The organism is Moritella sp. F3, from assembly GCF_015082335.1.
GTDB lineage: Bacteria > Pseudomonadota > Gammaproteobacteria > Enterobacterales > Moritellaceae > Moritella.
In genome coordinates, this window is record NZ_BLRL01000001.1 from 1 (window position 1) to 57671 (window position 57671).

Below are 57671 nucleotides of genomic sequence, written 5' to 3' on the forward strand. Positions count from 1 at the left end.
CATTTATACCTATTTATAGTGATTAATTTGCGCTATTAATTTAAGGGGGGAATCAACAATATCTTGAAACAAATATAAAACAACTCTGTTTTTTGATATTTCCTTGGTGGAATAAATCGTTGTTTTAAATGTTATTTTGATCTTGATGAATTAAGTTCAACTTAAATTTAATATTTACAATGTTATTTTAATGTAAATAATGGCGTGATCTGGAAGCGATAAATACTGAAAGTGTCGTTATTCATAACACCCAGTCGTAAATGGATGCGTTATTTAAATTGATATTAATCACGTATGTTTATATAAAGTTAATTATATTGGTGACAATAGTCACATGAAATGAAATTTCAGATAGTAAACTACACAAGTTACTTTACAGTGTGTATTAAGTTTTTAGTTTAGCGTCTAGTTTAAATATTTCATTCAAAGGATGATTCGGATATGAAAAAAACAACAATAGCACTTGGATTAAGTGCTGCTTTAGCTGGTTGTAGTGCGACACAAAACGTAGCGTCAACACAGCAAGTCGTTGATACCATAGCTTCATCTATCGCTGTCTCTTATACGGTTAATCAAAAGCTTGAAGGCGACGCTGCTGCTAAATGTAAATCGCTTGAAGCAGAGTGGTCGGCATGTCAGGATGTAACGATACAGTTGATGAATAGCGGTGCAGCGATTGAGTCTGCTGATTGGGAAATCTATTTTCATAGTATCCGTCGTATATTAGAAGTTAAATCACCAGAATTTACTATTGAACATATCAATGGTGATCTTCATCGACTCGCACCAACCGCTGAATTCAAAGGTTTTGCAGAGAAGACAACAGTAGATGTTAACTTCATCGCTGAATATTGGTCATTGTTCGAAACAGATGTGATGCCGCGTTATTATGTGACAGCCGAAAATGCAGATCCGAAAGTGATCAGTAATACAGATACTGAAGATATGTCAGAAATCATGACACCACTTACCGGTGAAAATCTGAAAAGACATGCTGGTGATAACAACATCATCATGAACGCTAATACGCGTTTTGAGTCTAATGAAGCAACTGTACAATTATCAGCAGCCTCAGTCGCGAACAAAATCATTCCAACACCAGTATGGCAAGATGAAAAAGTAACAGGCTTTGCTGATTTAAGCGCCGGCATTAATATCCATGCACCAGCAATGCAACAACGCTCACTCGATGTTGTGACCCAACGATTTGAAAATTTTGGTATTAATGTAGCAGGTAGCTATCCTGTTAATATCACTATTGCCCCGCAACAACTAGCAGAAGAATACGCAATATCTGGCGGTTACACACTTAATGTTTCCGCTGACAGCACCGACGTTGTAGCCTTTGATAATGCTGGTGCACTTTATGCGTTGCAATCAATTGCGTCATTAGTCCCGTCTGATTTTGCTGTAAACAAAAGTATTCCACAAGTCAGTGTAAAAGATGCTCCAAATTTTGAGTATCGTGGTATGGAGGTTGATATTGCCCGTAACTTCCACAGTAAAGAGTCACTATTGCGCTTAGTTGATCAAATGAGTGCGTATAAAATGAATAAATTCCACTTACATCTAACCGATGATGAAGGTTGGCGTTTAGCGATCCCTGGTTTACCTGAATTAACAGATATCGGCGGAAAACGTTGCCATGATTTAGAAGAGAACACGTGTTTATTACCTCAATTGGGTTCAGGTCCAGACTCGGATAATCGTGGTACAGGTTATTTAACCAAAGCTGACTATATTGAGTTAGTGAAATATGCGCAGGCGCGTAATATTGAGGTTATTCCTGAAATTGATATGCCAGCCCATGCCCGTGCAGGTGTCGTGGCAATGGAAGCGCGTTACAACAAATACAAAGATTCAGATTTACAAAAAGCAGAAGAATATCGCCTAGCTGATCCAGATGACAAATCAGTATACACAACGATTCAATTCTATAATGATGGTATCCTAAATCCTTGTATGGATTCGACTTATAACTTCATCGGTAAAGTCATTGCAGAAGTTCAAGCGATGCATAAAGAAGCTGGTCAACCATTGAAAACATGGCATATGGGGGGCGATGAAGCGAAGAATATTCATCTTGGTAACGGTTTCGAACAGACTGGCGGTACAACAGCTTGGAAAGGTGATAAAGACTTAACTAAGGAATCAATGCCTTGGGCTAAATCGCCACTGTGTGTAGCACAAGTAGCTGCAGATGATAGTTTAGAAACACCACACGATCTTGGTCCTATGTTTGTTAAAAAAGTGGCTAACATCATTGCTGCTGCTGGTATTGAGAAAACGCAGTTATGGCAAGATGGGCTAAAAGACGTCGATGCTAAAGATTTACCAATAACAGCTGTCGCTAATGTGTGGGAAACCCTATATTGGGGCGGTGCAAACACGTCTAACCATATGATAGAAAAAGGTTTTGAAGTTGTACAATCGCACCCTGATTATCTGTATTTCGATTTTCCTTATGAAGTAAACTCAAAAGAACGTGGTTACTACTGGGCAACACGCTACACAGACAGTAAAAAGGTGTTTAAATTCTCACCGAATAATTTACCTCAAAACGCTGAAACATCAAAAGATCGTGACGGTAATAACTTTAACATAAAGGGCGACACTGAAAACCGTGGTTACAATGGTATTTCTGGTCAGCTTTGGAGTGAATCAGTACGTACAGACGCACAATTTGAATACATGGTTTACCCTCGTATCTTGCCATTAGCAGAACGCGCATGGCATAAAGCGTCATGGGAACTGGATTACGTTAAAGATCGCGAGTTCAAGGGTGGTGAAACAACGTTTGTTGATGCAAATAAACAACACACAGAATGGAACCAATTTGCAAATATCATCGGTCAGCGTGAATTAGCTAAAATTGACAAGGCAGGTGTTCAATATCGTCTGCCTGTGCCGGGTGGTAAAATTGAATCAGGTCAGTTATTCACTAACGTGGCGTTCCCTGGATTAGAAGTGCAATACAGTACGGATGCAGGTTCTACATGGACTACATGGACAAAACCTGTTTCTGTAACATCTGCCGAATTAAGAACTGTGTCACCAGATGGCAAACGCTTCAGCCGTATTACCGAAGTAAAGTAATCTGATTTTACAATGACTTAAAATAAGAGGTGATTGGATATTAATTCAGTCGCCTTTATCACTTATGATACATAAAACACATTTCATAAATCGAATATAAAATCGCATGATTAAACTATGTGCGATATAACAAGAGACAATTAAGATGAAACTAAAATTTTTAGCGCCACTATTATTACCACTCGCACTCACCGCTTGTTCGAATACTTATGAAGACGCGAGCTCTGAACAATTTAAAGATATGGTTGCAGTAAAACAGACTTGGGAAGGGAAGCGTATCACTGGGCCTACAATTACATTGGCGCCTGAACCTGGCACCACACAAGCATTGTTTAAAGCAGATGCTTACATGTATGGCAGAGAAAGTAGCAACGAAAAGCATCAGATAGATACGCGTATTAACCTTTTAGTTAAACATACAGACTTTGGTTTTGAATACGGGTTTGTATCTATTAATGGTATGGAATCGGTAAAGATCAAACAAGAACGTGGCACATTTAGAACTTGTGACGAGTTGTGTATTTTTGACCAAATGTTTTCGTTCTCGATTCCTGATTCAGTGAATACTTCCGAGAACCTTGTGATCAAATTGCAAGAGAAAGCAAACAGTAAACATGGTCCTGTAATTTCATTACCTGGTACCTATATGACGGGTTATGAGCAAGTTCAAGTCCAAAATAAAGTTGAAAATACCGCTAAATAAGATCTTTAAATAGCTGGTGAAAATAATTCGCTTTAAGATCAATAATTAGTACAAGGTTGTGTACTTGTACTAATTGACGTTAATAATATGGTAGTACTGTGATAGCTTTGACAACTAACTGCTTTTGCGAGCCTCGCATATTTGCGCATAGGTTTTAATTATTTCACCATTGTGTAGTTTGCATTCTACTTCTGGCCCTAATACTCCAGAACCTTGTCCTTCAGTTGCGCTCACATTGAATGTAGCTGAAGCGATAATAAACGTAATAGTTAAAATTAATTTGCTCATACTGATCCTACTATTCTTATAAGTTACACAGGTTTTATAAGTGAATACAGGTGTTTATCTATCTGCATTATGTCTTATATCTTAATAGTAGACAGTGATTAACAAACCACAAGTTTCCTAAATTAATTCATTATACAAATTAAGATCTAGCTAAAATCACCTTATTACCTGCGTTATCAAACTGTAATTCACAGAGGCGTCGATATAATGTCGATGACTCGATAAGCTGGTGATGGTTACCTTGTGCTATGACTTCCCCTTGATCCATGAGTAAAATAAGATCCGCATTAATCACTGTTGATAAACGGTGGGCAATAATCAATGTTGTTCTGTTTTGCATTAATTCTTCCAGTGCCGCTTGTACATGGTGCTCACTTTCAGCATCAAGTGCACTTGTTGCTTCATCTAACAACAACACATCAGGGTCTTTTAAAATGGCTCGGGCTAGGGCGATTCGTTGTTTTTGCCCCCCTGATAAACGTACACCTTGCTCACCTAGAAAGCTGTCATAAGCTTCAGGTAATTGCAGAATAAATTCATGTGCATGAGCAAGTTTTGCTGCGGTAATTACTTGTTCATCTGTTGCTGTTGGATCGCCATAACGTATGTTATGCCAGACGTTAGAGCTAAACAAAACCGGGTGTTGAGGTACCATCCCCATACGTTCTCGTATTTGGTTTAGTGCTAATTCTTTAATATTTGAATGATTAAATAGGACTTCACCTGATTGGGGATCATAGAAACGTTGCAGTAATTCAAATAAAGTCGTTTTACCTGCACCTGACGGCCCAACTAATGCGATCACTTTACCTCTGGGGATCTTTAAATTAATGGCTTTCAAGGCTGCAGTATTTGGTCGCGATGGGTAATAGAAATCCATGTTTTTAAATTCGATGATCGTCGTTTGGTTATCATTGATTGGTTCAGGCTGTTGCGGTGATTGTATTTTACTGGTGACTTCGAGAAGTTCTAGCAGCCGAGTTGCAGAGCCTGCTGCACGCTGTAGTTCACCATAAACTTCTGAGATCGTAGCAACTGACATGGCAACCATAATCGCGTAGAACACAAATGCGCCGAGCTCACCGCCCGTCATTTGGCCATTTAGTACATCCATACCACCAATCCACAGCATAATACTGATCGCACTGAAAGTAAGAAAGATGACAATCGCAATCAATAACGACCGCTGCTTTATCCTGTCCTTGGCCACCGAAAATGCTTTTTCTACCTCATTGGCAAAAGATGCCTGTTCAGTTTTCTCATGGGTATAGCTTTGCACTACTTTAATATTTTGAATTATTTCGCCAGCATAGCTACCAATATCAGCAATAGCATCCTGACTATTAGCGGCTAATACCCTGACTTTTCGACCATAAATTAAAATTGGTATAAGAATGAAGGGGACAAAGGCAATGACCCAAAGTGTTAGATTGACATTGGTGACGAGCAGCATAATTAAGCCGCCAATCAGCATCAATGCACTGCGAAGTGCCATTGAGAATGAAGAACCAATGATAGATTGAAGTAATGTGGTATCTGTCGTTAATCTCGACATTATTTCGCCGCTTCTATTTTCTTCAAAATAGCTAGGGTGTAACTTAATCACCTGATTAAAAACCGCTTTTCTAATGTCAGCACTAACGCGTTCCCCCAACCATGACATCAGGTAAAACCGACTGAATGTGCCAAGCGCTAAGAGCGTGATTAGAGCAATAAGTACTAATATAGCAGACTTTAATTGGGTTTCAGAGCCTGCGATAAAGCCATTGTCAATGACATATTTAACACCTTGGCCAAGTGATAAATTAATACCTGCAGTCAGTAATAACGCGAGTAGGGCATATAACACCATTAACTTATAGGGCTTAATAAAGGCAAAAATTGGCAATAAGCTCGTGAATGATGGTGTCTGGCTTATCTTATCCTTAAGTGAAGCACTCATGGTATTCCCTATGTATTATTAAGTCGTCTCGACAGATTGGTATACTTTATTTTTGTTATTATTTTTAGCTAAGTACAAGGCTCTATCAGCATCATAAATCGTTTTATCTATGCTATCACGAAGCGCACTAAAACCGATACTTACTGTCAGATTACATTGCTTAAGATCGGACTTTACCGCTGTTGTTTCGATACCACAACGAAATGCTTCTAATTTTTGGTGTGCCTGTAGCTCATCAGAGGCATAAAATAGTACGGCAAATTCTTCCCCCCCGTAACGTGAAGTCACGGCTCTATGATTAAAATAATGTTTGAGCATGTCTGCGGTTTTAATAATAACGCGGTCGCCAAATAAGTGACCAAAACTATCATTAATTAATTTAAAATCATCAATATCGATCATAGCTAAATAAGAGTCAGCTGTCTTACATCTGATCTGGCACCCCATTTGCTGTCGTAAATATACCTTGTTCGTCAGCTGTGTCATTGCATCTTCACTTCTTATCTTTTGTGTTAACAGCATATTGATCAGGGCGCTTTGTGCATAGTTACGAAATATGTTCATGAATTGAGTCGATTTTAAATTGCTATTTGTCAGGTATAAGACACCAATAAGTTCGCCTTTGTTGTATAACGGGATTCGGGTACAGGTTTGGTGCGGTAAAATATCGGGTATTAATGGATCTTGTATCTTAAGAACTTCAACTTTATCTTGTTTTATTTCGAGGTATACCTCTTCTGCATTCAAACTTAAGTTGTGAAGCGGTTCTTCAAATTGTTGATTGTATGGATTATATATAATCAAAAACATATTATCGAAATGAGTTAACTCACTGGCCATTTGTGACAATGCAAGGTAGATATCCTCTAGTCTCGTTGAGGCTGATAATACTTGGCCCTTGTTATGGACACGGCTTGAGATGAAGTAAATCATTGATAGAACGCCTATCAATGCCAGTAATACAAAAGATACCACGCCGATATTTAATACTTTATATTTCATATCTGCGTTGTTAGAATTTGAAAGTAATATCCACCCCAACTGGTTGTCAGCTTGGTATATACTAAATTTTGTCTGACCTTTATAAGTATAGTTAATGACGTTTTTTGTCGTTAATCCATTATTTAATTTTTTATTTGATTCCGCATCACTTACAACCCGTTCAAGTTCATTTTCTGGAAGACTTATTGACTGAGTTGAAATTCTTGATGGGTTAGGGTGCATGACTATTTGGCCTGTTTTTGAATCCACGGCATAGACATAGCCATTCATTAACGTTTTCAGTAAGGATAATTTGTCATATAAGCCGAGTATGTCTAATTCTAAGATAAGGCGGGCATTTTGCCCATTATTAAGCTTTAATAAACAGACAAAGGCAACTGTCCACTTTTGAGTTTGCTCACTTTTATATAGTGATGAAATAAAAGGGGTTTCATAATCCATATCTTCATTAAACCAAGGACGTGAGCGGTTATCATCAGCATCGGCATTGTAGACATAATTAGTGGCATAATATTCATTTTCTGCGGTTAATAAACCAATTTCTAAGTACTTGTCTTCATTATTAAGTATATGTTGGGCACTGAATAAAAAATCAGTTAAATTATAGTTATACTTGTACGTTTCCCCCAAAAGAAAAAGTTGGTTATTTACCGCGTTTAAGTGCTGGTCTAGGTATTCATTAGCAATATCTAAATTGTTTTCAGCTTGTTGGTAAGTATTTGTTTTTATATACTTATAATCAGAGTAACCAATATACATTAAACTAAACATGAGCAATGCTAACAGCGGGTAAATCATTGAAATGAAGAGTCTTGGTTGAAGATTTAAATGCAACATATTTACCTAGGGAATTATATTCACGCAAAAATGGTGAATTGAATTAGCAAATGGGAAAGTACCAATTAGGTGTTAATAATAACAAACTATCAAGTAAATAGAATGATTACATATAGAAAACAAACGCTTAGTCTCATAAATAACAGGCTGTCATTAAGATGCATAAACAATAATAAGTAATGATTAATAATTCAAAATCGTGCTAGCAATTGAGCCACTAATAGATGACAACTTTTTATAAATTTTGTTGTCTTAAATTCATCTACTTGAGTAATTCCTTCTATTAATAAGAGTGATACCTATATGTTTAAAGCACTACACAATTTGTTTAAACAGATCTCAGAAGACTCGACATCGTCAAACATTGCAGATGAGCAGGCCTTTGAGTTATCGATGGCAGCTTTATTATGTGAAGTGGCTAGTGCAGATAGTGAGACCAATGAAGAAGAAAGCATTGCTAAAACACATCAACTTTCGTTGTTACTGAATATAGATACCGATAGAGCAAGTACGTTGTTAGCCACAGCTAAAAAGAACAGTGAAGAGGCAGTTTCTATTTATGAGTTCACATCCAAGCTACGAAATGTTGAATATAAACAAAGGTATGTACTTATAGAATCTATGTGGCATGTGGCTTATGCGGACGGTATTATTGATCCATATGAAGAAGCTTTGATTAGACAAGTAGCTGATCTTATTTACATTACACATTCAGATTACATTAAGGCTAAATTAGCGGCGTGTGTGTAGCTGTCACTTATTTGGACTATGGTTGTTGAGAGTTGGCCCCTGTTACAAAATCTGTCCATCTGTAGCTCAATCATTCAGAAATTAAACAAAGTATCAAATAAAAAAATAGCAGGTCTACTATATACATACAGTAGCCTGCTATTCAAATCACATATATCTATCTTTAAAAAGCATTACGACAAAAGCGTTAAACCTGTCGGTAAACTGTCACCAAAAATACGCTTCATCACTGTTTCATCAGAGGTTTGCACTTCACGTACAAGCTCTAACCAAGATTCAGATAATTTATTCTGCGTTAACTTTTCAATAACGGCATCTCTTACCTTATCCTGAATATCCATTTCTCTATCGCCGGTTTTTCTAGCAATCATCACAGCTGCAAATGCAATGTGGGGTTCTTTTTGCCAGTCAGCGTCGAGTAATGTAGTTAACCATGTCTCAACAATATGACGTGGAATGACATTGTGCTGACTACCATAAAAAGCAACGCGTGACGCTATGCGACCTAAAGCCCACCAATGTAGTTGCTGGTTTTGTGGTTTCTTAAGTTTAGCCAGTAAATATTCACCAAATTCAACTTTCAGAGCCACTGGGATGTGCTCTAGCGATGCCGCAAGTCGGATAATATCATCATAACTGCGTAGCTTAGCTTGGTTGATAACCTTTGCGTTTTTATTACTGTCTTCAACAAAATAGACTGCAATCGTATCGTATATTTCTATTTGCTGCTGTTCATTAAGTCCACCAGCGATACGACGCCATAGATTCCACCAATCACTCCATGATTGCGTCGATTTATTATATTGAATAGCAGACTTGAATATCGGCCACATCTGTTCAATACGCCAATCATCAGCAGGGTAACCAAAACCAGGACGAAGCAAGAAACTGGTTAGCTTTAACCAATTACGTTCGTGTTGTTCGGTACGGCGACGGTTTTTGGCAAACTGTAAACAAGGCGCTGCAAGCTCACGTAATAAATCGGTATCCCAAGTATCACGCTTACCTAAACGTTTATCCAAATCATTACGTAATGATTTAACTAATTTGGGATCACTCTTTTTACTACTCGCCCCATATACGGCTTCAATTAACTGGATCGCTTCAGGTAATTTAGGGTGACGCTGTTTAATATCATTGACGCTATGCGGTTCATCGTCAGTATTCTTGTTCGATAAACTCGGACGTACCGAAAACTCTAAAGCCCAACGTTGTTTACTGTTGGTTTCGCTGACACATTCTAACTGTAAGGTACCTATGCTGCTCAGTTTACAAGATAGGTAAACTGATTCAAAACGTTTATGGTCTTTATGTTCAGGGATGGTCACAACAAAAGGCGGTAAAGGTGTTTTACCTTTGAGTTCAGTTGCCGATTTAGCTTCAATAATATCACCAGGTTTGAAATTGCTTTCATGACTCGTGGTTGCAAGATTGAAACGAATTGGTTCACCGATAGTTAACGAGAACAAGCGGCTATCTAAATTGATAACTTGCTCATCTTCTGTTCCCTTCGGTAAAAGACAAATAGATTGAGGTTGGCCTGATCGGTCTGTGATCTCAATGAAATAGTTACGTGGGCTACCACCGCCAATTTGTTTCTGCTTACCCAGTTTCGCAAAACCAAACTCTACAGCACCAAAAGCAACAGATAAATCAGGATTACCATTGTGGAGCATCTGCACTTTTTGTTGTTTCCAACCTGACAACACTTTTTCGATGTGCAGTTTTACTTGTTGGCTATTGAAAATACCACCATTTACTAGGATTGCTGCTGGTACGATCGCAGGATCGTAATTTTCAGTTACTGCTATATCATAATAAGTATGGATAAATTCGGCTATGTGTTTTGAAATCGCGGGATCTGAAGTGTACGGTAAACCAAATTCAACAACGGCATTCTTGCGGTGACTTGGCAACTGGTTGAAGCTGCTATTGGGCAAGAAACCGTTAAATACCATATCGACAACTTCATTTTTTGTCAGTTCGCATTTCTTTGATTGTGCGACAAGCTTTGAACCTCGACCGAGTAATGTAATAGATGTCGTGCTTGGTGGCTGCTCTGATAAAAATAACTCTTTAGCCTGACGGGTTTGTTGAATAAGTTGACCCAATGCCGCAGTTTGTAAACGTTGTCCCGGTGAAATTCGGGATTCGACAATATGCGCTAAGGCTAAATCGATGTTGTCACCGCCAAGCATTAAATGATCACCAACAGCAACACGATTCAAATTCAATTCACCGTGCTCTAATGACATTTCGATTAAACTTAAATCTGTTGTGCCACCACCGATATCACAAACAAGCATGGTTTTATCTTGCTCGATCAAATCTGTTCTAGCTTCTTTATTACGATGATACCAATCGTAACAAACGGCTTGTGGCTCTTCTAATAAAGTAACGTTTGTTAACCCAACAAGATCTGCCGCAGCAAGCGTTAACGCACGTGCAGTATCATTAAAAGAGGCAGGTACTGTGATGGTAATATTCTGGTCTGCAAGTAAGTGCGTTGGATTATGGTAGTTCCAAGATGCTTGAAAATGTGCAAGGTAACTGGCGCTGGCAATAACGGGTGATACTTTTTCAATATTGTCTTCAACAGCCCAAGGTAAAATAGCAGCTTGCGCATCAATACTTGGGTGAGACAACCAACTTTTAGCGCTGGAAACTAAACGGCCTTTTGTCTTAGTGCCAAGATCTCGAGCCCATTGACCGACGATAACATTGGTTATTTCACCTTTAAATTGGCTTGGTTGCCAAGGTAGAACACAATCTGTTGTCGCAATTTCGTTATCATTAAAGTGATAGCGGAATGAAGGGAGTAACGGTTTTCTAGCAACTTCGCCGGGACCAACTAATTGGTCTACGTGGAATACTGATGCGCTGGTTTGATAATCATCGATATTTTTATAAGATAGCACACTGTGAGTAGTGCCTAGATCGATGCCAATTACGTATTGCGCTGTTTTAGAAACAGGTGAGGGCATTCATAAACTCCATATAATAAAACTCAGGGCTAAGAGCCCTGAGTTAAGTACACACTGATGTCATTATTATTGACGAACAGTTAGTTCAATTTCCCAAGCTTCGTCACTGTTACTTGCAATGGCTTCAACTTTAAGTGTACCGACTTCTGTTACCGTTACAGATAATGATACTGGTACAACATCACCACTGTTACGGTTCGCTGAATCAAGCGTTACTTCGATGTCTGGTAATTGTTCCAGATCATCAGGCTGCCAGAAATCAAGGTGAGTACCAACAACATCTTCACGACGTACTGTTGAACCAAAGAATTTAAACTTAACCGGTTGACCAACAACTAAACCAAACTGGTGCGTTGTTACATTAACATTGGTGCCTTCTTCAAGACCAAATGGTGCGATACATACCGCTTCAAGTGGCGCTTCAAATCCAGGGATTGCAGGCATTGAGCTTTCAACACCGACATAATATGAACTTGCTAAGCCGCCTTTAATACGCACGCCTTTGCCTTGTTTTGCATAGCCGTGGTAACAAGCACCATTCGCTACGGCAAGATCAAGATCAATACCTGTTAATAATTTTGCTTCTTCTTCAACGTCAGCCGAAATTAACCAATCGTTAATAATGCCGATTAGTTTTTCGCTGATTGCATTTGATTTAAATACACCACCATTAAACAATACCGCTGTTGGTTTAATGAAGTCACCTGCATCTGACTCTAATGCGTCATGCTGTTTATTCAAGAAATGAGCAATGTGTTTAGTGATCGCTGCATCTTGTGCATACGGTAAACCAATTTGTGTTAATGCTGTACGTGTGCTTTGCTGTGGCATTTCTGAAACTTCAGTCGCAGGGAAGAAACCATCTAAAATAGTTTGCTTAACTTCTTCACGCGTTAGCTCTGTTTGCATTGTACCTGCAATCAGTTTTGAACCACGGCTAGGGATGACAATTGGCATTACATCAATGTCATTGTCAGATAACAGCTGTTCTTTTGCATCACGACAAGCGTGTGTGATCGCCTGAATTTGCCAAGGTTGTAATTGCTTGCCTTCTTGCATCAATTTCATTTTTAGACGATAAGCGAGGGCAAGATCCATATTGTCACCGCCAAGTAGGATATGTTCACCTACAGCGACGCGTGATAATGTTAAGTTACCTTCTAATTCTTCCACAGAAATTAATGATAAATCGGTAGTACCACCACCAATATCAACAACCAAGATGGTATCACCCACATTAACTTGGTCACGCCATTCATCACCGCATGCTTCTAGCCAGCTATATACAGCAGCTTGTGGTTCTTCAAGCAGGTTTAAATGCTTAAGGTTTAAATCTTGTGCTGCTTGCGCTGTTAAGTTTCGTGCCGCAGGATCGAACGATGCAGGAATGGTGATTGTGACATCTTGTTCTGACATCGGAGAGTCAGGATGTGCACTGTTCCAAGCATCTGCTAAATGGCTCAAGTACAGTGATGTCGCTGTTACTGGTGAGATCTTTTCAACTTCATCAGGGCTTGAGAAAGGTAAGATTGCATCATGCGGGCTTACCGTTGCATGGCTTAACCAGCTTTTTGCACTTGATACTAAACGGATCGGTGTTTTAAGGCCAAGTTGACGAGCAACATCACCCACAAGTGTTGTGTTTTCAGCGTTCCAAGGTAGTGGTGTTTGCTCTTTACTGATCTCATCTTCATGCGCCTGATAGACAAAAGAGGGCAGTTGATGTTTCTCCGTTACTGAACCTGGTGCTGATAGCTGTGGGATAGCAAACAATTGCTTAACTGCTTTGTCATCTTCTTGTTCTAAATCGATATATGATAATACACAGTGCGTTGTGCCTAAATCGATACCAATACTGTATTTTGCTGCTACTTCGCTCATAGTTCAACCTCGGCTGCCGCAACGATATTTGCGTTATGGCCTTGTGCTAATTTTGGTAAGTTTACACTAGTGATTTTCCAACCAGCATGAACTAAAATACCACGGTAAGGTGCAGAACCTAATACGTTACCAATCAGTTTTATTTCTGATGGGTTAAAACCTTCAGTAACGGTTACTTGGCTTTCTTCTTCTTCAGTGCGGATTGGCGTGAAGCTAAAGTATTCATTGATTACTTTTTTGCTGCCTGTGTGGATGATGCGTGCTGCTGCACCAATTTGTTCATCCGATGCACTGGTTAAATCTTCTTGAATGAAGTCAACGAAACGAGCTTCATTTTGTAGTAGTGATAGAAGTTGACAAGCGGCTGCAGGGCTTGCTTCTTGTAGTGGGGCTTTGATTTCGACAATCTTTTCAACTTCAACGATTTTCTCTACGTTAACGTGTTTGATTACCTCGACAATTTTTTCTACTTCCACTTTAACTTCTACTTCTTTTTCAACAATCTTTTCTATTTCAATTGTTTTTTTACCGCCTCGAATTAGAGTGAGTAGTAACAGGATCACGGAAAGCGCGAACAAAGCAACATGCGCTGCGTCAGGGCCAGTAGGTAGTTCAGAGATATTTGTAAGGTCGAAGTTCATATATTTTACTCAAGTTTGTATAAATCAATATTATCGGCGATTTTATCATAGTTATTTATGTTACGGAGTATAATGTGATTTTTTAGCTTATTTAGCCTGTAGTTAGGTACAAATCATTTGTACTTAGGAACAAAGAATAGCCATATTAGCGGGAATTATTAGAAACGTATTTTTAAGCTTAGTGATATTTAAAAAAAAAATAAAAAAAAGCTCAGTACAAATCCTTGTAATGAGCTTAGGGAAATTGGTAAGAACATGTATTTAAATATAGTAAATTATTTATATATATCAAATTACCGTCATTTTATTCTGCGCTTGAGTCAATTAATAACAGAATGTAGATGGATTCTTTATATTCATCAATCAATCAAGCGCGTTACTTGTTAAATCTGTGATTCATTCAACTTTTATTAATTAAACTCTTTATTCATTAAATAAGTTGTTATCACGCACTAGGTCGCGCGGGTAATTATTTTTCAAACGTTGGTTAACACGTTTACCTAAACCGAGCACACTGCCTTCTAACAACACAACAAGCTCACCTTGCAAAGCGTCTAAGTCTTCAATCTCGATATCAGAGAAATTTATATCACGACCCATGATGTATTGTTTTGCTTGCTCAATGTCCAGTGACACCGTATTTTTAGCACAATGATGGCCAAAAGTTCGTGCCCATTCGTGTTGAGCGCGGAAACCTTTTTTGAATTTTTCTGCTATTTTGATACCGATGCGGTCAAATTTAAACTTACCAATGAATGCTGGGAACTCTTTCGGGAATAACCAGATTTCACTATCGCGATGATAGAAAACGCCACTCTCAAATTCAAAGCTAAATGCATCACGGAAATAATCACGAATGGCGTCATTTTCGTCACGGCTAACAGGACTGAATGGAAAAATTAAACGCTTTTTCTTTTTAATCGGGCGTAATTTTTGTGTTTCTTTTTTAGTAAATTTAGCAACGAAGAAACCTTCACTGTCATAAATTTGCGGCCATACGTGTAAGAAACCTTCTGCAGTCAAACAATTATTCGCTGTTGGGAATAAATCGTTAAGCGGCACAACCTCTGCATGGTCTGGATACAAGTCAAGTAAGTGTTGGCAAACGGCTTGGTTTTCAGTTTCATTTAATGTGCAGGTTGAATAGATTAACGTACCACCTGGTTTTAACGCTTTAAATGCACTTTCAATTAAATCTTTTTGAATGTCAGCAATGTCATTGATGCTTTTTAACGACCAGTTAAGCATGGCTTTGTCGTCTTTACGGATCGCGCCTTCACCAGAGCAAGGAGCATCAAGTAATACCGCATCAAACATTTCCGGTAACCAAGTACCAAATACGGTAGCATCATAATGGCTAAGGGCGATGTTTTTAATACCACAGCGTTGGACGTTCGCACTTAGCACTTTTAAACGGCTCGAAGATAGCTCATTGGCAACGACAAAGTTGTTATTATTACAATGTGCAGCGATCTGACTGGTTTTTGAACCCGGTGCAGAAGCACAATCTAGGATCGTATCGTATTGCGCTGCAGCATCAGTTACTTGTGTTTTGAATAATGCAGTAACGGGTAGCATTGAACTGGCTTCTTGAATATAGAAAAGCCCTGCAATATGTTCCCAGCTATTACCTAGTTTCGTTTCAGTATTTTCTTGTTCTAGCCAGAAGCCTTCTAAACACCAAGGAATGGGAGTTAATAACCATTGTTTGGTTTTGGCTAATTGTTTAAATTCTTCAACAGAGATCTTAAGCGTATTAACACGAACACTGGTTTTCAATGGTGTTTTACAACAAGCAATAAAGTCATCCATAGATAGATGATCGGGGATAATGTTACCCATTAATGTCAGGTAATCTTCAGGCAGTTTGATATTGGAATGCACTTTACAAGCTCAATTGAAAAATAGGAGGGCATTTTATCATATCCCCCAGCTACTTCAAAGTTGGGATTATGAAGTAGCTGGTTTGATAGGCTTGCTGTGTTCGTTTCGTCTCTTTTTTGAGTTTATATATAAGCTGTTGAATGAGCCTATTTAGCTATTTTGGTATCCCATTTTAACCATTCAGCATCGACTTCTTGCGCTAACTTAAAGCGACTAAAGGGCGCTGCGAGAGCACTGTTCGTCGTTGAATTAGGCGTAGCAAAGGCAATACCACCAGCTAAAATCGTTTTTAATGATTCTGCTTTTAACGTTGCCCCAGTAAGACCAATATCAACATTAAACCCAGAGACAGCCCAAAACTGACTATTATCACGGACTAAATGTTGGTATTTAGGTTCAATGTTCAGTGTAATTAGCACTTTATCGCTCTGTTTCGACAATTCAGAATGAGTCACTGAACCCACTTCAATTTGGCGGAAATAAACCGGTGTACCGGCTGTTAATCCCATTAATCGTTCACTGATGACGGTGATAGATAGACCGACATGCTCAGCGGCAATTTCAGGTGCGCTGTTTAACACTTTAAAACGTGTTACGCGACTACCTTGGCCTTTGGTTACATTAATGTAGGCACCCGATATAAGCGTATTGGCGTTTTTGATGCCCTCTAATCCAACCTCTATACTTTCCAGCCAGTAGTGGCTGCCTTGTCGCGCGAAATGATTTGCGTAAATAGTTTCTAACTTGGCCTTAGCCTCGATAAAACCTTGTTCGACATTTAATTTAATATCGCTAATCTCACCGACTTTGATGCCTTTGTGTTTAATTTCAGTGCCAACATGAATGTCAGAACCTGACGTAAAGGTAAGGGTGACTGTAGGGCGATCATCAGTAGCCGCCGCTAAACTACGGAATAGTTTATAATGTGTGGCTTTCGATTTAGACAGGCGTACTTTATTTTTATTCACCGGTTTAATATTATCAAAATTAATACCACCAGCTGCGATAGTAAGCAAAGATTCTGTTTGCACTTTTAAGTTACTCAAACTACCTGATATATCAATACCTGATACGTCCCAAAACACACTATTTTCATTGATCAAATGGGCATACTGACTCTGTATATCTAGGGTGATAACAATATGCTCATTGTCAGCGGCTAATTTAAAGTCGGCGACAGAACCCACTTTGAGCTTGCGATAGTAAACCGGCGCGCCACTGGAGATTACATGACTAGGTTTACTTAGCAGGGTGATTTGTTTATTAGTTTTAAACGCATTACTGCCTAACTTTGCAAGCGCAAGTGAAGGGTAGAGTTGATATTGTTGCTCACGACGTTTTGATTTAAACGCTACATCGTTAACAAGCTCGATACCACCACTGACTAGTGCTGCAACTGGAGCTGATTTGATATTCAGACCAGAGACACTCGCATCAACAGAGACGCCACTGATATTAATAAAGCGTGTTGAGCCTCGTAGTAAATGAGCATACTCCTGATAAATGTTTACATTTAAATCAATCAAGTTGGTTTTAGTATTAAACGTAACACGGCTGATGTGGCCTACCGGATAATTCTTATAATAGATCTTATTACCAACGGCTAACCCATTGGCATCATTTGCTGAAATAGATATTGCTTGATGAGGAATAAGATCATCAACGTTAGAGACTAAATCAAACGTTGTTTGTAGTTCACCTTGTCCAGGGGTAAATAGAATATAATTACCAGTGACAAGATTACCTACGTTTTTAATTTCTGACAAAGACAGGTTGGCTTTTTCAACCCAGAACTGTGTGCCATCACGTAATAACTCAACCACTCCAGGGTCAATATCGGCGAATGCTTTTGCTGTCGGTGTCGTTTCATTTGTTACGGTATCGGTAGACTGGCTAATCACTCGTGTTACTTCACCGACTTGCTGACCGTTTAAATAGATGTTGTTACCACTTTTAATATCACTGGTATTGCTGAGGTTGAATTCAATTTGAACTGCGCGGTCGGCATTACTGATACTGCTATATAGCTCATAAGCTTGATTATTTTTAGCTTGACGGCCATCTGCTGGGGAGTCGAAGGCCAGCGCACCACTGATAATAGCAGTGAGACTTTCAGTTTGGACTTTAATACCATCGAACCCAAACTCTGCATTAATACCACTGGCATTCCAAAAACGTGAAGAGTCTTTCACTAGGTAGCTATATTGTTGCTTAATGACTGCTTCTATTAATATGTTGTCGGTTGTTTTGTCGAGGACGAAACTGTGTACTTGACCGACTGGGATTTTTTTATAAAAAATTTCTGAACCTGGACGAACGGACGCGAGTTTGTTTGCAGTAAGTCGAACAATTAAACCTTTATCATCTGGTAATGTATTTGGTGCGGTTTTAACGGCATCAAATTCAACACTGTATTTACCATCGCCCGGAGATAAGTTGATATAGTTACCAGTAACAAGGGCATCAAGCCCTGAAATACCCGCAATTGAGGCTTTTGGTGCAACCAACCAAAACTGTGTATTGCTACGCAGTACTTGCTCTGCTTTACTGTCTATTTCTGCGGTGACATAGACACCTTTAAGATCGTCATCTAGTGCAATGCGTTTTACTTTACCGATATTTAAACCTTGGTATTTAATCAAGGTTTTCCCTTCAACAATACCATTGGCATTATCAAAATGTACACGGATCTCAATACCTGCCTGAGTAATACTTTGGTACATAAGGTAAAGCCCCAATACGACTGCGACGATGGGTAATAACCAGATTGGAGACATCACATTCGGTTTGTGTAATACAGGCTTAGGTGCATTACAATTTTCCGGCATTTGTGGTTCGTTATTTTCTTTCATTTTTATGGTTTAAATCCCAAATTAAACGTGTATCAAAACTTTCTGCAGCTAAGATTGTTAAAACAACAACCAGACCAAAGCAAGTTGCTCCATATCCGACATCAACCGAGAGTAAATTACCTCGGTTGATAACCGCGACCATAATCGATATAACAAACAAATCCATAATGGACCATTTTCCGATCCAATGAATGGCATTAAATAATAATAATTTTCGCTTTGGTGCAATAAAAATTTTATTTTGTACTGACAACAAAATAAGCATTAACCCAATGATTTTAAATAAGGGTACTAAAATAGATGCGATGAAAATAATGATCGCGATACCTAGGTTATCACTTTTTGCTAACGCGATGGTACCGGACATGATGGTATCCGGAGTGGACTTACCTGTACTTGTTAAGGTACTGATAGGCAAAAAGTTGGCAGGTATCATCATGATCATCGCTGAAATCAAAAATGCCCACGTTTTTTGAATACTCCGCGGTATTCTAAAATAAACCTGTGTGAAGCAGCGCGGACAACGTTGGCGTTTCACATCCTCTTCTACCTTAATAAGGAGGTGACACTCTTGGCACTGGGCTATTTTATTTTCTTTAGCGTTTTGCATTTCGTTCCATCTTCTGCCAGAAAAGTTCTAGGTTCAGTCCATACATAATAAGACTGGAAATAAACATCAGTGAGACAAAACTCAATAATCCGAGTTGAAACTCAATATCAGCAATGTCAGAGAGTTTAAATACCGCAATCAAGAAACTGACCAGGTAGACTTCTAACATGCTCCACTTGGTATGGAAGTTCACGAGCTTGAGTAACAAAATCAATTGCGGTGTATTTCGTTTAGTTAGTAGCAATAGACAAACTTGTGCTAAACAAGACAGAAATAGAAAGGGCGCAATGAAACTACAAAAGATCACCAATAAACCGACAAAATAAAACTTCTGTTCGAATAATGCCCATGCGCCTTGGACCAGCGTTGCTGATTCTCCAACACCTAACAGCGTGATCGTAAACATGGGGAACACATTAGCAATAACAACAAGTATAAGGCCTGTGATAGAAAGTGCTAAAATGGTGCTTATCGAAAATATTTTGTTGGTATATAAGAGGGTATTACAGCGAGGGCAGTGTGCATGCTTGCCTTTTTCTAATGGGATATGATCCACAATGAGGTCACATTTATTACAGACATTAATATTCGACATTTATACCCGCTAGTAGTCAATTTACGCTGTTTACATTCAATGCTTAAAATGTAGCACTATTCCATGCGTTCAGTAATAGCATTATTTTATCTCTATTATCAATACGATCACAAGTTTATCCTTGAAGATTTGTAACATCATAGAAATGTATTAGCATTAGGTAATAACGAATTAGCATGTCAACGCTGCAATAAAGCATAATTTATGAACAGTCACTTGAATTAATAGGTAATACTAAATACACTGTCATAATATACAGTGTATCCAGGGGATAGGTTCATGGCCGTAATAGTAAAATATGTAGTGGAACGAAATGGTGTGGAAAAAATGACGTCTACAAGTAAAAAAGAAGCCGATGCATATGACAAAATGTTAGATGTTGCTGATGGCCTAACTGATTTTATAAGTACATCTCCACTTGAAATTGATGATCGTCTTGCTGAAGAGTTAGCGTTATACCTTGCTCAAAATAGCGCTTCATTGCAGGTTCTTTTGAAAGGCGGGCAATTAAAAGCAGCTGTAGAGACTCAAGAAAAGACAGCTAAAGCTAAAAAAACGCCAAAAAACACAGTAGAAAAAGAAGCTGCCTAACCTTCCATCCGCTTAATTATTGTTTGTGAACGTCTAAAAAATCACCGGAATAGTTATTTTTTAACACCTTTTGGGGTGAAGTGGTTGGATTAAAGATAGCAATTAATTGCAATGGCTCTATAATAACGATAAATTTTATACATGCGATATAGCAACAATACGTTTTGTTATATCTGAACAATTAGAAGTAATTTAAGGTCATTCATGGAAAACATTGAAAAGCTAAAAAATAGCAAAGAAGTTATCGCTTATTTGGTAGAAATATTCCCGAAATGTTTCACTGCAAAAGGCGAAGCTAAACCGCTAAAAATTGGCATTTTTCAAGATCTGGCTGAGCGTCTAAAAGAAGACTCTAAAGTTAGTAAAACATTGTTACGTACGGCTCTTCGTCAGTATACTGCAAGCTGGCGTTACCTTCACGGCGCTAAAAAAGATGCTGTACGAGTTGACTTAGATGGCAACGAAGCAGGTGTTTTAGATGCAGAGCACATTGAGCATGCACAAAAAACACTTGAAGAAAGCAAAACTAAATTCTTCGCTGAACGTAATAAGAAAAATGCAGAACAGAAGGCTAACGCTGAAAAGAAAAAGCCTGCTGTAAAACGAGCGCCTAAAAAAGTAGTTAAAAAATCTGCTCCTAAAGCAGAACAAAAACCTACAATTCAAGTTGAACGCCCAGTAAATGAAGCGGAACTTAAATCTGGTCAAGCTGTCAAAGTTGTAGTTGGTAAAGCACCGGTACAAGCAACTATCGTTGAAGTATCTAAAGATGGTGTTCAAGTTCAATTACTATCAGGACTTTCTCTAAAAGTAAAAAGAGAGCACCTTTTTGTATAAAGCAATAAGAGTGTTCTGAATTTTTAGTAGTCGAGTATTAGCTAAACATATGAAAAATGGCTAATACTTGACTATTATTAATTTAGCGTTACTTATTCTCAAAAGGATTTTTAATGAAAAAAGTTTTAACACGAACTTTTATCAGTGCTTCGGTACTATTAGCCATACATGCGCATGCATTTGAACCCACTGTTTCGATTCAAGAACTCCCCACATTAAAACAAGAAGCTCAGCATTCTGAAGCCAGTAAACGTCTTGTTAATCTTTTTACACGCTCTCACTATAAATCAGTCGATTTTGATGACACTTTTGCTGTCGAAGTATTCGACCGTTATCTAAAGCAACTTGACGCTTATCGCACCATTTTTTTACAGAGCGATATAGATAGCTTTAACAAGTATGCTCTGTCATTTAAAAACGATTTCCGTCAAGGTCGTCTTGCGCCTGCTTATGATATTTATACTGTCGGTCTACAACGCCGTTATGAAAGATTTGCTTATGCACTAACCTTGCTTGAAACAGAAATAAAATTTGATACTGATGATGAATATTATTTCGATACATCGGAATCTGAATGGGCAAAGACAACTGAAGATCTCAATGAGCTTTGGCGTCAAAAAGTTAAATATGAAGCACTTAATTTAAAATTAACCGGTAAAGACTGGCCTGAGATTAAAGAATTACTGCATAAACGTTATGATAGCGCAATAAAACGTTTAAAACAGACTCAGAGTGAAGATGTTTTCCAAACATTAATGAACTCTTATGCTCGCAGTATCGAACCGCATACATCTTATTTATCTCCACGTAATGCCGACCGTTTTAAAACAGAGATGAATCTGTCATTAGAAGGTATTGGCGCAGTATTACAGACGATTGATGATTATACCGTTATTCGCTCTTTAGTTGCTGGCGGGCCTGCTGATTCGACCAAAGAATTAAAAGCCGAAGATAAAATAGTTGGTGTAGCACAGGACGATAACACGATTGTTGATATCGTTGGTTGGCGTCTTGATGACGTTGTCGATAAGATTAAAGGGCCTAAAGGCACTAAAGTCCGTCTCGAAATCGTACGTGGTGAAGGTGCAAGTGCAAAACATAAAATCGTCGAAATTGTGCGTGATAAAGTACGTTTAGAAGATCGCGCTGCAAAATCGAAAGTGATCGATGTTGAGGGCGAGAAGGTTGGTGTTATCGAGATACCAAGTTTCTACGATGGCTTAACTAAAAATGTACTAACAGAACTGGATAAGCTGAAGAAAGATTCAGTAAGCTCTATCATTATTGATTTACGTGATAATGGTGGTGGTGCGTTAAAAGAAGCAAACTCACTTTCAGGTTTATTCTTTGATGACGGCCCAACAGTACAAGTACGTGATGCCCGAAATAAAATTAATGTATTAGAAGATCGTGATGGTAAGACCCTTTACGATGGTCCGTTAGTTGTATTAGTGAACCGCTATAGCGCATCTGCGTCAGAAATCTTTGCTGCAGCATTACAAGATTATGGTCGCGCACTGGTTGTTGGTGAACAGACATTTGGTAAAGGCACTGTGCAACAGCATAGAACCTTAGCTCGTTTATATGATTTGTATGATAAACCAATTGGTAGCGTGCAATACACTATTTCAAAATTCTATCGTATCAATGGTGGTAGTACACAGTTACGTGGTGTATTACCTGATATTGCTTTCCCATCAGCTGTTAACCCAGAAGATACGGGCGAATCGATTGAAGATAATGCGCTAGCTTGGGATCAGATCCGTAAAGCAAGCTATCAACAATCATTAGCGCTACAATCATCGGTTAACTTGTTAGCTGAAGATCATCAAAAGCGAGTTGCCGTTAATCCTGAGTTTAGTTATATCCAAGAAGATATTATTAAATATAAACAGGAACTTGATAGTAAAACAATTTCTTTAAAAGAGTCTGTGCGCATCAAAGAGCGTGAAGAAAATGAAGCAATTCGTTTGAAACGTTTGAACGAGCGCCTCGTTCGTAAAGAATTACCTGAGGTTAAATCATTTGATGATAAACCTGAGGACTTTGAGTTTGATGATGCCTTCCTATTAGAAGCAGCCAATATAGCGATTGATTTAAGCAAATCTAGCTAACCCCCTCTATTTTACTCCAAGTGCAGCAGGATGCTGCACTTTTTCAGTATTTTACGTCTCTATCCGTGGATAGATTAGGACTATAAATGACAGTTAAGCCTAATGCGAAACATTTAAAAGACTATACCGCACCAAATTACTTCATTGATAATATCGATCTGGATTTTAATCTCAATGATAGTAAAACTAAAATTGTTGCTATTAATAAAGTTCGTCGCAGTGGTAGCCACAATGATCCGCTTGTATTAGATGGTGTAGACCTCAGGTTACTTGCCGTATCAATAGATGGTCATCCCATTGATAATTATTTGGTTAAAGATAATCAACTGATCATTTCTGATTTGCCTTCTGAATGTGTGCTTATCATCGAAACTGAAGTAAACCCGCAAGAAAACACTAGCTTGGAAGGCTTATATAAATCGGCTGATGCCTTTTGTACTCAATGTGAGTCAGAAGGTTTCCGCAAGATCACTTATTATCTTGATCGTCCAGATGTCCTCGCCGTATTTAGTACAAAGATCACTGCAGACAAAGCAGCTTTCCCATATCTATTATCTAACGGGAATTGTGTTGATAGCGGTGACTTGGAAAATGGTCAACATTGGGTGCAATGGCGTGATCCGTATCCAAAACCAGCGTATTTATTTGCATTAGTTGCTGGTGATTTTGATGTGTTAAGAGATAACTACATTACAACGTCTGGCCGTGATGTGAAGTTAGAGTTATTTGTTGATAAAGGCAATTTATCACGTGGCCATCATGCGGTGGAATCACTTAAAAAATCGATGAAGTGGGATGAAGACCGTTTCGGATTAGAGTATGACCTTGATGTTTATATGATTGTGGCCGTTGACTTCTTCAATATGGGCGCAATGGAGAATAAAGGCCTTAACGTTTTTAATTCTAAATATGTGTTAGCTGATGCTGCAAGTGCAACAGACGTTGATTATTTAGGTATCGAGGCGGTAATCGGTCATGAATATTTCCATAACTGGACGGGTAATCGCATTACTTGTCGTGATTGGTTCCAGTTAAGTTTGAAAGAAGGCTTAACGGTATTCCGTGACCAAGAATTCAGTTCTGATCTTGGCTCTCGTGCAGTGAACCGTATTCAAAACGTGAAAGTGTTACGTTCTGCGCAGTTCCCTGAAGATGCGGGCCCAATGGCACATCCTATTCGCCCAGCTTCTGTTATCGAAATGAATAACTTTTATACGGCTACTGTTTATAATAAAGGTGCTGAAGTTATTCGTATGATCCATACGCTATTAGGTGAATCTAATTTCCGTGCTGGTATGGATTTATATTTCAAGCGTCATGATGGCCAAGCGGTTACGTGCGATGACTTTGTTGCTTCAATGCAAGATGCTTCAGGTATTGATTTGACCTTGTTTAAAAACTGGTATTCGCAATCGGGTACACCAAGTGTGACCGTGACCGACCATTATAATGCTGAAACAAAAGTTTATACTTTATCAATGCAACAGCACATCCCAAGTACTGCCGATCAAAAAGTAAAAAAAATACTGCATATTCCAGTTGATATTGAATTGCTGGATGCGCAGGGCAACCCATTAGTGCTGACATTTGCAGGTAAACCTGTACATCACGTGTTGAACCTCACTGAAAAACAACAAGACTTTGTGTTCGACAATGTAACGTCAGCACCTGTACCAAGTCTATTTAGAGAGTTCTCGGCGCCAGTTAAACTTAATTACGCATACAGTAATGAACAACTTGCTATGCTCATGGTGCATGCAACTAACGATTTTGCCCGTTGGGATGCATCACAATTATTGATTAATAAGCATGTTGTTGAAAATGTAGGCCGTGTTCGTGATAAGCAAGCACATGAATTACCTGCCGTGTTCGGACAAGCTTTCCGTGATCTCCTTGCTAATGAGCAATTAGACCCAGCATTAAAAGCCGAAATGCTGCAATTCCCGTCAACAAACAGCTTAATGGGTTTATTTGATGAAGTAGATGTTGATACTTTGTTAACTGTTACTGGGTTTATTAAGACTCAAATTGCGGCTAGTGTAGCGCCAATATGCAGTGCGATTTATGCGAATATGCCAAAACGTGATTATGAAATAGAGCACGATCATATTGCATTGCGTTCATTAAAAAATGTATGTCTTGAGTATATTGCATTAGCGGATGTGGCTGATGTTAATGAATTGGTATTAAAGCAATTTGAACAGTCGGATAATATGACCGATACGATGGGGGCAATAAGTGCTGCAAACAAAGCGCAATTGCCTTGCTTTAAAACAATTATGTCAGCCTTTGAAACAACGTGGTCTCATGACGGTTTAGTGATGGATAAATGGTTTGCACAAATAGGTGTTAGTCCAAGTTACAATTGCCTAGCTGTCGTTAAAGAAACCCTCGAACATGGAAGCTTCTCTTTAGCTAACCCTAATCGAACACGTTCATTAATAGGTAGTTTTTCTGCGCTTAATACCAAAGCCTTCCATGCGATTGACGGTAGTGGTTATATTTTCTTAACGGATATATTATGCCAGTTAAACAGCAGTAACCCGCAAGTTGCATCGCGATTAATCACGCCGCTTATTGAATTTAAGAAATTTGATTCAGCACGCCAAGCGCTAATGAAAGCGCAATTGATTAGATTAAGCGAACTTGATGCTTTAGCCGCCGATCTGTTCGAAAAGATAGATCGTGCTTTAGCTTAATCTCATTTTATGCAAACAATTTAACATTTTAGTTAAACGTTTGTTTTATTTTAAGTGGGTATTTAGACCAATTTTGGCGTCTTATGCCCACCATTAGATATATATCAAGGTTTTATTCTTAAAAACCTGCATTTATCTTTCTATCTTGTTGCCTCTGTAGCATTTTTATTACAAATTTTAATGTTAGAATGCCCGCTTGAAACACCTCATAAGTTACTTTTTTAGCTAGACTTAATAAACCAAGATTTAAAGGATTGCTAGTATGTTGAATAAAACGCCTATTCCCGTGTTACTGGAAAACGTAATCAGCCTTGTAAAGACCAAAGTAGATGCGAAAAGCAATACATTAGTCGAGCAGTTTGTCACTGCATTATATGCTGGAATGAGGCAGGAAGATCTCTCTTCGCGTAGTGATAGCGATCTGTATTGTGCTGCAATTAGCTTGTGGAACAGATTAAACAGTAGCAGTAATGACGGTCCAGATATTTGTGTTTACAATCCTGAAATTAGCCTTAATGGTTGGCAATCAACACACACGATTGTTGAAATCATTGTAGCTGATTCACCTTTCCTAACTGAATCAGTCATGATGGCATTATCTCGACTTGGCGTAATTTCACATTTGATGTTACATCAGCCAATTGCTTTGAAGCGAGATGATAGCGGTCGTGTAAACAAAATTTTAACAAACCCTAAGAATGCCAAAAATTTCACGTCAGAAACGGTATTTTTAATTGAAATTGACCGCCAAACAGAGAGCAGTAAATTAGATGCGATTAGTGCAGAAATCACTTCTGTATTAAATGAAATTGCGTTAGCAGTTAATGACTGGTCACCAATGCAAGATAAATTACTTTCTGTGATTGATCAGTTGTCTAAAAAATCGAACAAGAAAGGTATCGACTATACCGATACGCTTAAGTTTTTATTGTGGTTAAGCGATCATAACTTCACATTACTGGGTTACCGTCATTATGATATCGAGCCTGTGAAAGGTGATTATGTTATCACACCAGACTGCAATTCAAGTTTGGGTATCATGAAAAACTCGATCAATAATCAAGGTTATGGTCTTGCTAATTTATCAGCAGATGCGAAAAGTGAAGTGTTGTCGAAGAATACCCTTATTCTGACGAAGAGTGATGCGCAATCACGCGTTCACAGACCGGCAAACATTGATTACGTTGGCATTAAATTGTTCGATGATAACAATAATGTGATTGGTGAAGAGCGTTTCATTGGTTTATACGCGTCATCTATTTATAACAGCAGTGCGATCGACATTCCGCTAATCAGCGATAAGATAAAACGTGTACTAGAAGCTTCAGGTTATAACCCGGTAAACCATTCTTACAAAGCGCTATTAAACATTTTAGAAACGTATCCACGTGACGAACTCATTCAATCGAGCGAAGCAGATATTCTGCATTGTGCTTTGGGTGTTTTGCACATGCAGGATCGCGATCAAGTTAAATTGTTTGTACGTAAAGACTTATTCGGTCGTTATTATTCTTGCATGGTGTACGTGACGAAGGAGCGTTACAACACGCAGTTACGTGAAAAGACCCAGCAAGTATTAGCTGACTATCTAGGCAGTGATAAAGAAGTTGAATTTAATACCTATTTCTCTGAAGGTAATATGGCTAGAACACAATATCTTGTACACGTTGATCAGAATGTAAAAGAAGTAAACGTAAACCTAGCTGAAATCGAGCAGAACTTAACTGAAGCGGCTAAGTCGTGGAATGATAAGCTTAAAACTGCGATCGTGAGTCACTATGGTGAAGAAAAAGGCCGTTCTCTTTCTGAGAAATACATCCTTGCTTTCCCACAATCATATAAAGAGTACGTGTTACCTAATTCTGCTGTTGCAGATATTATCAAATTAGAAACACTATCGACTGAACATAAACTTGAAATGATTTTCTACCGTGCGCAAGAAGAGCAACATGACTCTAACCACGTACGCTTAAAATTGTTCCATAAAGATCAGCCAATCCATTTGTCAGATGTATTACCTATGTTAGAAAATATGGGATTAAAAGTACTTGGCGAAACACCGTTTAAAGTTAAAACAGCTGACGGTACTGTATATTGGGTACTTGATTTCACCATGCTTTATACAGGTGATAATGTACTTGATACGACAGAGCGTAGTGCAGACTTTATGTCTACCTTCCATCAAGTATGGGAAAATCGCTTAGAAAATGATGGTTTTAATAAGTTAGTTCTTAAAACTAACTTATCTGGCCGTCAAATCTCAGTACTGCGTTCGTATGCTAAATACATGCGTCAAATTGGTAATAATTTCAGCCAAGCATACATCGAGAATACATTAGCGTCATTACCTGAATTAGCGAATAGCCTATACTGCTATTTCCACCAAAAGTTTGCTATGGACCAGGGCGAAATAGATAGCCTTGATATTATTGCTAATTTTGAAACCAAGTTAGAACAAGTTAATAACTTGGATGATGACCGTATTATTCGTCGCTTTATCGACCTTATTACAGCGACATCACGTACCAATTTCTATCAAGTCGATTCACGCTTAAAAACTGCAGATCAAAGTAAAGCCTATATCTCATTCAAGTTTGAGTCATCGCTGATCCCTGATATGCCGTTACCTCTACCAAAATTTGAAGTGTTTGTGTATTCACCTCAAGTAGAAGGTGTGCATTTACGTGGTGGTAAAGTTGCTCGTGGTGGTTTACGTTGGTCAGATCGTCGTGAAGATTTCCGTACTGAAGTACTTGGCCTTGTTAAAGCGCAGCAAGTTAAAAATACGGTAATTGTCCCTGTTGGTGCTAAAGGTGGTTTTGTTTGTAAACAAATTCAGCCTAACCACAGCCGTGATGAAGCATTCAGCATAGGTAAAGAATGTTATCGTACGTTTATCCGTGGTTTACTTGATATCACTGATAACATTGTTGACGGTGAACTTGTTCATCCTACGAACGTACGTTTCTACGATGAAGATGACTCGTACTTAGTTGTTGCTGCGGATAAAGGTACAGCTACATTCTCTGATATCGCTAATGAAATCAGTGATGAATATAACTTCTGGTTAGGTGATGCATTTGCATCAGGTGGCTCTGTTGGTTATGACCATAAAAAAATGGGCATTACAGCAAAAGGCGCATGGGAATCTGTTAAACGTCACTTCCGTGAAATGGGCATTAACTGCCAGGAAGAAGAGTTTACTTGTATTGCTGTTGGTGACATGGCTGGTGATGTATTTGGTAACGGTATGTTGTTATCAAAGAGCACCAAGTTAGTTGCTGCATTTAACCACATGCATATCTTCATCGATCCGACCCCTGATTGTGCAACAAGTTATGCTGAACGTGATCGTTTATTTAATCTTCCACGCTCAAGCTGGTCTGATTATGACCGTTCAATTATGTCTAAAGGCAGCGGTATCTTTCTACGCTCAGCAAAAGCGATCACGCTAACGCCTGAAATTAAGAAATTGTTAGGTACGAAAGTATCATTAATGACCCCAACTGATTTAATCAAAGCGATCTTAACGTCTCAAGCCGATTTATTATGGAATGGCGGTATTGGTACTTATGTTAAAGCTGAGTCTGAAACCAACAATGATGTAGGTGATCGTGCCAATGACCACGTACGTATTAACGGTAGTGAGCTAAACGTTAAGATTGTTGGTGAAGGTGGTAACTTAGGTTGTACACAGCTAGGCCGTATTGAATACGGTAAAAATGGCGGTCGTATCAACAGTGACTTTATTGATAATGTGGGCGGGGTAGATTGCTCAGATAATGAAGTTAACATTAAGATCTTGCTGAACAGCATCGTGAGTAACGGTGATTTGACGCGTAAGCAACGTAATGAATTATTGTATTCAATGACAGATGAAGTATCTGAAATTGTATTGAATAATGCATACAAGCAAACGCTATCTGTTTCTGTGACTGAAACTCGTGCCGCTGAACAGTTAAAAGAACAAATCCGTTTCATACAAATGCTTGAACGTAACGGCAAGTTAAATCGTCAACTTGAATTCTTACCAAGTGAAGACGAATTGGCTGAACGTCTGGCTAAAAACGAAGGCCTAACACGCCCTGAATTAGCTGTATTACTTGCATACGCAAAAATGCAATTGAAAGAGCAGCTTAATTGTCCTGAAGTCTTCGAAGATGAATTCTTGTCGGAATTACTTATCACTGCTTTCCCGCAGTTGTTACAAGATAAGTACAAAGCGCAAATGCAAGATCACCCACTTAGAAATGAAATCATTGCAACACGTCTTGCTAATGAAATCATTAATGACATGGGCCTTAACTTTGTTGGCCGTATGCAAGATGAAACTGGCTCAAGCGTTGTTGAAATTGCTAAATGTTTTGTTATTGCGAAACATGTTATTGGCATGGAAAACATGTGGGACGTAGTAACTGGCTTGGATAACGAGGTTGATTCTGCAACACAACTTGATATGTTATTTGAAAGCCGTCGCTATATTCGTCGTGCGTCTTGCTGGTTAGTACGTTACCGTGACCGTAACAAGAGTATTTCGGATACGATTGCTTTTTACAAACCTATCTACAACGGTATGAAAGAAAATACCGAGCAAGTACTGGTTGATGCTGACAAAGAAAAACAAAGCAAACGTATAAATGCATTGATTGAAAATTCAGTACCTGCAGACATTGCCAACGAGATTGTACATCAGAACACTTTGTTCTCGGTATTCGATATTGCTGATGTATGTCAGCAACATCAAGTACCAATGTCATTAGTACAATCAGTGTTCTTCTCGTTAGGTAACAAACTACAGTTACACGACTTCATGCATCAAATTAACTTGCAGCCGGTTGCTAACCATTGGCAAGCACTTGCAAGAGCCGCTTTCCGTGAAGAACTAGCCCTGCAACAACGTAGCTTAACATCAGTGGTGTTATCTACTTGTTCATCAACAGGTAAGTGCGATATAATCATTGACGAATGGTTATCTGATAACGACACGCTTGTTGTTCGTTGGCTGCAAATGTTGGCTGATTTTAATATGAGCTCTTCGCATGAATTTGCTAAATTCTCAGTTGCATTACGAGAATTGAATTTACTTCAGTTAAGCTGCAGAAATGCGAGCTAACAAGTAAGTTAATGTTTGCGTAGGCACTCAATTAAAATGATTTAATTATGAAGCACTGTTGATACAGTGCTTTTTTATGAGGAATAGAAAATGTTATATCGTATTGCACGTGAATTTTTCTTTATGCAAGACCCAGAAGTAGTGCATGAAATGACAATCAAAGGGTTAAAATTAACGGGTTCTACTCCTTTAAGTTGCTTATATGCGCAGAAATTACCAAGTAAACCAGTGACCGTAATGGGACTCACATTTGATAACCCTGTTGGTTTAGCTGCTGGTCTTGATAAAAATGGCGAGTGTATTGATGCCTTTGCTGCAATGGGCTTTGGTTTCATTGAAGTTGGTACCGTTACACCGCGTCCACAAGACGGTAACGAAAAGCCGCGTATCTTCCGTATCACTGAAGCTGAAGCGATCATTAACCGTATGGGCTTCAATAACGCAGGTGTCGATGCGCTGGTTGAAAACGTGAAAGCGGCCAATTATAAAGGTATCTTAGGCATCAATATTGGTAAGAATAAAGACACGCCAATAGAAAAGGGTAACGATGATTACCTTATTTGTATGGATAAGGTTTACCAACACGCTTCTTATATCACTATTAACATCTCATCACCAAATACGCCTGGGTTACGTACGCTACAATATGGTGAAGCTTTGGATAGCCTATTAAGCTGCCTTAAAGAGCGCCAATCTGAGTTGACAAAAAAACATGAGAAATATGTACCTTTAGCAGTGAAGATAGCACCTGATTTAACAGATGATGAACTAGCGCAAGTTGCAGAGTCTTTAGTTAAGTACAAAATGGATGGTGTGATCGCAACAAACACGACATTAGATAGAACTTTAGTACACGATATGCCGCACGCGAGTGAAGCGGGTGGTTTGAGTGGACGCCCAGTACAACATGCCAGTACTGAAATTGTACGTAAGCTGGCTGTATTGCTTGATGGTCAATTACCTATTATCGGTGTAGGTGGTATTGATTCCGCTGTAGCAGCAAAAGAAAAATTCATTGCTGGCGCGGATTTAGTACAGGTATATAGTGGTTTTATCTATAAAGGTCCTAAATTAGTTAAAAACATTGTAAAAACATTGTAAAAACATTGTAAAATTACGCTTGGTTTTAGTCTGTTTTTCTGTTATACCTATTTACTTATGCAACTGGTGTAGTTACACTGGTCGATAGTTAATTACATTACTGGTATCAGGATGTTACTAGAACCAAGCAATAAGTGGTATTGGCAATATGACTGCGCAGGTCAATTCATCGTTATTCAATTATCGGATGGACTTGCAATGTCTTGCCATTTAGATAAACGCAACATGAATAATTTGTGCAAAGGACGGATTAACTTTTGCGCAGAAGATTCAAGTTACTATTACTATTTCTTAGAGGCACTCAAAGATTTAGCTTTTAGTGTGCCTGAAAAAGTGCAAATAGCGCTAAATGCGGTGACTAATCTTCGCTTTCAAAAAGTAAAAATGCCTCAAAGCTGGTTCTTTGATTATACAAATTTAGAATCATCGTTTAGTACCGGAGATATCATCACTCTGTCTTTGCGCGGTACTCAAGTCCAATTTGTAGTACTTGAAGCTGATGATCGAGTATCGACTTGCATGTTATTAGAAGATTCGATAAAGCTGTCTGACATGAAGACGTTAGTCAAATTTGATGTGATCCGCGTAATGAACGATCGCGTACAACTGCAACAAGCTGTAACAAATCAATTAACAGATGATTCATTTTCCTACGTTCAGATCTTGGCGTAACATAATCTAGCAATAAACCCCCCGTTTATCTAAGAATTTCCCCAACATGACTATGCGACTATAAGGCTGCGTGGTATAATTCGCGCCCATTAATAATCACATTGCTTACTTTCTTTTTGACTAGAAAGTATCTCGAAATAATATAGGCTTTCAAATTGACTAAACTCAACACTTATTTTGCTTCTTCCCCTAAGGGTTTAGAACTTCTACTTAAAGAAGAGCTAATTGAACTTGGCGCACAAGACTGCCGTGAAACAATGGCTGGTGTCGCATTTAAATCTACTCAATTAACAGCGTATAAAATTTGTCTGTGGAGCCGCTTAGCATCTCGAGTGACCTTGCAATTAAAAACATTCAAAATTTTCGATGTGTTAGACCTTTACCTTGCGGTAAGCGGCATGCATTGGGAAAAGATTTTTGATCTTGATAAAACGTTTGCTGTTTCTTGTTCTGGTACAAATGACAGTATCCGTGATACTCAGTTTGGCGCGTTGAAAGTGAAGGATGGTATTGTTGACCGTTTCACTAAAAGCATGAGCGACCGTCCAAACGTAGCTAAGAATGACCCTGATGTGCGTATTCACTTACACATCCGTCGTGAAGAAGCGACACTGTCTCTTGATTTATGTGGTAATGGTTTACACCAGCGTGGTTATCGTCAAGGAACCGGCGCAGCACCACTTAAAGAAAACTTAGCAGCTGCAATCATTAAACGTAGTGGCTACACTGATGGTTTATTAGTTGATCCTATGTGTGGGTCTGCAACGCTGCTTATCGAAGCCGCATTAATGGCGCTTAAAGTACCTGCAGGTATCTTACGTTCACGTTACTGTTTCCAGCAGCTAAATGATTTCGATCAATCAGGTTGGGAAGAATTAGTTGCACAAGCTAAATATCAAGCACGTAAAAACATTGCGAATACCGACCTAAAAGTATACGGCTTTGATAAAAGCTGGCGTGTACTTGACCAAGCAAAAGCCAACGTGCGTGCAGCGGGTCTAGAACATGTGATTGAATTAGAAGCGGGTGACGCTAAAAACCTAGTGAACGACTTTACCAGTGAAGGCACATTAATTTGTAACCCTCCTTATGGTGAGCGTATGGGTGAACAGCCTGAATTGATCGTACTACACCAAGTACTAGGTGAGCGATTAAAGAGTGAGTTCTCTGGCTGGAATGTTGCATTCTTCTCATCAAACCCTGATTTATTATCTCGTTTAGGCATGCGTGCTAACAAGCAATATAAACTGTTTAATGGTGGCCTTGAGTGTTTCCTTAAACTTTATCAAATCTCATCAGTAGCACGTCAAGTTAAAGCACACGTTGAAACACAGATGACGCCAGGCTTTGCGGAAGAATTCCGTAACCGCTTGAAGAAGAACATCAAGCTGTTATCAAAATGGGCTAAAAAAGAAAATATTAACTGCTACCGTTTATATGACGCTGATTTACCTAACTACAATGCAGCAATCGATCTGTATGACGATTGGATTGTAGTTCAAGAATATCAAGCACCAAAAGATGTACCTGAGCAAAAAGCCAAGCAACGTATTATGGATATTGTTGCTGTAACGCTCGATGTTACCGGAATCGATCCTAACAAGTTAGTATTGAAAGTACGTCAGAAGCAGAAAGGCAGTAACCAATACGAAAAACTACAACAAGTTAAGTCAGTGTTCACAGTAAGTGAATATGGCGCTCAATTTGAAGTGAACATGAAAGACTACTTAGATACAGGTCTATTTATTGATCACCGTTTAACGCGTCAAATGCTAGGTAAAATGAGTGCAGGTAAGCGTTTCTTAAACCTATTCTCATACACTGGTAGTGCAAGTGTGCACGCAATTTTAGGTGGTGCTGAATCATCTGTTACTGTAGACATGTCAAATACTTACCTTGACTGGGCTAAGCGTAATTTTGAATTAAACAACATCAGTATGCGCAAGCATGAAGTTGTGCAAGCTGATTGCTTATCATGGTTAGCACGTTGTGAAGACAAGTTCGACCTTATCTTTATTGATCCGCCAACATTCTCAAATTCAAAGCGTATGGAAGATAGCTTTGATGTTGAACGTGATCACATACAATTATTCACTTGGTTAGAAAATATTCTTTCTGCGCGTGGTGAGATTGTATTCTCTAATAATAAACGTAACTTTAAATTAGACACTGAAGCATTAGAGAAACTAGGCTTAAAAGCAAAAAATATTACTGAACAAAATCGTTCTAAAGATTTCGCTCGTAATAAGAACATCAATAATTGCTGGCTTGTAACACGAGTGGGCTAATGACTAGATTCGCGTTCTACACAACAGAAGGTTGTCATTTATGTGAACAGGCTTGGGAGCAGGTTATTGCTCTGGACTTAGTAAACGACATGACACAAATTGAAATCATTCACGACGAGGCTGACATAGCCCGTTATGGTATTCGTATTCCTGTGATTAGGGATTGTGAGACTGAAAAGGAAATTGGTTGGCCTTTTGATGTGACAGAATTAGCTTATTTTATCAACCAAGACTGATTTATTTGATTAAATCCGAGTTATTTTCAATTACACCGTGATTGTTAAGCTCGGATTTTTTCTATTTTACAACTTTATGTTAGAATCTAACTAACTGCTTGTTTCTTCGATTTGAATTTCAATACAGAAACAATAAATTATTTTATTAAGGAATTACCGTGGCTGTTATCACGTTACAAAATGCTTGTCTTGCCTTTGGCGACCTACCGCTATTAAACCATGCCGATGCTGTATTCGAACGCAAAGAACGCGTATGTCTTGTGGGTCGTAATGGTGCTGGTAAATCGACAATGATGAAAGTTATTGGCGGCGAAATCCAACTTGATGATGGCGTATTGCGTATTGAACAAGATGCTGTTGTATCTCGTTTAGAGCAAGATCCACCGAAAGTAAGTGGCGTTACAATTTTTGATTTTGTTGCGGGTGGTTTAGCTGACATCGGTCAAGTGCTAAAAGACTACCATCACCAAGCGATCCTTGTAGGTGAAGATTACAGTGAGAAAGCATTAAACAAATTAATGCGTCTACAAGAAGAACTTGATAACCGTAACGGTTGGGAGTTTGAGCAAAACATCGAACAAGTACTGACACGTTTAGATTTAGACGCTGATATGATGCTTGATGATTTGTCGGGTGGTTGGTTACGCCGTGCTGCGCTAGCTCGTGCACTTGCAAGCAAGCCTGATCTGCTATTATTAGACGAACCAACGAACCACTTGGATATCGAATCAATCCTTTGGTTAGAAGAGTTCTTAAAAGACTTCGCCGGTACAATCATTTTCGTAAGCCATGATAGAAGTTTCATTCGATCTATGGCAACACGTATTATTGATATTGACCGTGGTAACTTGATGTCTTTCCCTGGTAACTATGATGAATATCTAGTAGGTAAAGAAGAGGCACTCCGTGTAGAAGACGAACAAAATGCATTATTCGATAAACGTTTAGCGCAAGAAGAAGTGTGGATCCGTCAAGGCGTTAAAGCCCGTCGTACACGTAACGAAGGTCGCGTTAAAGCACTGAAAGAAATGCGTAACGAACGTAGCGAACGCTTGAACGTACAAGGTAAAGCGAAAATTACAGTTGATGAAACATCACGTTCAGGTAAACGTATCTTTGAAGGCGAAGACGTATCTTACGGTTTCGAAAACAAGCAAATTGTTAAAGATTTTACCTTTAACATTATGCGCGGCGATAAAATTGCATTTGTTGGTCCAAATGGTTGTGGTAAGAGTACATTAATCAAGTTATTGCTTGAAGAGTTACAACCACAAGCGGGTATCATCAAATGTGGTACTAAGTTGGAAGTATCTTACTTCGACCAACACCGTACAGAATTAGATCTTGAAAAAACAGTAATCGATAATCTAGCTGATGGTAAACAAGAAGTTGTTGTTAATGGTAAGCCACGTCATGCACTCGGTTACTTACAAGACTTCTTATTCCATCCACAACGTGCTCGTACTCCGGTAAAGGTATTGTCTGGTGGTGAACGTAACCGTCTATTATTAGCTAAATTATTCCTAAAACCATCTAATCTTTTGATTATGGATGAACCAACCAATGATTTAGATATCGAAACATTGGAACTTTTAGAAGAATTACTTGCCAATTATCAGGGTACGTTATTATTAGTAAGCCATGATCGTAACTTTATCGATAACACAGTTGAAAGTTGCTGGATGTTTGATGGTGAAGGGAACATCACTAACTTTGTTGGTGGTTACCATGATGCTAAGAATCAACAAGCAAATACAATATCTATGTCAGCAAAGCCAAAGGCTAAACCTGTTGTAGAAGCACCTGTTAAACAAGCTAAACCAGCTAAGACTGCGAAGGCAAAAAAACTGCCTTACAATATGCAAGTTGAGCTTGAAAAATTGCCTGCAAAAATGGAACAACTGGAAGAACTAGTTGAAACGTTGCAAGCTGAAATTAATCAACCTGAATTCTTTAATAAGCCTGAAAGCGAAACGAAAGCAATGCTAGAAAATCTTGCGGGTAAAGAGCAAGAACTAGAAACGGCATTCGCTCGCTGGGAAGAGCTTGAAGAAATGAAAGGCTAAGGAAATCTAAACATAATGCTTTTAAAAAAGACTAAATTAGCAGGGATTATTAGTCTCGTATTCTGTTCGAATGCAATGGCGGTATCAATTACTGACCTGACTAGCAGTATAACTATACCTACTGATGGTCAGTTTGGCCCATTTGTATCAGCAATGGATACGTCAAGTGCTGCAACCAGCACTGCTATCTATACTAATACATATGCACAATCGTTTACTTATGATATTGGTGCACCTTGGACATATGGTGCTAGTCAATACGACGAGTATTGCGTTTATAACTCTGATGTTTGTGAGATGCTTTGGGATGGAGCAAGGTCTGATGGAAGCGACGGCTTACATTCATGGCGTATCAACATACTGAATACTTATGCCGGGGGTTATAAATCTGAAAGCACCGCGCAAAACAAAGATGGTGTTTCGGTTAAAGTAACAGCCTTAGATGGAAGTACACCTGTGGGTTATAATACCAGCGATACTCAGGGAGAGTTTGTCCGACGCGCATTTTATGGCGAAAAACAACTTTTATCAGCAGGCGATTCAGATCAGAATGGTGGGTTTAGTTCTGCACATGACGTGGCACAAGTTGATGTAAAATCAAAAGATAATTCTGCAATTGAATTTTCTAGTAAGTTAATTGTTGGACAGTCTAACATTCGAACAAGTGGGTCTTCTCAGTTCGATTATTGCTTCAATTATGGCTCTAGTGATGACCGCTATGATTATGGTGATTTATATAACTGTCCTGGTTATGATCTGCAGGCTAGCTACTGGAATGCGGAACAATTAGCAGTTAATGCATTATACTTTGCTTCCGATTGGATAAATGGTGGAACTGATGCTGTATTGATAGCAAATGCTTATGCTATCAATACTTCTGGTTTTGCCGTTGGTTTCTCTACCAAGCAAGTTTATTCGTCAACAAGTGGTGGCCGTGCTCGGGCAACGGTATTTAAACCAAATGTACAGGCTGATAGCACTCTTAAATATGCAAGATCTGAAATAGTTAAGCCTGATGATGATGATGTTATTCGTGATACTGTTGCTATCGATATTACAGATCAAGTTTATGTCGAGCCTGTAACAGTAGGTGGTGATGGTACATTTTCTCCAGCTAACGGAACTGATGCATCACAGCCTTTTATTATTGTCGGTAACCGCACTTACAGTGTGGCACAAAATAGAAGTTATGCGACGGAGTTCTACACTTATGATTTAGCAAGTGGTGAAACACATTATCCATTTCAGGCAAACCCGATTAAAGGCGCTAACTCACAAGTTAGCAAAATTAATAATGACGGTTTAGTTGTTGGTTGGCGTGATGCGCGTGGTGAAACGTCACCTACTGCAGATGGTTCCGCACGTTTCCAAAGTGCATTTGTGTATGATTACAAAAATAAGAAGTCAGCTTATTTAGATGACTTATACTGTAAAGAGATTAATGACGGCAATATCTCTGGAGATGTACGTTATCGTTTTTCTAATGCTATAAGTATTACTGACAATAATAGTAACTCGTACACGATTGTCGCTAATGGTTTTGATTACAAAAACGCTGAAAACTACAAGAACAGAACTGGTTCATCGCCAGTAGTATTATCAATGACGGTCACTAAAGATGAGCTAAATGATTTTGATAATTCATCTCAGTGTCCTGTTAAAGCTGAAGAAGACTATGAACGTAGTGGGGCTGGCATGGGGTGGTTTGTATTATTACCTACCATGATGCTTTTATTCCGCCGTTTTAAGCGTGATTAGTTAAGCACTAAACATTATGTTTTGTCTTTCAAAGCCACCGTGATTTCATTACGGTGGCTTTTTTATTTGATTTGTCGCATATCTTGGCCTATTACTTAGTAGAGGCATTGGAAGTCTCTGCTTTAAGTTATACATTTTTTGAGGAATCTAGAATGAAGAGACAGAAAAGAGATCGTTTGGAAAGAGCATATTCGAAAGGTTATCAAGCTGGAACCGCTGGCCGTTCGAATGAAGTTTGTCCATTTCAAAGCGCAGATTCGCGAGGTCAATGGTTAGGTGGGTGGCGTGAAGCACAAGAGATCCGAAGTACAGGGTTCTTCATGAAATAGTTAATTGATGAATACAAAAAAGCCCCAAAAAAGGGGCTAATAGAACCCCGTTACAACAGGCTCCGCCCCTGTTTACGGGGTTCTGTGCGTTTAATGAGTAGCAGTAAATGGCACTGAATAGTACTAATTTGGTCACAATGTGGACACTGGGTTGTACTTCATCGCCTCATTTAAATAGTCCGGTGCAAGGTGTGAATAGGTCATTGTTTGCATTATCGTGGAGTGTCCTAATATTTTCTGCAGCGTTAATATATTGCCACCGTTCATCATAAAGTGACTGGCAAACGAGTGTCGTAAAACATGCGAAGCCTGACCTTTAGGTATGTCGAATTGTTGCTGTTTAAGTATGGCAAGGAATAGGGTATATGACCCATTAAATAGTCGGCCACTTTTTCCATGCGAAATCTCATTTAAAAGCTCATCAGTGATTGGAACTGTTCTGTTTCTACCATTCTTAGTATCACCAAATATAACTCGTCCGTGCACAATGTCACTACTTTTCAATTCTGCTGATTCACTCCAACGCGCACCGGTGGATAAACATAACTTAGCAATATGCAATTCGTCACCACTCAAACTCGCCAATAATTGCTTTATCTCAGCTTTAGTTAAGAACCCCATTTCTGGCGCTCGTACCTTTAATGGCCCCATGCCTTTGAATGGATGTTCATTGTGGAACTCTTCGGCTTTAATCAATGCAGTGAAAACACTACTCAATCTGGTTTGGTTACGGTTGATTGATGCGGGCTTCATACCTCCGGCCATTTTATCTGCTCGATATTGCATGAAACGTTGTCGTGTTAGTTGGTCAGCTTTAAGATTACCTAAATCAGCATTAATCGTGATTAAGTGCTTAAGCTCTCTAGAGCCAGTCTTTAACTGCTGACCATGATAGTGGTACCAAAGATGGATTAAGTCGATGAGAGGGCGCTTATCTGCTGTTTTTTCAACCCAATCTTTTTGATTTTGAGTTGATAGAAGCCAGCGCTCATACTTTTGCGCTTCACCTTTGGTCGTAAACTTCTTTCTGTAGCGTTTACCGTCACGGCCTTGTGGTCGGCAATCTACTTCATAGCCGTTCGTTATAGATTTAATAGACATAAACAGCCTTAGTGTTACTGGTGTTATATACAGTTTTAATGCAGCATCATAAGGTTTAAATTAGGAGTGTTCAATGTTTGATTGTAGTTGTACGATACATTGTTTAAAAAATGTAACTACTTGAAGTATATTGAAAGAGGATCGATAAGATTACTTTAAATAGCATAGTTTGTTTATTTTTTAGTTCGTCACACTTTGTCATAAAATACACGATTTTTCCTTGCTATAAAATTAAATTTCAATAAAATCAGTCGTATGCTTGTCCTTGTGAATAATTTAGAGGACTTGGAAAATAAATAACAGGACTGCACGCTTTCTCTGAATCTGCTTTAATATCAGGTTACAATTTTATTTTTCATCTTATTAGTTACTATTAACTAGAGTGAATAGATTTGGAAAATCGAGAGCCCTGTTATACAAATGTTAGCCATCATGTAAATAGGAAAAATTTGTGTCACTGACTAAAGATATAAGAAAAGTAGCTCTAAGTGAAGTACCGGCAGGTGAAGTACCGGCAGGTGAAGTACCGGCAGGTGAAGTACCGGCAGGTGAAGTACCGGCAGGTGAAGTACCGGCAGGTGAAGTACCGGCAGGTGAAGTACCGGCAGGTGAAGTACCGGCAGGTGAAGTACCGGCAGGTGAAGTACCGGCAGGTGAAGTACCACCAGGTAAAGTACCACCAGGTAAAGTATCGTCAAATAGAATTCTTGAATTAAAGACAGAGAAATCAAATGCTGAAAAGTGGTCTGAGTTATTTCAGTTTAGATGGTGGCTAGTAGTTTTATCTTCTATTTCTGGTGCGGTTTTTGTTTATATGCAAGCTATACAAAATGTTACAACCGAAATAACCTCAGTTAAAGCGATTCCTGTGATTATTTTAGGGGGTGTTACTGGAGTGTTAATTTACGGAGTTTTAGTTGGGTATATAAAACTGTTATTTGGGGTGGTCGTAAGTAAGATCGACATTAAATTGGCTAAAGAGGGAGCTGAAGAGCTACAAGAAAAAATTGAAGAAAATTTCTTTACTAAATTAGTTCAAATAAACTTTAAATACATCGATCAATATTACCTTCAGACTCAAGAACAAGCTAATAAAAGCTTTCGCTTAGCTATGTTTGCGTGTGTATCTGGTTTGTTAATTGTGACCGTTGGCATTGTTATGATGTTCCAAGGAAAGGTTGAGCCAGCTTATGTAACAACTGCAACGGGTTTATTAACAGAATTTATTGCAGCTATATTTTTCTATCTTTATAACAAGACAATTGTAAAAATGAGCGAGTATCATCAAAAGCTGGTCATAACTCAAAATATCAGCCTTGCACTAAAAATAGCTGAAACTCTCCCTGAGAAGGAGAGGGTTGAATCACAACAAGAATTGATTAAAAAATTAACTGAAAATGTTAATCAATTTCTAAGTCTAAATAGCAATATGGCTGAAAAACGCGTCAATTAAGACACTCGTAAGCTCGCGTATATTACGCGGGCGTTAAGGGTTTAGAATAAGCTGTATGAGAAACATATCAACAATTAAATAATATCAAGATAGTAGTGGATATTATCGAAGCTTCCGACGTTGATAAATTGTTCTGTTATGGCAATGATTCAGCCTATAAAATTGTTAGGATGCTTCAATTAGCCTCAGGCTATACCCCAAATAAACCTCTCTTAACAAAATAGGCATCGTGATCAGGTAAAATATTCCTACTATCATCGAAGTAGAAAAAGCCCAGCGCATATAGAACAGTTTCAATCGTGCCTTATCAATCTTCATATTCATTTCTATTTGTTCAAAACCATAAGTAGCAAAATAAACTCCTACATGCGTAATAAATAATGTTGCGATAAGTACGTTCATCATTGACTCTGTCATGCTTTCAGTTCTGTGGTGGTGGGGGATACTATAAAGTTAGCTCTAGAATTATTTTTTGCAAAAACATGGAGTACTTTAGCTTTAAGTTGTGAGTTAGATTACGAGGGTGAATATTTGGGAGTGACACTTGTCTTTATTCTGAAGGTCAGTGACTAAAATAGGCGGTTTAGTTCGTATGATCCCCCTCAGACTTACAATAATACCAGCATAATATTAACATGTTTATGTTCTATCCTCGTTAGATCATTATTTAAATGAATATTGATTGATAAGAGATCATATTTGGGATATCTTTCTTTAAGTTATTGCTTCTATTGGACTATTGCCTTGTATACATTCAAAAATACTGAAATCAATAATGAAAAAGCATCTGATTCAGAAGCAAAGTCAATGCTTTACTTAGTAGGTATGCACCAAGAAAGTGAAGAGATAGATATAATTACATTCGATTGTTTTAATGATGTTACAGGCTCAACAGATTCTTTTTCGAAAATGTGGGATATACAAAGCAAAAATTATAGCTACTTTCCACCATCAAAAATAGGAGAAAGCTTATACACTTTGTATGATAATTTTATTTCATCTTTTAAATTTCATGAATATATTCTTTTCTGTAACCCTCTAAACCCCGATTACTTAAAAGATAATAGTAAATCTTATTATAAATTCGATAACATCTCAGAATCGACAAAGTCTCGAATAATAACGAAGTTAACAAATATGATTCAAGAGAAAAGTAAAGCTTCTAATGCTCCTTTTCTAAATGAGTTCTTGGCCCAAGTTAATTTTTATGAAGACCATCATTCAAGAACTGATTATATAAAATCAATTTCAAAATTCAAAAATGTCGATGTAATAGATGAGAAGATTTATGAAAATATATTTAAAGAAATAAGAGACAAGCAAAGTGCACTTAAGAATTCTTACATTGAAAACATTACGATAAACAAACCTGAAGAAGTGATTGGTTTCAAAAGGCACCTAACGAAAGTTCAAATACACACTTTAATTGTCAGTAAATTAGTAGGTATAGAAATATTTTCGTATGATGGTATCCCTACGCCATTTTTCAAATATTTATCAGGTTTAGAAGAAGATGATATGGAAGACGTATTACTAGAGTGTAGATCGAATGTAAGCAAAGCCTTTTTTGACAAAAATTCATATATATTATTTTGGTCTGTAATAGAGTTTATGATCTTTGAAATTCATAGGAATAAATCTAAGAAAGTCGATGAAATATATAAAAATACTAAAAGTAGTATATGTAAAATACCTAAATACTTAGATGAAATGAGCTTGAAATACCTCATATCATTATTACTATCAGGCCATAAATAATGCATGTAATAAAAATAGCGATAGGAAATCAAGAAGAAGCATTTATAGAGAATAGATTAACTTCTGGTCTAAATGTTATATTTAGTGATGACAATAACAGGGGTAAGACTCTGATTACTCAAGGGTTGATGTATTCAATAGGAAACCCTTCTATATTTCCGAATGGTTTCAACTTTAAAAATTACTATTTCTATTCCAAAATTGAGATGGCAGGAACTATCTATGAGTTTCTTCGTAAAGGAAATTCATTTTCCATTAAGAGTAAAGATGAACACCGTTTTTTCACAACTGAAGCTGAATTTAGGTATTTTTTTCACAAGAGAATATACAATCTTCCTAATATATTGAAAAATAACCAAGAACAAATGATTGATTTTAGCTTGTTTTATGAGATGTTTTTTATAGGTCAAGATAAAAGAGATCCTTCAAACATCGTTCATCGTGGACGGTTCAATAAAAATGATTTTAAATCAATGCTTTTTTCGCTATTAAATATTGATGAGCAAGTAGAAGAAAGTTCTGATAATGATAAGATAAAGTTAGAGATAAAGAATCTCAAAAATGATCTAAAAATAGCATTAAAAAAACTTAAGCTTGTAAAGAAAAGCCCTTACGTGGCTTCGTATACATCAAGAAGTGCTGATTTTAAAGAAGCCAGTGACATGGTCATTTTTTTTAAAAATAAAAATACTGAAATTGCAAAGCTGAAAAATAAAAGAAGCCGTCTTATTAACAGGGTCTCTAAATTAGAGTCACTAATTCTTGAACTTCGTTCACTTAATCAGAATCTATCAGAAGGTGAAATTATTTGTGGTGAGTGTAAGAGCGATAAGATAATTTTTAAAACGGAAGATCTCGAATTTGAGGTAAGTAATAACGATGTTAGAAGAACAATACTTGCATCTATTAGAGAAAATGTAAAAGAAAAAGAGTTTGTAATTTCAGAGCTGACTTATCAGATTAATTATCTTCAAGATGAAGTTAATAAAAAAATGGTGCACACCCCACCTGATATTTTTCATCTAGCATTTTTCAAAGAAGAAATATTGGAAGAAGATAAGTACGACGTAGAAGCTACGGAGATTAATAAAAGAATTCAATTCCTGAATGTTCAACTAGAAAAATCTTCGACTAGAGTCGACATTAGTGATAGTAAAAAGAATGAAAAACTAGAATCTATTGTTAAGCTCATGTCATCATATCATGAGCTTATCGATCCAGAAGGGAAACTTTTTTTTGAAGACCTATTTTCTAAACGAGATACTGTATATTCCGGAAGTGACGGACAAGAATATTATTTCTGTAGGATCATGGCTTTAGACGAAGCATTAGGGCATCCGTTCCCATTAATTATAGATTCTTTTCGTGATGGTGAACTTTCTACTCGCAAAGAGGAAAAGATGCTGAAACTGTATTTTGCTTTACAAAAGCAAGTAATTCTAACATCGACCCTTAAGTCAGAAGAATACAAAACAAATAAATACTCTCAGGGATATATCAACTCTATTGATTATAGCGTACATGATACTCATAAACTTCTAGGTGGAGTTGACCTAGATGAATTTAAGCAGATTTTAAGTAGCTTCAAACTTGGAATTACAACATAATTTTTAATGCTCAAATTTGTTGTGACATAGTTAATCCTGAGTATCTAAAGTGCTAATGAAGTTAATACTCTTTTATCGAAAGTAAGATAGAGCGGACTAATCAAACTAGTCTGTTCTATCGAGAATCACATCTTCTGCCCAGTCCAAACAACACGTCCAATCAATGCCAGCTCTTCACCGTCCAATTGTGATTTTGTGATTTCCCAAGGGTCATACATCGTATTATCAGATTTAACGCGAATTATGCCGCCTGGTAACATCTGTAGTCGCTTCACTAATAAGTTGTTGTCATGACGCATGACATAAACCCCATCAGATAAATTATCCACATCACGATTAACCATGATCATAGAACCATTCTTTAATGTCGGCTGCATGCTGTCGCCGTCTACCAACATCAAAAATACGTTACTTGGGCTTACGCCAATATCATTACGTAGCCAATTTGGCTCAAAGCTGATTGATTTTGGACATTCTTCAACTTCTGCTAATAAACCAACGCCTGCTGATGCAGATATTTCGTAGAAGGGGAGCTTGATATGCTTCTCTTTAGTATGTGTATAGACATTGTTGAGAGTGTCGTTTGGAGATATTTGGCCAACTTCAGGTTCTGTCTTTTCACTGATTAACCATAGCGCATACTTGTGAAACCGATCGTGATTGATGATTTTATCAAGTTTTTCCAAGCCTATTGCTTTAATTCTTCCAGTTTCATACTGAGCTAATGTATCAGTACTAATTCCAATTAAATCAGATAGTTGACTTCTAGTTAGCCCTTCGGCTTCTCGAATGCTCTTTATTTTTAGTCCGACAGTAGTTGACATGTTTATACACAGACCTATATTATGTGTTTACACAGCCTGATGTTGCAGGTGGTGTTATCAAATGGCAGTAACCCTAAATAATCCCATAAGGAAGTAATGATGTCGACAACAATTGTGATTCAAATGAACGATGTACCTACCATGGCAGTCGAGTTGTTCGCTGAGAGAACAGGACAAACTGTATGCGCGGTGCAGTCTCAAATGGACAGAGGGACTCTACCATTTACGCAAGATAGACCCCGTGCAACTCGTTTTGTAAACATAGCTAAGTTGACCATGATGTGTTTGGAATCAAACAACGATAAACCGTGGCTTGCTTAGAGGTATTCAGCATGCTTAAAGGCATCAAATTAAGCAGCAAAGGTAAATGCACAAGACGGTGTAGTCAGTGTGAAATCAAACACGAATTCATATGCCCAGTAATCATCGTATCTGAAGTTGTCTTTGTAGTATTCATATTCACCTTTGCTGCTTTGTCAGCGTAGTTTGATCATCGCAAATAGGGAGATTTGTTCAATGTATGAAATTAATGATAGCAAACAAACCGTAATTGACGCGGCCTGTATCCGTTTTGCAGATATTGAAAACGTAGAGTCTATTGCAAAGGCGTGTGGTATGCGTGGCCAGATGCTACGCAACAAGTTGAATCCAAATCAACCACACCAATTAACCGTCAGTGAATTAATCAAGATCACTAAGGAAACTGATAATCACGACATTATCAACAGCGCGATACTCGAAGTCGGATTGACCGCTGTTCGCCTACCAAAACAAGGTGAGTCCAAGCCATTAACTGTAAGCGCAATGAGCGTAGCAATTCATACCGGTGATATTAGTCGCCACATCTTAGAAGTAGAGTCAGATCGGCGTCTTACGCGCCATAAGAAAGACGCAATTATTAAAAAGGCACAATCAGCAGTCCGTGAATTGGTCTTTCTTATGTCAGATGTTGAAAACCGCTGCGGTGGTGCAGGGCCGTTCGTGTCTATGTGTGCTGATGCAGTCATTAATGGAATGCCATTACCAGGCATGTAACTTAAAAGGATAAATATTATGGAAACAGTTCAAAGCGTTATTAATGAAATTATGTTTATTGCCACATCAAGACCTGATGCGATTGATATTACAGTTGAATACAGTGGTGTTAGCGATTCACTTTCTGTGAAAGTTATGCCGCGTGGTTTTGATTACATCAATACAACGACAGAAAGTTATGAAGCCTCAATCCTTTATCACACCAACGTTTGGTTAAATGATTCAGGACCAATGCAAGCGGCACTAGATGCCAAATGTAAAATATTGGAATTAATAGCAATGCCAGTAAATATCGAGGTGGCAGCATGAAGCGTATCTCTGTACCTATTGATTGCATGATTAAGTCTCTTACCGATCTTAACGTTAGTACCGATCAGGCTAATGACATTATTGCTCTATTTGAAGTCGTAGATGCTGGTGATTTTGATGTACTGGTTATGCCTGTTTTGTCATTTAATCACACACGCCAACTTTCACGCAAAGAAGTACTCATCACTTTATCTGCATTTTGGATAAGTGTTATTGGTCATACTGATTCTTACTCTGAATCAGAATTGCAGGGATTGGGCGCATTACGTTCGCTGTACTTTGTTGCAATTAATTTAGGCTATCAAGACCTCGCTGTTTGGATTGCTAAATATTGGGAAGAAACGTGTCCACTACATGGTTCTGAATCATTGGAGTTATGGACATGATGTATGTAGCAATTGAGATTGGCCCTGATGCTGGAATGCGTACATGTCCTAAAACTTCGGAGTATAGAACCGTTGAAGTTGGTGAGTTCGAGAGTAAATCTGATGCAGTGAGTAATGCCTGTCATCAATTGAATTGCTGTCAGCTTTTCCGCGGCGTGATAAGACGCATTAAAGGTAATGGTGGTTATATGGTAGTAAACACACAGGACTATGACCAATTATGAATAAATTAACGATTGAAGAAAGACGCCGTGGCTTGGCTAATGTTAGAAAGCTACGTGCTGATTTAGAAGTGATCAGTGAACGTAAAAACTTTGATAAACGTAACTATTTACAGCGTATCAAGATTAAAGCTGGTCAATTAAAACCAATGACGGTGTCTGAATATAGAGCGAAATTAGGAGCGAATTTCGATGTTCACCCCAGCCATTAAAACAAGTAACCCACTTAAAAAGCTGCCGTATAACCTGCGTTGTGAACTAGCGAGTTTTGTTGATAACAACGCAAACAAATACAACGTAGAACCAGCCCGCGATCGTGCCTTTGCTTTCGCGCGTTCGGTCGTTTCTAAACTCAACGTTCCTTACGATATTAAAAACTACCTTGATAAAGCCGGTGCGGCACGACTTAAAAAACACGGCCTAAAACGTGCGGTTAAATTTATTGATGATCGTAGTGCGCACATTGTTGCTAGTTTAGGTGTATTACCTGAGCCTTGGTACCGTCTAGATACTGAGTATAAACGTGTTCGTCTTGCTGATGAGTTAACAGGACGCGCATGTTTACATTTAGAACTTGCACTAAAAGCAGGGAAGAGGCCACTTGAGGCACTCGAAGAAATTAACGAGTTCACAGGCCTTGCTTTGTGGATGCCTCACTTTGAACCTAAAAAACGTGATCGTGATGATGACGTCTATTTAGGTCTTATCGCCCGCGCATGTGATGGCGCTGTTTGGTTGCGCGCTATCAATCAAAAGGTAACAATTGCCTTTGAATCTACCCGACGCGCTGCAGGTATGGTTTCACCACATGTAAGCCCTTACGCTTCATTTACTACCTGCCAATGGCTTAAAGACCGTAAGAAGAAGCAATTAGACTGGCTTGATAGCATGGCCATCGAAAGTGAATGCGGTGAAACGCTTGAGCTTAAAGATGTGCATGATGCATCAGTATCTAATCCTGCTAATCGCCGTTATGAGTTAATGACTCAACTTAGTGGTTGTCAGACATACGCAGACTCTCAAGAACATGTTGGTTTGTTCGTTACAATGACAGCTGCAGGTCGCTATCACCGGTTAAAGAAACACGGTAAGTACTTTGTTGAAAATCCTAATTGGAATGGTGCAGATCCGATTGCTGCACATGATTGGTTGAAAACATCGTGGCAGCGCTTCCGTGCTGCTGCCGATAGAGCAGGGCTAACTTATTACGGTATGCGTGTTGTTGAACCTCACGTAGACGGCACACCACATTGGCATGGTGTTTTCTTCGTACCAGAAAATCAAATTGAAGACTTTACCCAGCTATTAACTCTATATCAGCATCAACGTGATAATGATGAATTGTTTATGCTTGATGGCACACCAAAGTTAAAAGCAATGGAAGCACGCGTTAAAATTGATAAAGTCGATCGCAGTAAAGGTGATGCGGTTGCTTACATTGCTAAGTACATTTCTAAAAACATTGATGCGCATAAGCTTGAAGGTAAAAAAGACTTAGACTCAGAGCTTGTTGATTTGGTCGAAACTGTGACTAACGTTACTGCCTGGTCACGCGCATTTTGCTTTCGACAATTCCAGTTCCAAAAAACACCATCGGTTACCGTATGGCGCGAACTTCGACGCATTGAGAAAGAGCAAGAGTTCTGCCTATTTGAAAAGATACGCCTTGCTGCCGACTGTGGTTGCTTTGCGTCTTACTTCAACTGGATGGGTGGACACCGCCTTAAACAACGTAACCGACCAATAAAGGTATTGTATGAACGTTCAGAAAATCACTATCAAGAATTAGTTAAAAAGACGGCTGGTCTTACTGGTGTTGGTATCACTGTTTTAACACGCGAAAAGCAGTGGACACTCGTTAAGAAACAAACACAGCCAAAGGACTTAGGCGCGCTTGCACTTAGTCTCTTAGGCACTGCTGAAAGCGGCGGGAGCCGTTTTCCTTGGACTAGTGTCAATAACTGTACGCGAGATAGAGATTTATCGAAAATCGCCGATGTACCAGATATTGATACCAGTAACCTGAAACCTGAAACCCAAACAGGTATATGCGGGTTCGTATTTTGAAGAAAGTGTTGAAATGTTGAGTTCTGGTAAACGTGTTCATTCAGCTAAGCAGCGTTGTAGAAAATGCGGTCATGAAGATTACGTTTTATTGTGCTGCCTGTCGTTCTAGAAATTGAATGTTAATTACATTGGAATCTACGTATCAAAAATTATAACAAGGAGCTAATTAAATGCTAATCACATGCCCTAAATGTGGAACGAAAGCACGCATTGCAACATCACGTACAATTTCTGCTGAAACAAGGGAATTGTATTGCCAATGTTTGAACTTAAATTGTGGAAAAGTCATGGTGTCACACATTTGTTTCTCACATTTTGTTGAGCAAACAGGCCAAAAACCTAACCCTGAGTTGCAACCTGAATTGTGTAAAGACCTCGACCAACTCGACATATTTGACGAAATAGAAAAAGCGCAAGAAAACGATCACAAAGGATCTCTGGATCGTTTACCTAGAACACCAGTAACTTCAACTTTAACAAATACTTGTGTCTAATAGAGTTGAATAAATATTCAGCGGTTATTTTTCGTTTATTTGTAGTGCTGAATTTTGGTGTGGAGGGGAGGGTGAGTCCGAGCGGGCTCAAAATTCCTGTCTATGAGATAAATATTCAGCGTTTTGCATAACCTCGCGAATATGTGTTTTTGGTTGAGGGAGTTTTATTCATGTGGGAAAGACAATACGAACAAGGACGATGGAACGGCTTAGAGTTAAACATACTCAGCACATCGTTAGATGGTGGTAAACGTCTGCATGTGAGTGAAATTCCTTATGCTGATTTACCCAGTATTAAAGTGATGGGCAGCTCCGCGAGTAAGTTTGATCTTGAAGTTGTGTTTGTAGGTTCAAGTTCACTGATTGACGCTAACAAATTATTAGCAAGTTTAAATGAAATACCGAAAGGGGAATTGGAACATCCTTGGCTGGGTGAGATACCACTGGTGTTTGAAAGCTATTCACAAACAATAACGACCAAGCGTGGCCTGGTCACGTTATCACTTAAATTTATACGTGATGGTAAGACGCCTAAATTAATTTCATCTGTATCAACCAAGGTTAGCGCGCAGCAACAAGCAACAATCGTTGAGGGTGTTTCAACTAAAACGTTTGTGCAAGACGTAGAAGAAATGGATATTGCAGACATGAATAGTCTGCAGCAAAGCTTTACTCATGCGATCAATGAATTAATGGGTATTGCGAATGAACTGAATGTACCAAGCCAAATGCTCTCAGCATTGAACCAAGAACTTAATAGCGCGTTCGTGGCCATTTCAAGTATTGCCAATGCTCCAGGACAATTTGCAGAGCAATTAAGTAAAACCATAGACAGCGTGGCTAATGCCGTTCGCTCTGAACCTGACTCAGAAAATGAAGCCGTTGATAATTCAAGAACAGCGCAAGCAACAATGCTGGCTGCAGTGAATATAGAAACACCAAGTGCTCATTACAATGTGCAAATGGTCACAGCCGCTGTGAAAATGAGTAAAGATATTGCCACATTAGAGCAAGATGAAACCTTTAGTGTGATCAACGTAAAAGGTCAGCCATCAATCATCCTGAGTGATTTACAACTTATTGTTACAGAAGTAAACGCACGTATTGATGAAGTGACAGACCAATCAACCCTTGAAAGCACAGAGTTGTTTAATTCATTAATCACCTTGAAAGAAGGTGTTGATACGCAATATAGCAAAGTTAAACTCGGCGTTGAGCCACAACGTTTTATTGAACGTGGACGCTTTATACCTGCGCTTGCTTTGGCTCATGAATTAAATAGTGAATCAACTTTGGTCATGGCCCTTAACCCGTCGAAGCACCCCTTATTTTTGGCCGGAACTATTGGGCTGAGGGTGAGCGAATGAAAACGTTAACCCTACTTATAAACAAAAAACCAATAGCATTTTTCAATGCTGATTTGACGTTTTCAATTGAGCAGTTAGCGCATGAATTTAGCTGTAGCATTCCACCGATGACGATTGAAGCGCCGTTACCGATTGAGTTTTATCTTGATGGGAAACATATCTTCACTGGCAATATTGATACTGCATCAAGCTCAACGGCAAGCCATGAGCATTCTATGAGTATTAGTGGGCGTTCTAAAAGCGCCAATATGATTGATTCACGTATCACGATGGATGCTGAATACGGACAAAAATTAGATACTTTATTGCGGACTATTGCCAAAGACTTTGGTCTTGGAGTCGAGAGTCTTGTTGATCCCGCATTATTAAAGCCAATTGCAGAGTTTCAAATTAATGGTGAATCACCGATTGATAACTTTGCACAATTAGTTAAAGAGCAAGGGCTTGTGCTTATTGAACGCAATGGTGTGTTAACGATTGAAAACCCTGCTCATGCAGTGATCAATGGTGTGGTATTAGAAGTCGGGAATAATGTTGAAGCGTTATCAATTGATAGAAATTTCGCTCAGCAGTTTTACCATATAGAGGTGCAAGGCCAGTGGGATGATGCAAAAGCTATCGTTACTTATGCACCGGCTAATACCCAAAGAAAAATAGTGTTCATTTCAGATCAATTACAAGATGCATCTGCCTGTCAATCTCGCGCCGAATATGAACGTGATCTTGCTATTGCTAAAGGTCTAACGGCTTCAACATCTATTGCCGATTTATTTATAGAGTTAACAGGAAGCGCTATTAATCGGATGATTCGAGTAATAGACAATAAGCAAAATTTCAATGAAATGTTGTTAGTGAAAGGTATTTCACTATCTGTTACCGAAAGTAGCGCGACCACGAAAGTTGATTTATTCAGACCATTTAAGGAAAAAACAAATGTTTAACCGCTTGATGAGTCGTATTAAAAACATGGCCGCTATTGGCAGTGTTACTGGAGCCAAGACCAAGGTACTTCAAATTAAGACATCAACAGGCAAAACAAACGATCGCATTAAGCGCCTACATAATTATGGCTTTATGAGTCGGCCTAAAGTTGGTTCCCGTGCCTACCTGCTTTTTCTGGGTGGTGTAATGAGTCGCGGCTTTTCTTTTTGTGTCGAAGATGAACGTTATGAAATGGAGCTGGAAGAAGGCGAAGTTGCCATGATGGATGATAAAGGCAATTTGGTTCATTTTACCAAAAATGGTATTTCCATTACCTCACTTGGGAAAGTGGACATCACAGCTAAAAAAGACGTCACCGTTAACACTGATGGAAACATTATCGCAAATGGTAAACAGATAAAATTAAATGACGGAACAGGCGCTATTACTTGTGAAAGCATTTGTCCTTTTATGGGTCAGCCGCATGTTGATGGTTCAGCCGTAGTTCTTATAGGAAAGAAATAATGGCATTAAGTAAAACATCGCTAAAAGCAAAAATTATAACTGAAATGAATGCGCAAGGCATGGTCACCGATGGGCCATTTGCCAAAGCGGGTAACCTAGCTGAAGCTATTGCGAATGCAGTTGTTGATGAAATTACCGCTAATGCCGCCGTCAGTATTAAAACTGGCAGCTCCGCGGGAGAGTATAAAGTCTCATGAGTCATTTTAATTTAACCGCATTAACGCTGCCATTGACCACCAACGACGGTTTAATTCATGCCGTTCTTCAAAGTGTGTTGAATCATGCTTTATCGACCGGAAATGACCGTGCCCGGATGGAAAATACTGAGCGTGGTGGTTGCTGGAGTGATGAATTTATCAATGGTGTTGGTTCGCGTGATTGGACATTGAAGCGTGAGAAATTAACAGAGCAAACAATGAAACGAGCAACACTATTTTATGAAGATGCGCTTGCCTGGTTAGTGAATGAAAAACACGTTCAAGCCGTCACTATTGATGTTTTCAAATCCTCCCCGACAATGCTAAGTCGTAAAGTGATATTAACCTTAAATAATGGCGTAAAACTGGAGATAACCCCGTGAGCACACAACGCAGTTTAAAAACATTAGTTGATAGAGCCACATCAACACTCATTGCCAAAACAGGGCAGCACAACCCTGCTATTGATGCCATTGCGTGTGCGATAGCGGGTGTCAGTTATGGTCAGTATGGTTACCAGGACCAGTTATTTAGAGAATTGCATCCTGAAACAGCATCAGAACCGTGGTTATACCTTCACGCTAAACGTCATAAAACTGAACGCCAACTGCCTGACTTTGCAAAAGGTTTTGTGCAGTTAGAGCAATTGGGTGAAGCCGTTGAAGTCATCCAGGGCACATTGTTCGTTGATATCACGAACCGTAAATATGAAACCCTCAATACACAATTTAGCGATGAAGATATTGCTGTTATCGCATTAGTTGCAGGCGTACCAGGTAATTTACCCAATGGTGTTGTACTGACTTTATCAAAAGGTATTAGCGGTATTAATCCTGATAACGTGCTTTGCCTTGGATTTGATGGTGGTACTGATATTGAAGAATTAGAACACTGGCGTCAACGTGTATGCACGGCGTTCAATCAGAGTGAAGAGGTCGGCAAGCGAGAAGATTATGTTAGTTGGGCGTTGTCGGCGCATGCCGATGTTGATTTTGCATGGGCATTAGATAACACACCCAAGCTTGGCATGGTGGAAATATTTATAGGCACTCGGCAGAATGATCCCATCTTGTCCCAAAGTGTGGTCGACACGGTGCAAGCGTACATTGAGACTGTGCGTTTAGCCGGTTGTCATGCAACCGTTACGTTACCCGTGCAAAAGCCGGTGGATATTGAGATCCAAAATGTACAAGATGAGTATATTCGCGCGGACATTGTTATTGCGTTAGAGGCACTATTTAAACGCAAAATGGGTGAACGTGATGAATCCACGATACCGCCAAAACCCATATCACTTTCTCCGACTGAAATTGTCATCGCTATTGCGCCTATCACCAGTAATTACATAGTAAAACAGCCTGTTGAAGAACAATTTATCTCAAACAGTGAGGTTCATACAATGGGAGGTCTCACGTGGACACCTCAGAACTAATCATTGAATACAGCGCCGCTGATTTTACGTTGGCGTTGCGTCAATTATTACCTCAAGGTCATTATTGGCAAGATGCAGACAATATGGAATTGTCCGCACTCATTGCAGGTATGGGCGCCGATTTTAAAATGACCCACGATGAAATTCAGCTTGCATTACTCACTGAAAATGACAGTAATTTGTTCGGGTGGCGTTTAGCTGATTATCAAACATTAATGGCTGACTATGCGATTGTTGGAAAAGTGAATGACAGTTCATCGACGCCCAATATTATTTCAATATATTTAGACCCGAGCCAGCCTTATAAAAAAATGATGGCGGGGTTTGACGCCGTTCGCTTGCCACACACGCAATTTCATTGGGTTTTAAATGCACTTGAAAGTGTTGATGATTTGGTGGTGCGAGTAGGTGGCTATCAAAAGCATATTTATCATATGCGCATAGGCCCTAAAGCGTCGCAAAATGTCGTTAATAGTTTTGCTAATACGGCTCCTTATGTCACGACATTTGAAACATACGAGATAACAATCAATGAATAATACAAACTCAAGTCAGCGCGGTGTGCTTACTGACATAGGTGAACAGAAAATCAATTCACATATAGCAGCAGGAACAAAATTAAGCATCACCCATTTTGTGTTCGGTGACGGCAACGGTCAAGCAGTGAGTCCGAATAAAGCAGGGTTATCGCTAACGAATGAAGTCGGTCGGGAATCGATAACCGAAACTACGCCTAACGTCCTTTCAGGCGGAATTTTTATGTCGTCTGATATGGCTGGTAAATATAATGGGCAATGGATAAGAGAAGTTGGATTAGTTGATTTGGAAGGTGATTTAATCGTCTGGTGCTCTTATTCGCCGACGATTATTGATTTATTAACTTCTCGTAAGATGATTATAAACATTCCTATTTTGTCGAGTGATACGGTATCTATCACTATAGATACAACTAAAAAGTTTGTATCTCAGGATGAGTTAAATGCACTAAGGAATGAATTATTAGGACTCATGCTAACTCAAGACTTTTCACATTATGCAGCGCAACTAGCCGATTTTGAAAATGACATTTATGCCACTTTACCGGTCAGTATCATGGCGATGATTCCTGCAGGTTTAATGCAGGGAATATGCGACGAGACAGATTATCCACTATTTACCCCGCGCGATGGTATTAACTACGTGCTGTCAATTCAAACATATTATAACGATGTTGGTTTTGAACAAACAATCACAATCATTGAGCAATCGGATAATAAGCTCGATGTTAACTTAACATTTAAACGAAGTGGCCGAGATTTTTCCGATGCAGTTCAATGGGATTCAATGCTTGGATTGCCACCAAACAAAGATTTAATCGTTAATACGCTGCGTTTCAGAACTGACGTTTACGCAATCGACATGTAAGGACATCATATGCCATTAATATTCACCGGATTTGAAGAAGTTAACCCGTCTTTATCTATCCCGTCACAAATACTAGAGCTTGAACTCATCAATACACCGTCAATTTCAGTCGTTGCGGGGCGAAATAATGAAGGTCAGGCGTTGAGAACAACGAACGGGTCGTATATCCAATGTCGTTTACCGACGCAATCGTCAAAACGAGCCGTTGAAATTGGTGCCGCGTTTAAATACACAAATGAAACGAGTAATAATGTATTGATACAAGTCTGCCATGCAACAGAACCTACATTGAGTACGGATCATGAGGCGCAACCTTCCGCACATGTTGCCGTTATTTACATCAAAGATGGATATCTATGTGTGGCTTATAAAGGCAGTAACAAGCAGCTTATAAAATTAACAGAAAATGAATACACATATGTTGAAATTAGATTTTACTTTTGCAAATACGCAGATGTATACGCGATCTCTTCTGCGATTTTTGTAAACGGTTTAAATGTGTTGGACATGGGCCGTATTGAATCGAGTTCAAGTATATATGATACCGTCGTATATTTTGCGGCTGCATCAGGGGATATGCAGATTGATATTGATCATCTTTACATGTTTACCGATGACTCGAATCTTAAAAACCAGTATTTGCCTATTCTAGCGTCGGGTAAAATATCCACATTGGCATTATCTACAGTCAGTAATACGTT

At 38.7% G+C, this 57671-nt stretch carries 48 protein-coding genes (1 of these 48 running past the window's edge); 35 read left to right on the forward strand and 13 right to left on the reverse strand.

What is annotated here, in order from left to right; all coding sequences use genetic code 11:
* Positions 1 to 441 precede the first annotated feature (441 nt).
* On the forward strand, positions 442 to 3096 hold the full coding sequence (locus JFU56_RS00005) for a beta-N-acetylhexosaminidase (RefSeq protein ID WP_198435248.1): 2655 nt from the start codon (positions 442 to 444) through the stop codon (positions 3094 to 3096).
* 145 nt (positions 3097 to 3241) lie between these two features.
* Complete coding sequence (locus JFU56_RS00010) at positions 3242 to 3799, forward strand: hypothetical protein (RefSeq protein ID WP_198435249.1); 558 nt, start codon at positions 3242 to 3244, stop codon at positions 3797 to 3799.
* A gap of 114 nt (positions 3800 to 3913) precedes the next feature.
* On the opposite strand, the gene JFU56_RS00015 is transcribed toward JFU56_RS00010, so the two are convergent.
* The 3 genes from JFU56_RS00015 to JFU56_RS00025 all read right to left on the reverse strand — a co-directional run bounded on the left by JFU56_RS00015 (position 3914) and on the right by JFU56_RS00025 (position 7868).
* Positions 3914 to 4087 (reverse strand): hypothetical protein, encoded by a 174-nt coding sequence (locus JFU56_RS00015; RefSeq protein ID WP_198435250.1) that lies wholly within the window; start codon positions 4085 to 4087, stop codon positions 3914 to 3916.
* Positions 4088 to 4226: 139 nt separating this feature from the next.
* Positions 4227 to 6029 (reverse strand): ABC transporter transmembrane domain-containing protein, encoded by a 1803-nt coding sequence (locus JFU56_RS00020; RefSeq protein WP_198435251.1) that lies wholly within the window; start codon positions 6027 to 6029, stop codon positions 4227 to 4229.
* Positions 6030 to 6047: 18 nt separating this feature from the next.
* Positions 6048 to 7868: a sensor domain-containing diguanylate cyclase gene (locus tag JFU56_RS00025; protein WP_198435252.1), complete on the reverse strand. Its 1821-nt coding sequence runs from the start codon at positions 7866 to 7868 to the stop codon at positions 6048 to 6050.
* A gap of 303 nt (positions 7869 to 8171) precedes the next feature.
* Between JFU56_RS00025 and JFU56_RS00030 the strand changes: the two genes are divergently transcribed.
* Entirely contained in the window at positions 8172 to 8618 is a 447-nt protein-coding gene (locus JFU56_RS00030) for a TerB family tellurite resistance protein (RefSeq protein ID WP_198435253.1), read from the forward strand.
* A gap of 173 nt (positions 8619 to 8791) precedes the next feature.
* Here the strand turns inward: JFU56_RS00030 and JFU56_RS00035 are convergent, their stop codons facing one another.
* From JFU56_RS00035 to JFU56_RS00065, 7 genes are all read right to left on the reverse strand, one after another.
* Complete coding sequence (locus JFU56_RS00035; protein ID WP_198435254.1) at positions 8792 to 11602, reverse strand: Hsp70 family protein; 2811 nt, start codon at positions 11600 to 11602, stop codon at positions 8792 to 8794.
* A 66-nt stretch (positions 11603 to 11668) separates the two neighbouring features.
* The gene (locus JFU56_RS00040; RefSeq protein ID WP_198435255.1) at positions 11669 to 13483 is read right to left on the reverse strand and encodes an Hsp70 family protein; all 1815 of its coding nucleotides are present in this window, start codon (positions 13481 to 13483) and stop codon (positions 11669 to 11671) included.
* Positions 13480 to 14124, reverse strand: coding sequence for a DUF2760 domain-containing protein (locus tag JFU56_RS00045; RefSeq protein ID WP_198435256.1), 645 nt, complete (start codon positions 14122 to 14124; stop codon positions 13480 to 13482). Before JFU56_RS00045 ends, JFU56_RS00040 begins: the two co-directional genes overlap by 4 nt.
* 423 nt (positions 14125 to 14547) lie before the next feature.
* Positions 14548 to 16008: a 16S rRNA (cytosine(1407)-C(5))-methyltransferase RsmF gene (gene rsmF / locus JFU56_RS00050; RefSeq protein WP_198435257.1), complete on the reverse strand. Its 1461-nt coding sequence runs from the start codon at positions 16006 to 16008 to the stop codon at positions 14548 to 14550.
* Between the two features lie 146 nt (positions 16009 to 16154).
* Positions 16155 to 18860 (reverse strand): PqiB family protein, encoded by a 2706-nt coding sequence (locus tag JFU56_RS00055; RefSeq protein ID WP_198435258.1) that lies wholly within the window; start codon positions 18858 to 18860, stop codon positions 16155 to 16157.
* Positions 18847 to 19470: a paraquat-inducible protein A gene (locus JFU56_RS00060; RefSeq protein ID WP_198435259.1), complete on the reverse strand. Its 624-nt coding sequence runs from the start codon at positions 19468 to 19470 to the stop codon at positions 18847 to 18849. The genes JFU56_RS00055 and JFU56_RS00060 overlap by 14 nt, the downstream gene beginning before the upstream one ends.
* Entirely contained in the window at positions 19457 to 20065 is a 609-nt protein-coding gene (locus tag JFU56_RS00065; protein ID WP_198435260.1) for a paraquat-inducible protein A, read from the reverse strand. Before JFU56_RS00065 ends, JFU56_RS00060 begins: the two co-directional genes overlap by 14 nt.
* A gap of 279 nt (positions 20066 to 20344) precedes the next feature.
* On the opposite strand from JFU56_RS00065, the gene JFU56_RS00070 reads away from it, so the two are divergent.
* The 12 genes from JFU56_RS00070 to rmf all read left to right on the forward strand — a co-directional run bounded on the left by JFU56_RS00070 (position 20345) and on the right by rmf (position 39869).
* Complete coding sequence (locus tag JFU56_RS00070; RefSeq protein WP_198435261.1) at positions 20345 to 20656, forward strand: YebG family protein; 312 nt, start codon at positions 20345 to 20347, stop codon at positions 20654 to 20656.
* A gap of 204 nt (positions 20657 to 20860) precedes the next feature.
* Positions 20861 to 21493: an RNA chaperone ProQ gene (proQ, locus tag JFU56_RS00075; protein WP_198435262.1), complete on the forward strand. Its 633-nt coding sequence runs from the start codon at positions 20861 to 20863 to the stop codon at positions 21491 to 21493.
* Between the two features lie 113 nt (positions 21494 to 21606).
* Positions 21607 to 23607: a carboxy terminal-processing peptidase gene (prc, locus tag JFU56_RS00080; protein WP_198435263.1), complete on the forward strand. Its 2001-nt coding sequence runs from the start codon at positions 21607 to 21609 to the stop codon at positions 23605 to 23607.
* Positions 23608 to 23693: 86 nt separating this feature from the next.
* Complete coding sequence (gene pepN / locus JFU56_RS00085) at positions 23694 to 26306, forward strand: aminopeptidase N (RefSeq protein WP_198435264.1); 2613 nt, start codon at positions 23694 to 23696, stop codon at positions 26304 to 26306.
* A gap of 262 nt (positions 26307 to 26568) precedes the next feature.
* The gene (locus JFU56_RS00090; RefSeq protein WP_198435265.1) at positions 26569 to 31419 is read left to right on the forward strand and encodes an NAD-glutamate dehydrogenase; all 4851 of its coding nucleotides are present in this window, start codon (positions 26569 to 26571) and stop codon (positions 31417 to 31419) included.
* Between the two features lie 90 nt (positions 31420 to 31509).
* The gene (pyrD, locus tag JFU56_RS00095; RefSeq protein ID WP_198435266.1) at positions 31510 to 32520 is read left to right on the forward strand and encodes a quinone-dependent dihydroorotate dehydrogenase; all 1011 of its coding nucleotides are present in this window, start codon (positions 31510 to 31512) and stop codon (positions 32518 to 32520) included.
* Between the two features lie 111 nt (positions 32521 to 32631).
* Positions 32632 to 33192 carry a cell division protein ZapC domain-containing protein gene (locus tag JFU56_RS00100; RefSeq protein ID WP_198435267.1) on the forward strand — a complete coding sequence of 187 codons (561 nt, stop codon included), beginning with the start codon at positions 32632 to 32634 and terminating at the stop codon, positions 33190 to 33192.
* 155 nt (positions 33193 to 33347) lie between these two features.
* The gene (rlmKL, locus tag JFU56_RS00105; RefSeq protein ID WP_198435268.1) at positions 33348 to 35480 is read left to right on the forward strand and encodes a bifunctional 23S rRNA (guanine(2069)-N(7))-methyltransferase RlmK/23S rRNA (guanine(2445)-N(2))-methyltransferase RlmL; all 2133 of its coding nucleotides are present in this window, start codon (positions 33348 to 33350) and stop codon (positions 35478 to 35480) included.
* Positions 35480 to 35716: a glutaredoxin family protein gene (locus JFU56_RS00110; RefSeq protein ID WP_198435269.1), complete on the forward strand. Its 237-nt coding sequence runs from the start codon at positions 35480 to 35482 to the stop codon at positions 35714 to 35716. Before rlmKL ends, JFU56_RS00110 begins: the two co-directional genes overlap by 1 nt.
* A gap of 158 nt (positions 35717 to 35874) precedes the next feature.
* Positions 35875 to 37782, forward strand: coding sequence for an ABC transporter ATP-binding protein (locus JFU56_RS00115; protein ID WP_198435270.1), 1908 nt, complete (start codon positions 35875 to 35877; stop codon positions 37780 to 37782).
* A 15-nt stretch (positions 37783 to 37797) separates the two neighbouring features.
* Positions 37798 to 39540, forward strand: coding sequence for a DUF3466 family protein (locus tag JFU56_RS00120; RefSeq protein WP_198435271.1), 1743 nt, complete (start codon positions 37798 to 37800; stop codon positions 39538 to 39540).
* Positions 39541 to 39692: 152 nt separating this feature from the next.
* Positions 39693 to 39869 carry a ribosome modulation factor gene (gene rmf, locus JFU56_RS00125; RefSeq protein WP_198435272.1) on the forward strand — a complete coding sequence of 59 codons (177 nt, stop codon included), beginning with the start codon at positions 39693 to 39695 and terminating at the stop codon, positions 39867 to 39869.
* A gap of 132 nt (positions 39870 to 40001) precedes the next feature.
* Here the strand turns inward: rmf and JFU56_RS00130 are convergent, their stop codons facing one another.
* Positions 40002 to 40970: a tyrosine-type recombinase/integrase gene (locus JFU56_RS00130; protein ID WP_198435273.1), complete on the reverse strand. Its 969-nt coding sequence runs from the start codon at positions 40968 to 40970 to the stop codon at positions 40002 to 40004.
* A 451-nt stretch (positions 40971 to 41421) separates the two neighbouring features.
* Between JFU56_RS00130 and JFU56_RS00135 the strand changes: the two genes are divergently transcribed.
* Positions 41422 to 42423, forward strand: a complete 1002-nt coding sequence (locus JFU56_RS00135; RefSeq protein ID WP_198435274.1) for a hypothetical protein — start codon at positions 41422 to 41424, stop codon at positions 42421 to 42423.
* 165 nt (positions 42424 to 42588) lie between these two features.
* On the opposite strand, the gene JFU56_RS00140 is transcribed toward JFU56_RS00135, so the two are convergent.
* Positions 42589 to 42840, reverse strand: coding sequence for a hypothetical protein (locus tag JFU56_RS00140; RefSeq protein ID WP_198435275.1), 252 nt, complete (start codon positions 42838 to 42840; stop codon positions 42589 to 42591).
* A gap of 327 nt (positions 42841 to 43167) precedes the next feature.
* Between JFU56_RS00140 and JFU56_RS00145 the strand changes: the two genes are divergently transcribed.
* Positions 43168 to 44181: a hypothetical protein gene (locus JFU56_RS00145; RefSeq protein WP_198435276.1), complete on the forward strand. Its 1014-nt coding sequence runs from the start codon at positions 43168 to 43170 to the stop codon at positions 44179 to 44181.
* Positions 44181 to 45788: a hypothetical protein gene (locus JFU56_RS00150; protein WP_198435277.1), complete on the forward strand. Its 1608-nt coding sequence runs from the start codon at positions 44181 to 44183 to the stop codon at positions 45786 to 45788. Before JFU56_RS00145 ends, JFU56_RS00150 begins: the two co-directional genes overlap by 1 nt.
* 125 nt (positions 45789 to 45913) lie before the next feature.
* Here JFU56_RS00150 and JFU56_RS00155 read toward each other — a convergent pair whose 3' ends face one another.
* Positions 45914 to 46612 carry a helix-turn-helix transcriptional regulator gene (locus JFU56_RS00155; RefSeq protein WP_198435278.1) on the reverse strand — a complete coding sequence of 233 codons (699 nt, stop codon included), beginning with the start codon at positions 46610 to 46612 and terminating at the stop codon, positions 45914 to 45916.
* 96 nt (positions 46613 to 46708) lie between these two features.
* Between JFU56_RS00155 and JFU56_RS00160 the strand changes: the two genes are divergently transcribed.
* The 17 genes from JFU56_RS00160 to JFU56_RS00240 form a co-directional block, all read left to right on the forward strand.
* The gene (locus JFU56_RS00160; protein ID WP_242065773.1) at positions 46709 to 46933 is read left to right on the forward strand and encodes a hypothetical protein; all 225 of its coding nucleotides are present in this window, start codon (positions 46709 to 46711) and stop codon (positions 46931 to 46933) included.
* Positions 46934 to 47128: 195 nt separating this feature from the next.
* On the forward strand, positions 47129 to 47647 hold the full coding sequence (locus tag JFU56_RS00165) for a phage regulatory CII family protein (protein ID WP_198435279.1): 519 nt from the start codon (positions 47129 to 47131) through the stop codon (positions 47645 to 47647).
* An 18-nt stretch (positions 47648 to 47665) separates the two neighbouring features.
* On the forward strand, positions 47666 to 47956 hold the full coding sequence (locus JFU56_RS00170) for a hypothetical protein (protein ID WP_198435280.1): 291 nt from the start codon (positions 47666 to 47668) through the stop codon (positions 47954 to 47956).
* Positions 47953 to 48342, forward strand: a complete 390-nt coding sequence (locus tag JFU56_RS00175) for a hypothetical protein (protein ID WP_198435281.1) — start codon at positions 47953 to 47955, stop codon at positions 48340 to 48342. Before JFU56_RS00170 ends, JFU56_RS00175 begins: the two co-directional genes overlap by 4 nt.
* Complete coding sequence (locus tag JFU56_RS00180) at positions 48339 to 48566, forward strand: hypothetical protein (RefSeq protein ID WP_198435282.1); 228 nt, start codon at positions 48339 to 48341, stop codon at positions 48564 to 48566. The genes JFU56_RS00175 and JFU56_RS00180 overlap by 4 nt, the downstream gene beginning before the upstream one ends.
* Positions 48563 to 48775 (forward strand): hypothetical protein, encoded by a 213-nt coding sequence (locus JFU56_RS00185; protein WP_242065774.1) that lies wholly within the window; start codon positions 48563 to 48565, stop codon positions 48773 to 48775. The genes JFU56_RS00180 and JFU56_RS00185 overlap by 4 nt, the downstream gene beginning before the upstream one ends.
* Positions 48756 to 50630, forward strand: a complete 1875-nt coding sequence (locus tag JFU56_RS00190) for a replication endonuclease (protein WP_242065775.1) — start codon at positions 48756 to 48758, stop codon at positions 50628 to 50630. The genes JFU56_RS00185 and JFU56_RS00190 overlap by 20 nt, the downstream gene beginning before the upstream one ends.
* 170 nt (positions 50631 to 50800) lie before the next feature.
* A complete protein-coding gene (locus JFU56_RS00195) occupies positions 50801 to 51124 on the forward strand; it encodes an ogr/Delta-like zinc finger family protein (protein WP_198435283.1) in 324 nt (107 codons plus the stop codon).
* 170 nt (positions 51125 to 51294) lie between these two features.
* Entirely contained in the window at positions 51295 to 52491 is a 1197-nt protein-coding gene (locus tag JFU56_RS00200) for a DNA circularization N-terminal domain-containing protein (RefSeq protein WP_198435284.1), read from the forward strand.
* Complete coding sequence (locus tag JFU56_RS00205; RefSeq protein WP_198435285.1) at positions 52488 to 53432, forward strand: hypothetical protein; 945 nt, start codon at positions 52488 to 52490, stop codon at positions 53430 to 53432. Before JFU56_RS00200 ends, JFU56_RS00205 begins: the two co-directional genes overlap by 4 nt.
* Complete coding sequence (locus tag JFU56_RS00210) at positions 53425 to 53937, forward strand: phage baseplate assembly protein (RefSeq protein WP_198435822.1); 513 nt, start codon at positions 53425 to 53427, stop codon at positions 53935 to 53937. The genes JFU56_RS00205 and JFU56_RS00210 overlap by 8 nt, the downstream gene beginning before the upstream one ends.
* Positions 53937 to 54134 carry a hypothetical protein gene (locus JFU56_RS00215; protein ID WP_198435286.1) on the forward strand — a complete coding sequence of 66 codons (198 nt, stop codon included), beginning with the start codon at positions 53937 to 53939 and terminating at the stop codon, positions 54132 to 54134. Before JFU56_RS00210 ends, JFU56_RS00215 begins: the two co-directional genes overlap by 1 nt.
* A complete protein-coding gene (locus JFU56_RS00220) occupies positions 54131 to 54517 on the forward strand; it encodes a phage GP46 family protein (protein ID WP_198435287.1) in 387 nt (128 codons plus the stop codon). Before JFU56_RS00215 ends, JFU56_RS00220 begins: the two co-directional genes overlap by 4 nt.
* The gene (locus JFU56_RS00225; protein WP_198435288.1) at positions 54514 to 55566 is read left to right on the forward strand and encodes a baseplate J/gp47 family protein; all 1053 of its coding nucleotides are present in this window, start codon (positions 54514 to 54516) and stop codon (positions 55564 to 55566) included. The genes JFU56_RS00220 and JFU56_RS00225 overlap by 4 nt, the downstream gene beginning before the upstream one ends.
* Positions 55548 to 56105 carry a hypothetical protein gene (locus tag JFU56_RS00230; RefSeq protein WP_198435289.1) on the forward strand — a complete coding sequence of 186 codons (558 nt, stop codon included), beginning with the start codon at positions 55548 to 55550 and terminating at the stop codon, positions 56103 to 56105. The genes JFU56_RS00225 and JFU56_RS00230 overlap by 19 nt, the downstream gene beginning before the upstream one ends.
* On the forward strand, positions 56098 to 56970 hold the full coding sequence (locus tag JFU56_RS00235; RefSeq protein ID WP_198435290.1) for a phage tail protein: 873 nt from the start codon (positions 56098 to 56100) through the stop codon (positions 56968 to 56970). The genes JFU56_RS00230 and JFU56_RS00235 overlap by 8 nt, the downstream gene beginning before the upstream one ends.
* 9 nt (positions 56971 to 56979) lie before the next feature.
* A protein-coding gene (locus JFU56_RS00240; protein WP_198435291.1) for a hypothetical protein crosses the window boundary here: on the forward strand, positions 56980 to 57671 show its 5' portion. 343 nt of this gene lie beyond the right edge of the window; 692 of the gene's 1035 nt are visible here — the first part of the coding sequence; the start codon lies at positions 56980 to 56982; the stop codon falls past the right edge of the window.

What these genes read in the sequence shown, in the direction of transcription:
- proQ (WP_198435262.1), top strand. Translation starts at nt 20,861, where the DNA reads ATGGAAAACATTGAAAAGCTAAAAAATAGCAAAGAAGTTATCGCTTAT.
- JFU56_RS00020 (WP_198435251.1), bottom strand. Translation starts at nt 6,029, where the DNA reads ATGAGTGCTTCACTTAAGGATAAGATAAGCCAGACACCATCATTCACG.
- JFU56_RS00160 (WP_242065773.1), top strand. Translation starts at nt 46,709, where the DNA reads ATGATGTCGACAACAATTGTGATTCAAATGAACGATGTACCTACCATG.
- pepN (WP_198435264.1), top strand. Translation starts at nt 23,694, where the DNA reads ATGACAGTTAAGCCTAATGCGAAACATTTAAAAGACTATACCGCACCA.
- JFU56_RS00005 (WP_198435248.1), top strand. Translation starts at nt 442, where the DNA reads ATGAAAAAAACAACAATAGCACTTGGATTAAGTGCTGCTTTAGCTGGT.
- JFU56_RS00070 (WP_198435261.1), top strand. Translation starts at nt 20,345, where the DNA reads ATGGCCGTAATAGTAAAATATGTAGTGGAACGAAATGGTGTGGAAAAA.
- JFU56_RS00035 (WP_198435254.1), bottom strand. Translation starts at nt 11,602, where the DNA reads ATGCCCTCACCTGTTTCTAAAACAGCGCAATACGTAATTGGCATCGAT.
- JFU56_RS00180 (WP_198435282.1), top strand. Translation starts at nt 48,339, where the DNA reads ATGATGTATGTAGCAATTGAGATTGGCCCTGATGCTGGAATGCGTACA.
- JFU56_RS00010 (WP_198435249.1), top strand. Translation starts at nt 3,242, where the DNA reads ATGAAACTAAAATTTTTAGCGCCACTATTATTACCACTCGCACTCACC.
- JFU56_RS00025 (WP_198435252.1), bottom strand. Translation starts at nt 7,868, where the DNA reads ATGTTGCATTTAAATCTTCAACCAAGACTCTTCATTTCAATGATTTAC.
- prc (WP_198435263.1), top strand. Translation starts at nt 21,607, where the DNA reads ATGAAAAAAGTTTTAACACGAACTTTTATCAGTGCTTCGGTACTATTA.
- JFU56_RS00170 (WP_198435280.1), top strand. Translation starts at nt 47,666, where the DNA reads ATGGAAACAGTTCAAAGCGTTATTAATGAAATTATGTTTATTGCCACA.
- JFU56_RS00015 (WP_198435250.1), bottom strand. Translation starts at nt 4,087, where the DNA reads ATGAGCAAATTAATTTTAACTATTACGTTTATTATCGCTTCAGCTACA.
- JFU56_RS00220 (WP_198435287.1), top strand. Translation starts at nt 54,131, where the DNA reads ATGAGTCATTTTAATTTAACCGCATTAACGCTGCCATTGACCACCAAC.
- JFU56_RS00045 (WP_198435256.1), bottom strand. Translation starts at nt 14,124, where the DNA reads ATGAACTTCGACCTTACAAATATCTCTGAACTACCTACTGGCCCTGAC.
- JFU56_RS00185 (WP_242065774.1), top strand. Translation starts at nt 48,563, where the DNA reads ATGAATAAATTAACGATTGAAGAAAGACGCCGTGGCTTGGCTAATGTT.
- JFU56_RS00155 (WP_198435278.1), bottom strand. Translation starts at nt 46,612, where the DNA reads ATGTCAACTACTGTCGGACTAAAAATAAAGAGCATTCGAGAAGCCGAA.
- JFU56_RS00055 (WP_198435258.1), bottom strand. Translation starts at nt 18,860, where the DNA reads ATGAAAGAAAATAACGAACCACAAATGCCGGAAAATTGTAATGCACCT.
- JFU56_RS00130 (WP_198435273.1), bottom strand. Translation starts at nt 40,970, where the DNA reads ATGTCTATTAAATCTATAACGAACGGCTATGAAGTAGATTGCCGACCA.
- JFU56_RS00100 (WP_198435267.1), top strand. Translation starts at nt 32,632, where the DNA reads ATGTTACTAGAACCAAGCAATAAGTGGTATTGGCAATATGACTGCGCA.
- JFU56_RS00200 (WP_198435284.1), top strand. Translation starts at nt 51,295, where the DNA reads ATGTGGGAAAGACAATACGAACAAGGACGATGGAACGGCTTAGAGTTA.
- JFU56_RS00065 (WP_198435260.1), bottom strand. Translation starts at nt 20,065, where the DNA reads ATGTCGAATATTAATGTCTGTAATAAATGTGACCTCATTGTGGATCAT.
- JFU56_RS00235 (WP_198435290.1), top strand. Translation starts at nt 56,098, where the DNA reads ATGAATAATACAAACTCAAGTCAGCGCGGTGTGCTTACTGACATAGGT.
- JFU56_RS00090 (WP_198435265.1), top strand. Translation starts at nt 26,569, where the DNA reads ATGTTGAATAAAACGCCTATTCCCGTGTTACTGGAAAACGTAATCAGC.
- JFU56_RS00040 (WP_198435255.1), bottom strand. Translation starts at nt 13,483, where the DNA reads ATGAGCGAAGTAGCAGCAAAATACAGTATTGGTATCGATTTAGGCACA.
- JFU56_RS00110 (WP_198435269.1), top strand. Translation starts at nt 35,480, where the DNA reads ATGACTAGATTCGCGTTCTACACAACAGAAGGTTGTCATTTATGTGAA.
- JFU56_RS00030 (WP_198435253.1), top strand. Translation starts at nt 8,172, where the DNA reads ATGTTTAAAGCACTACACAATTTGTTTAAACAGATCTCAGAAGACTCG.
- JFU56_RS00175 (WP_198435281.1), top strand. Translation starts at nt 47,953, where the DNA reads ATGAAGCGTATCTCTGTACCTATTGATTGCATGATTAAGTCTCTTACC.
- JFU56_RS00205 (WP_198435285.1), top strand. Translation starts at nt 52,488, where the DNA reads ATGAAAACGTTAACCCTACTTATAAACAAAAAACCAATAGCATTTTTC.
- pyrD (WP_198435266.1), top strand. Translation starts at nt 31,510, where the DNA reads ATGTTATATCGTATTGCACGTGAATTTTTCTTTATGCAAGACCCAGAA.
- JFU56_RS00190 (WP_242065775.1), top strand. Translation starts at nt 48,756, where the DNA reads ATGTTCACCCCAGCCATTAAAACAAGTAACCCACTTAAAAAGCTGCCG.
- JFU56_RS00150 (WP_198435277.1), top strand. Translation starts at nt 44,181, where the DNA reads ATGCATGTAATAAAAATAGCGATAGGAAATCAAGAAGAAGCATTTATA.
- rmf (WP_198435272.1), top strand. Translation starts at nt 39,693, where the DNA reads ATGAAGAGACAGAAAAGAGATCGTTTGGAAAGAGCATATTCGAAAGGT.
- JFU56_RS00140 (WP_198435275.1), bottom strand. Translation starts at nt 42,840, where the DNA reads ATGACAGAGTCAATGATGAACGTACTTATCGCAACATTATTTATTACG.
- JFU56_RS00060 (WP_198435259.1), bottom strand. Translation starts at nt 19,470, where the DNA reads ATGCAAAACGCTAAAGAAAATAAAATAGCCCAGTGCCAAGAGTGTCAC.
- JFU56_RS00165 (WP_198435279.1), top strand. Translation starts at nt 47,129, where the DNA reads ATGTATGAAATTAATGATAGCAAACAAACCGTAATTGACGCGGCCTGT.
- JFU56_RS00195 (WP_198435283.1), top strand. Translation starts at nt 50,801, where the DNA reads ATGCTAATCACATGCCCTAAATGTGGAACGAAAGCACGCATTGCAACA.
- JFU56_RS00120 (WP_198435271.1), top strand. Translation starts at nt 37,798, where the DNA reads ATGCTTTTAAAAAAGACTAAATTAGCAGGGATTATTAGTCTCGTATTC.
- JFU56_RS00210 (WP_198435822.1), top strand. Translation starts at nt 53,425, where the DNA reads ATGTTTAACCGCTTGATGAGTCGTATTAAAAACATGGCCGCTATTGGC.
- JFU56_RS00215 (WP_198435286.1), top strand. Translation starts at nt 53,937, where the DNA reads ATGGCATTAAGTAAAACATCGCTAAAAGCAAAAATTATAACTGAAATG.